This window comes from Spirosoma oryzae (genome assembly GCF_003002825.1).
In the GTDB taxonomy this organism is placed as follows: domain Bacteria; phylum Bacteroidota; class Bacteroidia; order Cytophagales; family Spirosomataceae; genus Spirosoma; species Spirosoma oryzae.
The window spans coordinates 1-57671 of record NZ_PVTE01000017.1; the positions used below are offsets into that span (position 1 = coordinate 1).

The following is a 57671-nucleotide window of genomic DNA, read 5'->3' on the forward strand; positions in this document are numbered from 1 at the left end:
CAGTCAGTGGTTGCCACTGAGAGGTCATGTTTTTGTTGCTTGGTCGCTACAAAGTTGACCTGACTACCAGCTTTTTAGATTCCCCAACACACTCTAAGGTTATGAAGGTAAGAACACAACAGATAACCGTTGCAGTAAGAAAAATTAGTATGCTAAAACGTTTCGCTTTCAATCCACTGTTAGTTAGTGTTTTGCTTCCTCAATATTTCACCTGTCGAGCTGTGCGACTTGTCAGCGAGAGCCCCCCGAACGAATATCGAGTCTATTAATTGGAGCGTTCCCTCTGTCGCAGAAAATCTAGAAATGGTGGCCCAGACCTGCCTAACCGGGGCGTTTCGATTGTCGCACGCAAACTGACTAACGAACCTAAATCACCCTGTCGCGAGATGTGCCCCTTGTCGCAGGTGACCCAGCCACTCCCTTTTTGCTTGTTTGCTCCACCCAACGACCACAGGGGTTGATGGATGATGACACCACTTCCCTGAACACAAATAGCTTTTCAACCTTTACACCCCTGTTTGGTTGGGCTGCCCCGCTTTCCTTCTGGGCCGTGCTCCCTGTCGACGGAAAGCTACCCCACGCCAAGCGGACAACAATCGATCCGCCGGTTTCCGCTGAGAACGAGCGCGAAGCGTTAGGCAATTTGTCGAGCCACAAGTGAACCAGTCAATATAACTCTTCAAGACATTGCACATCAAAGCTATATCAGACTGACTAAGTCGCTATTAAATTCATCGTTTGCTTTTACGAGATTTTCATAACGATATATTTCTGTATCAATAAATTTATCAAACCTTTGAGCTATATCAAGAACTTGAGAATTACACAAACTATAAAAATCGTTTGGTACTTCCTGGGTCAACTCAATCACTCTCATTTTTTGCTTTACTAAATCTCTACTGCCAGTATGATGATTAAAAACACTGACCTCTTCTTCTTTAGAAATAAATTTACACTTTTCTATATCTTCATTCTTTCTTAAAGTTTCGTCCAGTACGCGAAATAGTTCACGAGTAAAAGGTAGATGAATATATATTGAACGATATACTAATTGATTATTAATATTAACTTGTCTGTCAAAATATGAAATTTCTCTATTTTTTCCTCGATTCTTTTCTACATATGGCAAAGAAATACTTGTGACAAAAAATTGTATAAAAGATTTTACTAACGATTCATTATTTTCATTGTTTATTAACTGACGAAGCTCATAAAATAAGGGTAACAAGTAATATTTAGTGAAATTTTGATTATCCATTTCCTTGCATAAGGATAAGAAGTTTTCAACTTCACCAAATCTTCGCACATCGGTGAATTTAACAATAATCTTTTGGTAAACTTTTTCACTCTCTATTGAGTTTAAATTTCTTATGAATGCAGCAGCAAAATATTCTTGCAATGATCTATGAGCGAAAGACAATTCCCCGTTATCATCAACCCATAAGGCTACGGCTGACTTTAGGTCTTTAATAAAAAGATAGTTATCGAAGTCATAACCGCTCTTTTTCTGCTTAATCATTCTAAGTTTATCATTTGCATAATCACTGTCCCAACTAATCTTACCATCAAAATATGATAAGAAACAGAAAACTCTTAATATATTCTCAAACTTCTCTTGATTCAACCCGCTAAGCTTTTCCCGAACGAAACCTAATTTTGTCTTACTATCATGTTCTGAGAAGAGCGCATTTATAACTCTTCTGTAAAATATATATTTTTTATCTGGCACTTCAGCATTACTCTGAAAAGTGAGTATATATAGGGATAATAATAGAGGATTTTTTAAAAAGCTTTCAATAAATGGTGATGCATTATTTTTTATGGAATTTACTATTTTTATAGCTAGTTCTTTTTCCGAATGTAATTGCTTAAATATAAACCCTTCTATTTCTCCTCCGATAATAGTAAGCCCCTCGACTGAATAATTATGGAACAAGGGTAAATTCTCTATATCTGAATATGGTCTTGTTGTTAAAATGTAGGAGTTATTGTCGTATCTCTGAATAAAACTGTTCAAATTGTCAATAAGTCCAATTTTTATATCCGCATTAAGTTCATCGAAACCATCTAAAAAAAATATAAATTTTCCATGTTCTAAAAACCTTTCTAAAATTTTAACATTCTCAGTTAATTTATTTTCAAATATCTTCTCGTATATATAAGTTTCTAGTTTATTATTATAATCATTCAAATATCTTAATTCTACTAAAACTGGAATTCCTTTTTTTTCGTAGATAGCGTTTAAAAATAGATGCTTTGTAAGTGTACTTTTTCCGCTTCCAGCGTCCCCTACAATTGTTATATATTTATTTTTCTCTAAAAGTTTAGTGATACTCTTTGTTTCTATATGATTTATTTTATCAGTACTTAATTTTAAGTGATAATATATATTATATAAATACGTTGGCGTATTGCCTTTTAGAAGTGTTTTAATGTAGGAGTATTTATCCTTTTGCTTCTCTAAATATTTTTTAATTCCTATTTTTAGGAATTGTTTAGATTCATCACTTATTCCTTCAAGTATAGATTTAGATTCTTTCGCCAGCTCCCCAACAAATGAGCTAATAAGTGTTTCTAGTATTTTCTCTTCCATTCTCGGTTAAAGTTTATTATTCTGTAAATATATAGAAGACAAATAGAAAACTTGTTTTTCGTCTTTCCTAACCGGGGCGTTTCTCGTGTCGACCGCAACCCAAAAGGTACCCAACCCTGGCGTTCAACCTGTCAACCGTAACCCGCCTAACGAACCCAAACCTTGTTTGTCGGGACGTGTAAATTGTCGCACGAAGCCCACAAACACACCTTTTCTGCTTGTCTGGACCACCCAGCAACCACAGGGGCTGATGGATGAGCACATAAGATAACTGAACATGAGTAACTTGCAACCTTTACACCCCTGTTTGGTTGGGCTGCCCCGCTTTCCTGCGGGACGAGCGTCCTGTCGCCGGAACGGTGACAGGCGCGGAGCGAATTAACAACGTACCAAATCCGCTTTTCAGACTCGTACGAAGCCGAACCGGACGGTTTTTAGCCGAACGCGAAGCCCACCACTGGCCTTGTCGGGGCGGCTGGCTTGTCGCAGAGGACGTCGCAAACGCGCTTTTAGCTGACCTGACCGGGGCGTTTCTCGTGTCGACCGAAACCAAAAAAGCGACCCAACTCAGGCGTTTAACCTGTCAACCGGAAGCCCCACAACGAGCCAAACAGCCCGACTTTGGGACGTACTGACTGTCACACGAAAGACGGCAAACAAACTTTTTTATTTTTGTCTGGCGCACCCAACGACCACAGGGGCTGATGGATGAGGACGCAACTCCAAGCAACGAATGTGGTCTCAACCTTTACACCCCTGTTTGGTTGGGCTGCCCCGCTTTCCTGCGGGACGTGCTTCCTGTCGCCCGAGTGCTGCCAACATGGAAACGAACACAACGCGCTTGTCCTAATTAATGCTTGCCAGACTTAACGCCAGAAGTCAGCCAGGTCTTTGACAAAAAAACCGCCACTTTCTACGGCAACGTAGACCTTACCATTCTGCTCAGCAACCCCGTTTATCCCTAAACCCATTAAGCCCTTCAGGGATAGAGGGCGGAACGAATATGTTTTTACATCAAACTCCTCCAGCCTGCCATCATACGAAACTACAAGTCGATCTTTAATGGAGTAAACCTGTGCCCACCGCGATTGGAAAGTCGCTATCGGAGCCTGACGTTGCCACGTCGAGCCTTTGTCCGTGCTTTGATAAAGAAACAGTTTTGACTCCGCTTTTGAGTAAATAACGGCATATAGCATATCGCCACTCGAAAATACGTAGTTTACACTCCAATCCTTATTGGCCGTTAAATCATTAGCCGTTGCTTTATCGGTAATGCCCAATAGTTTATAATCAGAATGAATGAAGAATTTGTCACCAATACTGTAGGGGCGAATGACCGATAATTGCACTGAATCTGGCAGAATAATCTGGTAGCTTTTTCTGGCAGGGTCCCAGAGCGGTCGCCCTCGATTATCCAACTGAATTTGGTAAAGTGATTGAGGGAAATTGTTATCATTAGCCTCAATCAGCAGTTGTCCCTTATCGTTTATAGCCAGGGCATCGAAAATACCTGTATTTGCCGCAAACTGGGTACGTATTGAGTTTACCGCGCCAAGTTCTTTTAGAGATATGTAAAAAGGGATATCTGTAGTAGCGTACGGAATGCATTTAATCTGCGTATCTGATTGAATTATATACGCTACTCCCCGGTAATAAACGGGCCGTGTGTAAGCATCTTTATCAAAGCGGAATGATTGCGTTGCAGCCCCACTGGCAGGATACGTGTAGAGAGCCTTGGGAGTAGAAAAAATGAGTTGCTGTCCGTCGGCGTAAACGCTCTGTCCGAAATGCTCCTTTATTCCTAGCAGGCTATCGATGCGTACCCAGGCAGTAGCATTTTCCTCCGGTACTACCTGGGTATAGTTCGGATTTTTGGAGCAACTGAAAAATACCAGCGAAATCAGGGCAAGAAGCGTAATGATCCTGGCGAGAGTTGAAAGGTTTTTCATGGTGACTTATGAGCTTACCTAATTTTAACTACTATTTGCAAACTACTATCGGGCATGCTTCGCTGTTACGCTACACCTAACAACCGCAGGTGTTTATGAATGAGACCAAAACTACCCTGAACACGAGCAACTTCCAACCTTTACACCCTTTCTCGGTTGGACTGTAAACCTTCCTTGGGAATGAGCATCCTGTCGAGGAGAGCGGCCTGTCGGACGACACGCACCTAACTCGTTGGCTGTCCTGCTGAGGAGTGTGGCTTGTCGGCCGAAGCTGCTTAACGCACTTGAAAGCTGGCCTTGTCCCCAAGTGCGGAGTGTCGACCGAAGCGGGAAGCGAAAGAACGAGGCTGCCCTACGAGTCGTGCGGCCTGTCGCCCGAACGCTGGCAAACGAGCAACTGCTTTGACATTCCACCCAACGCCAACAGGGGCTGATGGTGTGCAAGCTACTCGACTGAACAAACGTACCTGAACCTTTACACCCCTGTTTGGTTGGGCTGAAAACGTTCCTCTGGGACGTGCGTCCTGTCGACGGAGAGCTACCCCACGCCGAGCGTATTAGGTTGCCCTTACCACTCTGCTTTGCCTAAAATCCTCTACCCTGTAAAACAAAATAGCGTTAAACAGCGTGAAACCGATTACGGACCAAAAACTATAGAATTGAGACAACCAAGTTGAGGCACCCCATGAATGGACAATCAAAACAAACAACAAAAACACCCTGGCATATTTATCAGGCAACCAGCGGCCTACCAAGCCGATGATAACCAGCCAAATAAAACAGATGACAAAGATGCCCGAAACGTGATGGGCCATCATGTAAGCACCGAAGGGATTACCTTCATTGGCTTTAGTTAAGTTACCCTGCCAATAATCATCTGACTGATGGGTGATGGTAATAATAATGTCAAATAAAGCCGCCCAATAAGCGGGCACGAACGATAACCAACTTTTACTCTTCATTCCTATATCAATGAATCGGGGGCGTTTCCTTTGTCAACCGGAACCCGGAAATGGAAGCCCAAAGTTGTCCATCAGGGGCGGCTCTTGTGTCGACCGAAGCTGACTAACGAGCCCAAAAGCTTACTTTCGGGACGTGCCCACTGTCGCACGAAACCCGGAAATGAACTCTCATTTTTGAACCCACACCCAACGCCAACGGGTGTTGATGATGGGCGCGAAACTCCACTGAACACGCGTCCCGCAACCTTTACATACCCGTTTGGTTGGGCTGAAAACCGTCCTCCAGGGGCGAGCTGCCTGTCGCTAGACAGCCGCCCACGCGGAGCGAACACACTACTATTATTCTAAAGCCCGAATTGATCTTTTATCCAAGAATCGGGTGCGTTTGGATTTAACGTCTGATTCATAAGATTCTCCGTGACTTTATTTTCGTCAAACGTGTACTGAGCATGAAGTTTCTCCACGTCTGCTATCAAGTCGGGATAATTAAGTTGATTGACTTTTGCCAACTCGCGAAGTATGACTTGTGAGAAGGCTTTGTTCATACTCAACTGATTGCTAACTCTGCCTAAAAGCGCAAACACTGCACCAAATTCTTTTTCCATATGGCTGATTTTCGGGGCGTTTACTTTGTCGCGGGAGACCCGCCTGACTCACTTTTCTTACCCAACCGGGGCGTTTGATCTGTCAGTCGCAACCCGGAAATGGAAGCCTAAACGTTGCTTAACGGGGCGTTCAAACTGTCACACGAAAACCGGAAATGAAAGCTCAAAGTCCGACCTCTGCGGCCTGTCCACTGTCGACCCAGACCCGGAAATGCAAGCACTGCTCAGACGACCACCCAACGACCATGAGGGCTGATGGTGGAGAACACGACATACCTGAACACAAACAGCGTCAACCTTACACCCTTTCTTGGTTAGACTGCAAACTGTCCTCCGGGGGCGAGCAACCTGTCGCCCGAAAAGCCCCCCACGCGGAGCGGACAAAAACGCACGGTCCGCTTTTTTAACACTGAGGGCGAAGCTAAACAAAGCCCTTCCATTTTTTGTACCCAGCCTTGTCAAGCCCGACTGTCGGGGCGTTTGGCTTGTCGACCGCAAGCCGCCCAACGAACAAAAACTTAACTTCTGCGGCCTGCAAGCTGTCAGCCGCGACCCGCAAAAGAAAGCCTAAACTTGCCTACGCAGGGCGGTCAACCTGTAGCCCAGAACTCGGAAATGAAAGAACGACTTGGCTGGTTCACCCAACGAATTGCGGGCAAAAAAGGACTGAAAATTCAATTACGGCCTACCAAAGCAAAAACCATTTTCCTTTTACTAGAATACAAAAATTTGCAAAAGAAAAATGTTTTTTTTGATAAAAAGAGTGGAGTAGTTCAACTTCGATTGAAATCCCGCATCTTGCAAAACCGATTTAGCTACAGGGCTTTATTCTCAGTATAATTTCGGTTTCTGGTTTCCAAAAATAATCATCAGAACAAATATAGGCTCTTAACCAAAGAGTATTTTCGATATTTCTTATGTAAAAACCTTTTGGAAAATTATCGTCCATAATCAATGGTTTGGAAAAAATAAGAATAGAATCTTGAGGATGTTGATTCTTAACTATTATTTCAGATGGCTTTTGTGATTGATAATAAAGTCTAATATACGGAGCAAACTCCAGTGGGCAAAAATCAAAATTATTTGATTTCATAGCCTTTTCAATTTCCCCAAAACTGCCTCCATTTTTAAGGCCTAAACTGCTCAATGTTAATTGAGCTATAGTAATTTTGTGTTCAGAGTTTTTATAATTAAAAGTAGGAAAATCAAAAATCAATTTTGCATAATCGTTAATTCTGATTTTCGACAAAGAAAGTTTGTTTAATAAATCTTCTTTGTCAAGATTTTGATTAATTATTTCTATTTCTTGCATTTAATTATATGCAATTTTGTTGGAACTTTGAAGCTAACGCCAACGGGTGTTGATGGTGATGGCACAAGTTAACACAAATAACCCAACTCCAACCTTTACACCCTCATTGGGTTGAGCTGCCGACTTTCCCCCGGGACGAGCATCCTGTCGACGGAGGGACGACGGGGTTCGTATCGAGTCGCGAACTGGTGGACGCGTTTCTACACGTGCTGATGAAACCGGAATAGGTTCTCGCTTTTGTTTTAAAGTTTGTAATTCCCGTTTCAGTAATTCTATCTCTACCTTGTTCTTGTTGGTAGTTGCTACGTTGATGACGAATGTGGCGATTCCGATTAACGCCCCCGAGGTAATTCCAACAATCTGAACCCATCTTAACAGGTTAGCTTTGAACTTTTCCCATCCCTCTTCCAGAAGGTCTTCTTTGAATAAAGCTAATTTGCCGTTAGGCCGACAATAAACCAAGTTATTTTGTGCGTCATGGTGGGCAAGTTCTTTCTGCTGAAGATAGTTAACAGCTCTGAGTACTTTAGGCTGCGGCTTTTTTATAAGTTTTGCTAATTCATCAACCGTAGGCCAATTCGTAACGCCCTGTTCATCCTTAGCGCTATCCCACGCTCTGGCTAAAATCGCGTGTTGAATTCTGTAAAGTTCTGGTACGTATAATCGCATTTTAAGTTTAACCTATAGGGGTGTTTCTCGTGTCGCCGGAAAGCTAGACTTGGAAGTCCGAAGCCTGACTTGTTGGAGCGTTTACTGGGTCAGCCGGAACCCACCGAACAAGCAAAAATTCTGACTGCTGCGGCCTGCAACTTGTCGACCGGAACCCACCCCCACAAGCACTACTTTTATGGAACACCCAACGACCCAGGGGGGTGATGGCGTGGTGACAACTTACTTGAACAAACGTACTCTGCACCTTTACACCCCCTGTCGGTTGGGCTGCGGGCGTTGACCTTGCGGACTGTCTCCTGTCACACGAGACCCGACTAACGCACTTACGTTACATACGTATCAATATCTACTTCCGCTTGGAGCATCTCTACGCTGTTGAGAAATGCCCGGTTAAAGTAAAGACCTGGCGTTCGCCCGTTCACAATGTCAATGACGATGTTAAACTTGGCCGACAAATGATTAACACTCATGAACTGACAAATAGCTTCTTCTGAACCGTTTAACTTATTCAAAAGAGCCTCATACACTTCTGCCAAATCTAATGATTCGGTCGGACCTACGGACAAATCCCAGTAGGTTTCCTTATAGGTCGTTCGCCTACCAACAATCGGTTGCCCTTTAATACCAGTCTCAGTCGGGTCAACCCCGACTAAGGTTGTCAGAGCTGTCAAGTCGAAGCTATCACCAAACACCGAAAGGTAGACTCTGATAGAAGTTTGACTCATGCTTTTGTAATCAGTAGCTAATGTGCCCAATCGGGGCGATTTCTGTGTCAGACGCTAGGTGGCAAACGCGCTATTTGGTCCGCATCAATCGGGGCGTTTCTCGTGTCGACTGAAACCAACCAACGAGCTAAAACCATTCTGTTACGGGACGTGCTACCTGTCGCACAAAACCCCGAAATGAAAGCACATTTTGGCAAAATCACCCAACGTATTATTGTACGCAAAACTGCGGAACTACAAGTTGTTGGTTAATAGCTATTTGTAGTTCCGCAGTTTTACTATAAATGCGTTCCCAGCTATAAGTCTTATCACAATTGTACATCAACCAATGACAATAAACCAAAGCGATTGATTATTCGGTAAAACCGATCTCAGTCGCTTTGGGACGATATGGCTGGCTACTTTGCCAACTGCTTGATCAGCGCGGTTTCGGCGGGGTCGAAGACGGAGCCGTCGGGGCGGAAGATGTCGTGGAACCATATGGGCGGCTCCTTGCCGTCGGGCATGGGGGCGTTCCAGGCGTAGATGGTATTGGTCTTGCCTTTTACCAGTCCCCAGTTGATCGCGCCGACTTTGTATTTCTTGAAAATGGGCAGGCTGCTCTGGAACGTGCTGTTGCGGGTGCGGGCCATGTACTCGGTGCAGATCAGCGGGCGGCCGAAGCGTTTTTGCAGGTCGATGATCTGCGCTTCCAGCTTGGGGGCTTCGTTGTAGTTGTGGAAGGTGATGATGTCCGACTGCGCAAACATCAGGTCGTTGGATAATTCGTGGTCGTTCCACCAGCCGGCGGTGATCGGCTGCGACGGGCGGACGGCCTGTGCCCAGGCAAACGTTTTGGTCAGCAGCGGCATCACGGCGTCGTTGTAGCCGCTGTTGGTGGGTTCGTTAAACAGGTCCCACACGAGCACGCGCTTGTCGTTGGCGAAGGCGGTCAGCACGCCTTTGGTATACTGCTCCAGTCCGGCCCAGGTGCGGGAATCGAACAGGCGTTTGGTGCCGGGGGCGCGTACCCAGCCCGAGTTGTGCTTGCCCGTCACAGGCGCGGGCTGCTTGCCCAACTGCGGGTCGTCGTTCCAGCAGGAGTCGAACAGCACGAACATGATCTTGATGTGGTGCTTGTCGGCGATTTGCAGAAACTGGTCGATGCGTTTTTTGAACCCTTCGGCGTCCTGTTCCCAGACCAGGTTGTGCAGAAACACGCGCATGACGTTCATGCCGATGCCTTCCGCGTAGCCCAGTTCCTTATCGATGGTCGCGGGGTCGAAGGTGTCGGCCTGCCACATCTCCAGCTGATTGATGGCCGTGCTGGGAATGAAATTAGCCCCAACCAGAAACGGCTGGGTTTTGTACCAGGTGTTGGCCTGCTGGGCCGTCCATCGCTGCGCGTTGGCCGTCAGCACCGACAGGGTCAGCAGGAGGGAAAGGAGGGGGATGCGCATGAGTTTGGGGTTTACGGTATTCAGTACACGGTTTTCGGTTTACAGTATACGGTTTTCGGTGGGAACGTGGGTGCTGGCAGGATACTCAGTGTTGTGTTGACTGCTGCAAACTGAAAACGGTGAAGACACAAACCTTGGAACGATAGATCAGCGACTGCCAGGTTGCCGCGCCACAGTGGTCACCGTGTGACGGCCATCGTAAACTGAATACTGAATACCGAAAACCATACACCGTATACCCCCTAAAGCCGCCTATCCTAAAAATATCACCATCCACCGGGGTAAAGCTGTTAACTTGCGGGCATGAAATTGTATCTGGTGCCGACACCCATCGGGAATCTGGACGATATTACCCTGCGGGCGGTGAGTGTGCTGAAATCGGTCGACGTGATTCTGGCCGAAGACACCCGAACGTCGGGGGTGCTGCTGAAACACCTCGCCATCAGCAAGCCGTTGCAGAGCTATCATATTTTCAACGAACACCAGACCGTACAGCGGCTGATCGAGCAGATGAAGGCGGGTAAAACCTTTGCCCTGATCTCCGATGCCGGTACGCCCGGTATTTCCGACCCCGGCTTTCTGCTGGTGCGGGCCTGCGTGCAGCACGATGTCACGGTCGAATGTCTGCCCGGCGCGACGGCCTTCGTTCCCGCACTGGTCAACTCGGGTTTGCCGACGGATCGGTTTACCTTCGAGGGCTTTCTGCCCCACAAGAAAGGACGGCAGACGCGGCTGGCCGAACTCGCCGACGAGGAGCGGACGATGGTGTTTTACGAGTCGCCCCACCGGCTGCTGAAAACGCTGGGGCAGTTTGCCGAGTTGTTCGGCGCTGACCGACCGGCGAGTGTGTCGCGCGAGCTGACGAAGCTGTACGAGGAAAACCGGCGCGGGCCGTTGTCGGAACTAATTGCTTATTTTGGCGAAAAAACAATCAAAGGTGAGCTGGTTATCTGTGTGCAGGGGAAAGAGCCCGAGAAAAACAAAGGGCGTCGGAATAAGTATGCCGACGAAACCGATGAGGAAGCCGATGACTAGCGCCGGTCGACTGCTCGTTCTGCTGATCGGGCTGCTGAGTGCGTCGCTGACCCACGCGCAGACCCTGTCGCCGAATGCCCGGATCAGCCTGTTGACGGCCGGGTCGGGGGAGGAACTGTACTCGGTATTTGGCCATACTGCCATCCGCGTCTATGACCCGGCGCTCAACCTCGACCGGACCTACGGCTGGGGTGGTTTCCGCTTTACGGAAGACAATTTCTACGTGAAATTCCTGCGCGGTACGCTGCCCTACTACATCGACGCTTACGATATGTACCTGTTCATGTACGCCTACCAGCAGGAGAACAGGACGGTGCGGGAGCAGGTGCTGAACCTCTCGGCCACGCAGCGGCAGCGGGTCTATCAGGTGTTGGAAACCAATATGCTGCCCGAAAACCGGACGTATCAGTACAAGTTTTTCTACGACAACTGTGCGACCCGGCCGCGCGATAAGCTGGTGGAAGCCTGTGGCGACAGCCTGCTGATTCCGTCGGCACCGGTTATGACCGGGAAGTCGTACCGCGACTGGATGAACGATTACCTGGGCGACAAGCCGTGGGCCAAGCTGGGGATGAACATGGCGATCGGGCATCCAGCCGACGAACAGACCGACGGCTGGCACGCGATGTACCTGCCCAATAACGTTCACGACCAGCTGGCCCGCGCCACGATCCGGCAACCCAACGGGGCCATGCAGCCGTTCGTCAGCAGCGACAATGCCTTGTTTCAGGCGTCCACGACCTTCCGGCAGCAGGTGCCCATCATCTTCGACCCGACGGTCGTCTTTGCCGTGCTGGGGCTGGTGATTGTCTTTGCCACCATCCGGCAGTACCAGCGGGGCCACATCAGCCGGCGGCTCGACCTGTGGCTGTTTGGCGTGGTCGGCTTCTGGGGCTGGTTCTTACTCTTGCTCTGGGTCGGTACCGATCACGGCGTCACGGCCTGGAACCCGACGCTGCTTTATCTGGCACCGTACCACTTGCCGCTGATCTTCTGGGCCACCAACCGGAACAGTACGAGTGGTCGCCGGTCGCTGTACTTCGGCATCACGGCGCTGTTGATCGTCGCGGGGATGCTGCTCTCGAAAGTACCCGGTGGTGTCGACGTGTTGTTCCCGATCACCCTGCTGGTCCGCTGCATCGCGAATCTCCGCTCCCCCAGCCGGGAGGTTGTCCGGGCTATGTAGCCCAGACGTCCACGTCTGGTGGACGCGGCAGCTTTTTAGGTCGCTGTCGCGTCCGTCTACACCTGGAAGGTATGGAAGACAATGTGTAGCCAGTAAGTGTAGCCTGGACCGGACCTGGACCCGCGCCGGCGACCACCGCGTGGCCGCCGGCGCGGGTCCAGGTCCGGGTGGCCGTCAGGCCAACTGTTTACGGCGGGAGCTGTCAGGTCGCTTTGCGCCCACCAGACCTGGAGGTCTGGGCTACATACCACTAGCCTACATCAAACTCTGAACATTAACTGATTAACTATGGGTCGATTACTACCGGCACTGGCGCTGTTTGGTTTGGTCTTTTTCGTGTTTGCCTACAACTCGGGCTACGGCTACGATGCCACGGAATACCTGTTCGTCGCCCGGTCACTGAGTCACGACGGGGCGCTATACGACTTTATCCCGTCGAAATCGTACCTGATCTATGCCTCGACGCACGTGCTGCTGACGCTGTTGGGTGGCTACAATCACGTCAGTATCTCGCTGCTGATTACGCTGCTGGCAATGGGTGTAACTACTGCGGGCTACTGGGCGGCCCGGCCGTTTGGGCAGCGGGCTGCAACCATCAGCGCGGGACTGATCGCGCTGACCTGCTTCTTCACCGAGATGAACTACCTGGAGCCCGAAAGCTGGATCGCTCTGACGGGCCTGCTGGCTTTCGGGCTGGCGATTCGGAACGATGGACGCGACAACTGGCGGTGGCTGGGGGCGGGGGTGCTGCTGGGTATCGGCATGTGTTTCAAGAGCGTCGCGGCTTTCTACATGGTCGGTTTTGCGGGCTATCTCGCGCTGCTGTGGCTGACGGGCCACCAAACGTTCGGCCGGATGGTCGGGCGGGGACTTCTGACGCTGCTTGGGTTTCTGCTGCCGCTCGGCCTGTCGGCGACGTATTTCTACGCCACCGGTCGACTGAATCCGCACGTCGAATGGACGTATATCTATCCGTTCGGGGGCTATCCGTCGCATACCTTATTTCTGGTGAAGTTTCTGGTGAAGCTGAGCTGGCTGCTGGCGCTACTGGCTCTGTCGCTGGTGCTGGTCTGGCTACCACCGTACCGCCGTCAGTACGCCCGGACACCGGCTTTGTGGCTGGCGCTGCTGCTGGCGGTGTTTGCCTGCGTGTCGCTGCTGAAGACGCAGGCCAGCCATTATTTCTTCCCGGCGGCCGTCTTTTTCAACCTGCACCTGGGTTTTCTGGCCGATCGTTTGCTGACGAATCAGTCGTGGTCGGTGAGCCGGTTGCCGCGCACGGCGCTGGTTGGGGCGGTGGGGCTGGCAGTCGTGGCGGTGGTTGCGCTGTGGCTGTACCGGCCCGATGCGGTTCGTCGGTTTACGCGGTTAGCCGATTACGGGGGCGAGGTACATCAGGCGAACTTTATTCGGCAGCAGGTCGGTCCGACGGGCCACGTACTGATTTTCGACAACGCCATGATGCTGTATTTTCTGTCCGACGTTGCGCCGAACGTGCCGTTCATCAATACCGAAATGCAGACGACGCATTATATCGATCAGCACCCGGATGCCTACGGGCGTGCCCTGGCCGATACCAATCTGAAAATGATCGTTATCGACAACCGATCCTGTGTTATCGACGACAGTACCGCCACGAACAAGCCGGCCAATGCCTATGCGTTGCGGCAGCTTCGCGCCAGTCTCAACCGTTACTTTCAGCCCGGCACCGATTCGACCTTCGGCATGCACTATTGGGTTCGCAAATGATTAGGTCGTCCTGTTATCTTTGTCCAGCTATCGCGTAATCACTCCCTATGCTTCTTTCTGTACTGATTCCAGCGTACAACGAACTGAAATCGATCGACGTTATTATCGAAAAAATACAGGCAGTACCGCTTGACAAGGAAATCATCATCGTCGACGACGGCTCGACGGACGGTACCCGCGAACGGCTGGCAACGTACAGTGCCGTGCCCAATGTCCGGGTCATTCACCACCCGCACAATCAGGGGAAGGGCGCGGCTATCCGAACGGCCATTCAGCACATTCGGGGCGACATTGCCATCGTGCAGGATGCCGATCTGGAATACGAACCGCAGGATTACATCAAACTGGTGGAGCCGATCGTGGCTGGTCGGGAGAAAGTTATCTACGGCTCCCGCTTCCTGAAGCCGGAAAACCGCCATTCGTACTTCAGCTTCTACATCGGTGGGCAGCTCGTCACCTGGATCACGAACCTGCTCTACAATCAGCGTCTGACCGACGAGCCAACCTGCTATAAGGTGTTCGATGCGCAGTTTCTGCAATCAATTCCCCTCGACTGCACGGGTTTTGAGTTTTGCCCCGAGGTGACGGCGAAAGTAGCCAAGCGAGGCATCCGCATCCACGAACTGCCCATCAATTACTACCCCCGTTCGCTCCAGGAAGGCAAGAAAATCTCCTGGTTCGATGGTATCGAAGCCATCTGGGTGCTGCTGAAGTATCGGTTTGTGAATTGAAAAACGGGTTTACGGTTTACGGTAGGCTGCGAAGATGCGGAACCATACCCTCGCCGTAAACTGTAAACCGTATACTGAAAACCGTTATTTCAACACCGCCAGAAATCCCTTTGGAATGGGTGCATCGAAGCGCATGGCTGCTTTCGTGATGGGGTGCTCGAAGGCAAGTACTTCCGCGTGCAGCCCCAGTCGCCCGATGGGATCGGTTTTGGCACCGTACTTGGCGTCGCCCGCGATGGGGTGCTTGAGGTCCTGCATGTGTACCCGAATCTGGTTTTTGCGGCCCGTTTCCAGTTCGAGTTCGAGCAGCGCGTAGCCATTGGCTTCCTTCACCGTTTTGTAGTTGGTAATGGCCAACTGCCCGTTCTCCGGGTTCTGACTGGAGTACACGATCAGGGCCTTACTTTCCCGCAGGTACGATTCGATTTTGCCCTGTTCCGGCGACGGAACGCCCTCAACCAGCGCTACATAGGTACGCTGCCGGATGGTTTCATTCCAGGTTTCCTGCATCAGCCGCTGCACGCGCTCACTACGGGCAAACATCATAACGCCCGACGTCTCGCGGTCGAGCCGGTGGATGATGAAGATGCGGTTTTTCGGGTTTTCCTGCTTGACGTAGCTGCTCAGAATGCTGTAGGCCGTATGGTCGCGCTGCTTCTCGGTCGCCATCGACAGAATGCCCGACTGCTTGTTGATGACGATCAGGTGCTGATCTTCGTACAGAATCGTCAGGCCACGAAACTGCGCCGTGCGGGGTGCCCGGGTAGCCGCAATCGTTACCGTCTGACCGGGACGGAGGGGCTGGTTGAACTGCGTATATACCCGCCCGTCGATTTTGACCTGCTGGTTGCTGAGCAGTGATTTGATGTTGTTGCGATTCTTATGGGGCAGGCTGCTGATGAGAAACTGCATCAGTTCGGCTGGCTCCTGAACGGTCAGGTGCTGATCGACGCGATGCCCACGCGGGCGGTGTTCCCGCTCCGGCTTCTCCGGTAGATTCTCGTCGTCCAGGTTATCGTCTTCGTCGTAATAGGTATCCTCCATACGGCAAAGGTACGGTATAGTTCGTGGTTTATGTTTTTAAACACAGAGATACGGAGTATGCCACAGCGCAAACAGAGGAATGGTAGTATCGTCTCGGTGTACTCTGTGGGACGCTCCGTATCTCCGTGTTTAAAACCCGGCTTATTTCCCCAGCCACTCCTTAAACTCCGTCATGCGGTCGCCACTGACGAATACGTCGTGACGGGGGCGGGGGAGGAGGTCGAGTTTGAGTTTGCCGGCTGAATACGAATGGATGGTCTGAATGGCAGACAGCGACACCAGATACTGCCGGTTGACCCGGAAGAACTGCCGGGGATTGAGCAGTTGAACCAGCTTGTCGAGGCTGTAATCGACGGGTAGGTTCATGCCGTCTTTCGTAGACAGGAACACAACCCGTTCTTCCAGAAAGAAATAAGCGATATCGGGTGTTTCGATGCTGCGAATTTTCGTGCCGACCGAAATCATAAACCGGTCCTTATACTCGACAGGCTGCGATTTGCCGAGCAGGCTCAGCAGCGTTTCCAGGTCTGGCGCGGTTGGGGCCGACTGCCCGAACTGCTGTTTCAGAGCTTTGAATTTATTGATGGCGGCTGCCAGCTCGTCGAAATTGATGGGCTTGAGCAGGTAATCGATGCTGTTAACCTTGAACGCCTGAATCATGTATTCGTCGTAGGCGGTCGTGAAGATAACGGGGGTCCTCAACTGCGTCTGTTCGATAATGCGGAACCCAAGGTCATCTTCGAGGTGAATGTCCATGAAGACCAGGTCGAGCGGGTCGTGGGGCGCCCGTAGCCAGGCAACGGCTTCGGCTACCGACGGAATCCGGGCCAGCACGTGAATCGATGGGTCGTACTTGCGCAGCAGGGTTTCGAGTCGGTTGGCGGTTAGGTTCTCGTCTTCAATAATCAGTACGTTCATAGGCGTAACGGTGGGGTAAGCTAGGCCAGCAGGGGAATCTTGACGACAAAATTGCCGCTGCTTTCACCCACCCAAACCGGGTGTTTGGTAAGCAAAGCGTAACGGGTAACGATATTTTGCAGCCCGACGCCCGTAGAGTGTTCTACCTGCGGGCGGGGTTGCAGGTTATTTTGAATAACCAGGCATTCGCCCTCCAGACCGATGCGGATGGTTAGCGGCTCGCGGGTCGACATGCGGTTGTGTTTGACGGCATTCTCGACCAGCAGTTGCAGCGTCAGCGGGGCAATGCTGTAGCGGGTCTGATCGCTTTCCGGCACGTCGATCACCACGTCGAATTTATTTTCGAAGCGGATGTTCAGCAGGAAGCGATACGCCTGGATGAAGTCGAGTTCGGTTTTGAGCAGCACGCGTTCGTTGTCTTTCTGTTCCAGCAGGTACCGGTACGCCCGCGACAACTGATCGATAAACCGCTCCGACAGGTCGGCGTCGGCGTGTACCAGCGACGAGAGGATGCTCAGGCTGTTGAACAGAAAATGCGGGTTGACCTGGCTTTTCAGGGCCGCAAACTGCGCCGTCACGTTTTCCTTCTCCAGCCGTTCGGCCTTCACCTCTACGTCTTCCAGTCGGCGGTAGGCGCGTCGGTTGGCTGCCAGGTAAAAAGCCGACAGCATGGCCATGACTGTCAGGGCGTTGTTGGCCCGTCGGCGCTGATCCCGACTTTCCTGGCGGGTGCGCTCTTCGGGGGGCGTCAGCGTCCGCTTGGGCTGCGTCCGGTAGGTAACGATATGGGATTCGAGGTAGCCGTCGAGGGTGTGCCAGACGATGGAGAAGCCGAAATTGAAGGCGACGGCCATCATGCTGGCAATGGCCACCGTTGCCAGCTGAGCCGGTATTTTGAATTCGATCAGGAAGCCCTCTCCGAACCAGACGGAGAAATACCGTCGGTGAATCCATTCCGAAATGCCGATCCAGACGAAGAAGAGCAGCACGAACAGCACAAACTCCATGACGAAAAAGGGCAGGCGCGTCAGTTTGAGCGCCCAGGCCGGGTTCGACAGGTTGATGTACAGCCGCAGTGGCCAGTATACGGCAAACACGCTGAGGGCGAGTTGCCAGCGCTGCTTACGGGTTAGCTGATACGACGGACGGGTCTTCTGGTTCACAATCAAAGCTAATCGACCGTCGGCTGGAACAAAAGCAAATCGCGCGGAACGCCAGTTTCAACGCTACGAATGACGGGGAAAAGAGGTTGTAAAGTCGTAGCGTTATGGAGTTTTAGGGTTGTAAAGTTGCTACCGCCGGATGGGCTGATGCGCCAGCAACTTTACAACGGTATAACTTTACAACTCGTCAACTATAAAGCTCCACAACTTCACCACCATGCGCCCGTACCTTCCCCTCGTTTGCCTGACTCTACTGATGGGCTGCGGTTCATCATCGACAACGCAGCAGTCGTCCGCAGCAGCCGAACAGAAAGCCCCTGCTTATCCATTTGCCTACCAGCTCAACAAACCCGCCAGTGTTGCGAAGCTGCCCAAAAAGCTGGAGGAGGTGTCCGGCTTGACCTATTACAAAGACGGCAAACTCCTGTGCATTCAGGATGAAGTCGCTGCCGCCTACGTGTTCGACACCCGAACGGGTAAGGTGATCGAAGACATCGACTTTGGTGGCTACGGTGATTTCGAAGGCATTGAGTACGTCGACGGGACTATCTACGCACTGGAGAGTAACGGTATGCTGTCGCGGTTTGAGCCGAGGTCGTTACGCATTGCCCGCAGTAATATCGGTATCCCGAAGAAAACGGAAGTCGAAGGGTTGGGCTACGATCCGAAAGCCAAACAACTGCTGATTGCGGTCAAGAAAGGCAGCACCGGTTCCAGCGATAAAGCCGTTTATACCTACGACCTGACCCGGAAAACGGTATACAAAGCCCTGAACATAAGCGATGTGCAACTGACTGAGGCCGGTATCGACCCCGGCAGCTACAAACCGTCGGGCATTGCCGTACACCCGATTACGGGTGATTGGTACGTCATCACCTCCGCCGGGCACCGACTGCTGATCATCGACCGGCCGGGAAAAATTCGCTACAACGAACCCCTCGATCCACAGTTGTTTCGGCAACCCGAGGGCATCTGCTTCGCCCCCAATGGTGATTTATACATTGCCAGCGAAGGCAAGGGCAAGAAAGCCGAAATTCTGACTTTTCCATACCGGAAGTAGTATACTCCCGTCCGTTTAGGCAGGGCTGTTAAGGTCCAGCTAAGCATACCCGGCAGCGGCCGCCCCCCGCTCCCCAGGGCTGTTAAGTTCTAGCCTGTTTACCCCCCGCCCCGAAACGTCGGCCCGGCCTAAAGGGGCGGGGGGTATTGTTAGCCGGAGGAAATTTGGCTGACGTCAGCGCCAACTCAAGAACTTAACAGTCTTGCCCTGAAGGGGTTATTTGGGGAAAGCATTAATCGTATCAAAAGAGTCTTTTGTCATCCCGACGCAGGAGGGATCTTCGCTCAAAGGCATTTTTCTTTGCTGTTTCCGAAGATCCCTCCTGCGTCGGGATGACAAAAATCCTTCCTTAAATAACCTCTAAAGGGGGCGGGGCAGCGGCCGCTGCCGGGTATTTCGCCCGCTACTGGGCCGGGTCGGTTTTGGGGGCCGTCGGCAGGACGGCGACGTCACGTTCGCGCTCCGTCTGTTCGACGTACACCGCGTTGTCGGCGGGTTCGATCCGGATACCGAGGTTGTTGGCGTAGGCCTGCGTAAATTCCGCGCCGAAGTAAAGAATGGCAGCCGTGTAGTAAATCCAGGTGAGCAGGACGATCAGCGACCCGGCCGCGCCATACGTTGAGTTGGTACCTGTTGTCTCGATATATAGACTAATCAGATAGCGGCCCAGCATAAAGAGCAGAGCGGTAAAAAAAGCCCCCCAACGCACATCTTTCCAGGCAATTTTAGCGTCGGGCAGAACTTTAAAAATGGTAGCGAACAGCGCGGCTGCGACCAGTATGCTCAGCACAAAAGTCAGCCCACTGATAAAGACCAGGCTCAGTCCCGGCGCAAATCGGTTGATGTAGCTGCCCAGCGTCGCGATAAGCCCGTTGATAACGAAGGAGACCAGTAGCAGGAACCCCATACTCAGCACCAGCGACGACGACAGCAGTCGGTCCTGCAAGAGTTTGAGCCAGCCTTTCTTGGGCTTGGCCTTGACGCGCCAGATCATGTTGACCGAGTCCTGAATCTCGACAAATACGGTCGTTGCTCCGACGATCAGGGCAACGATCCCCACGGCAAGGGCCACGTTTGTTTTTCCCGACAGGCTCGAACTTTTAATCATGTCCTGAAGCTGCTCGGCGATGTCCGTACCAACCAGTCCGCTGATCTGCCCGACGATCTGCCCTCGAATGGCTTCTTCACCCAGAAAAATGCCCAGTAGTGAGATGACCAGCACCAGCAGCGGGGCCAGCGAAAAGACGGTGTAGTAAGCAAGGGCTGCGCTGAGTTTTAGACAACGGTCGTCGAGGAAGCCGTTGAACGAATCGCGCAGGATAGCGCCGATGTTGGCAAAAAACGATTTTTCAGGTGATGGCATAGGGAGATAGGGGCGTTGGGCGTCAGCCCGAAACCCGCAAATGGCTACAAGTGTAACCAAGTAACGCGCCGGTTGTTAGCCGTTTGTGGGCTGTTTCCACTGCAAATTCGCCGTGCCGAACCGAATGTCACGGGTATCCTGTCCGGCAAATTCAACCGTTACCACCAGCGTACGCGCCTTTCTCAACTGACCGATGAGTGATTGCTCGTTGGCAAAAAACAGGATGTTGGCCCGTCCGTTGGCGGCTGCCACCAGCGGATACGAGACCGCCGGGCGATTGTCGAACCGAACACGGGCTGCACCGCCCTGAAAACTCCGGTTGAACTGCCCTTTCGACACCTCGATGTACACGTGTGTTTCGCCACTGCGCCGACGCAGGGTAAGCGTTGCTGTAGAACCACCATCGTAAGGGAACGGAAAGTTCAGCACGGTGGGCGATACGGTGAAGGCTTTATAGCCCGTGCGGGTTTCTTCGTAAATCCAGTGGCCGGCATCGGGGGAGGTGGCTGCCACAGCCGGTTGCGTCAGGGCGACGGGTGGTTCCAGTTCAGGGCTGGCCGATACGGTAGCGGGGGGCGTCGTAGCGGTTGTCGCTGAACCGGTTGTCTCGCCCTGACGACAGTTGCCCAGCAATCCGACGAGCAGGAGCGCCGTGCCTACAAACGTGACCCGATGCGCCGAACGTGCCGGTCGACCTTTTATCCGGTGAATTGGTGTGCTCAACATTTTTTGTGTGGTTCGGCCCATTGACCCGTTATTTTTGTTCGTCTGAAAGACAGAACACAATTTATCTGAATTCATGCTACAATTTCTTAAATACGTACTGGCCACTGTCGTTGGACTGCTGCTGTTTTCGTTTGTGGGTTTCCTGCTGCTGATCGGGGTAGGGGCAGCCTTCTCCTCGTCGAGCAGCAAACAAACGATTTCTGACAATGCCGTGCTAAAAATAGACCTCGACAAACCGGTTCAGGAGCGTACCACCGAAAATCCATTCAAAGGGTTTGGAACGTTCGGCGGGCCGAGCGATGCCATCGGTCTGATCGACATCAAAGAGGCCCTGCGCCACGCCAAAACCGACGATAAAATCAAAGGGATTTACCTGACCGCTGCCATGCCGCAGGCGGGCTGGGCGTCGCTCGAAGAGATTCGGAACGCGCTGATCGACTTCAAGACGTCGAAAAAGTTCGTGTATGCGTACGGCGAAACGATGACCGAAAAAGGGTACTACCTGGCCTCGGTAGCCGATAAAATATACCTCAACCCCGCCGGTGATCTGGAATGGAACGGCCTGACGGCGGAACTGACGTTTTTCAAGGGCACCCTCGATAAACTGAATCTGAAACCCGAAATTTTCCGGGTCGGTGAGTTCAAAAGTGCCGTCGAGCCCTTTATCCGGGAGAATATGAGCGAGCCGAACCGACTCCAGTATACGTCGTTCCTGAACTCGATCAACGATTACACGGTGCTGCGAATCGCGCAGAGCCGAAACCTGCGCGTCGATTCGCTGAAACGCTACGCCGATAACCTGACGATCCGTGAACCGTCGGATGCCCTGCGCACCAAACTTGTCACGAACGTAGGCTACCAGGATGAAATCGAAGGGTTGATGCGGAAGCAGTTGAAGCTGGAAGAAAAAAAGAAAATCAACTATGTGTCGCTGAGCAAGTACCAGGATTCGTACGACGACAGCGATAGCGGTAACGGGTCGAACCGAATCGCGGTAATCATTGCGTCGGGTGATATCAATTCCGGTAAGAGTGGCGACAACAGCATCGGGTCGGAAACGATCGCCGAAGAAATCCGCAAGGCCCGGCTTGACGACAAAGTGAAAGCAATCGTTGTGCGGGTCAATTCGGGGGGCGGTAGTGCACTGGCATCCGACGTGATGTACCGCGAAGTCGAGCTGGCCAAGAAAGCAAAACCCGTAATCGGCTCGATGTCCGACTACGCGGCTTCGGGTGGCTATTACATGCTGATGGGCTGCAACAAAATCGTCGCTGAGCCGAACACGATCACCGGTTCGATCGGGGTGTTCTCGCTGCTGTTCAACACCGAAACGTTCTTCAAAGACAAGCTGGGGGTTACGTTCGACCGCGTCAACACCAACGCGAATGCCGACTTCCCAGCGGCTACGCACGAGATGTCGCCCTTCCAGAAGCAGGTGCTGCAAAAACAGACCGAACGTATCTACGCTCAGTTTACCAGCAAAGCCGCAGCCGGTCGTAAACTGCCCATCGATAGCCTGCGGGCCATCGCGGGCGGGCGTGTCTGGACGGGCACGCAAGGCAAGGCGCTGGGCCTCGTCGATCAACTGGGCGGACTGGACGATGCTATTAAAGTGGCGGCTCAATCGGCCAAACTCAAGGCTGGCGACTACCGGCTGAAATACCAGCCCCGTCAGAAGCCGTTCTTCGAGCAGCTCATGAGTTCGTTCACCGACGATCAGGAAACCCGCGTGCAGGCGCAACTGGGCGAGCTGGCTCCCTACGTCAAGTACCTGAAAAAGTTGAAGACACTCGAAGGCGTTCAGATGCGGATGCCGTTTGAGATGGAAATTCAGTAGACGGTATACGGTTTATAGTTTTCGGTTTACGGACTGTAGCTGACAGTGCAAACTGAAAACCGTAAACCGTATACCGACCAAGAATTTGGTTTGCTGAGAAGTGACCCGTTTGGCCGTCGATGCCGGGCGGGTCCTTTTTTGTAGTTCAGACCGGCTGTAGCCTAGACCTCCAGGTCTGGAGGCCGTTAGGCCAACTTTTTTAGGTAGAAGCCTTACTGGCCGCTTCGCGTCCTCCAGACCTGGAGGTCTGGGCTACACCCACATCCTGTTTAAACAGAAGTAAGTATCTTTGTGAACTACAAGAGAGAGGAAAGAGGGTAGACAAAAGAGAATAGACAACGGGTTAGTTACCAATCTTTTCTCTTTCATCTATCTTCTTTCTTCCAAAGATCAAATGCTTACCGAACAACAAACGACAGATACAACGACGTTGCCCGTCATGGAAGCCTTTTACACCCTGCAGGGCGAAGGAGCACATACTGGTCGGGCGGCTTATTTTATCCGGCTCGGCGGCTGCGACGTCGGTTGCCATTGGTGCGACGTGAAAGAATCGTGGGACGCCAGTCTGCACCCGCAACTGAGCATCGATCAGATCGTCGCCGGGGCCGCAGCGCATCCCGGTCGGATGGCCGTCATCACCGGTGGCGAGCCGCTCATGCACGACCTGACCACACTGACCAACGCCCTGCAAACGGCGGGCTTCAGCACCAACATCGAAACGTCGGGTGTCTGCACGGCCGTGACCGGTTCTTGGAACTGGATCTGCTTCTCACCGAAGAAGTTTAAAAAGCCCAATCCGGCCATCTACGGGCTGGCTAACGAACTGAAAGTCATTATCTACAACGCGTCGGATTTTGCCTTCGCCGAATCGTTCGTTCCCCACCTGCGACCCGATTGCAAACTCTTTTTGCAAACCGAGTGGAGTCGTTCCAATGAAATGCTGCCTCGCATCGTTGACTACGTAAAAAACAATCCGCAATGGCAGATTTCGTTGCAGACTCACAAATACATGGATATTCCGTAGGGGGAAGAAAGAAAAAAGACGATAGAAGAAAGACTGGCACTACGTACCGCATCAACTGGGTAGTAAGTGTCCTTTCATCTTTTCTCTTTCTTCTATCGTCTTTCTTCTCCTCCGCCCAATCGCCGAAAGCCAAAGAGCTGTATGTGCAGTCGATCAAGCTGTTTGGTAACCGAAAAGCTGAAGAAGCCATTCCGTTTATGGAGCAGGCCGTCAAAGTCGACCCGGCCTATGGCGATGCCTACCTGAAACTGGGGCAGCTATACGAGTTTACGAAGCGGTTCGACCCGGCAATTGTCGCTTACCGGGACGCGATTAAACTCGCGCCCGACAACCCGACGTCGAGCGGAGCGTACCAGTCGCTGAGTACGATTCTGATGCGGCTGGGTCGCTATACCGATGCCTTGCCCTATCTGGAAAAATACCAGTCGCTGTTCGCGCCCAAGTCACTCCAGCATCAGCGGGTGGGCAAACTGCTCGCTAACGCCCGCTTTGGGGTTGAGGCCATGCAACATCCGCAGCCGGTCGAACCGAAGCCCGTCTCGCCGGTACTCAACACGACGCCGTCGCAATACTTCCCGGTGCTGACCGCCGACGAACAGACGCTGGTGTTTACCGCCCTCAAACCCGAAGGCGACGAGGACCTCATGGTGGCTACCTTCAATGGTGAAACCTGGTCGCCCCCGGTATCGCTGTCTCCCAACATCAACACCCTCGAAAACGAAGGTACCGCTACGCTCTCGGCCGACGGACGGACGCTGGTGTTTACGGCTTGCCAGGGCCGCAAAGGTTTTGGCAGTTGTGATTTGTACATGAGCCGCAAAACCGGTTCCGACTGGTCGGTCCCCGAAAACCTGGGAGCTGCGATCAATACGCGCTATTATGAGTCGCAACCATCGTTGTCGGCGGATGGTCGACGGCTGTATTTTATCTCTGACCGGCCCGGCGGGAAAGGTCGTCGCGACATCTGGCGGGCCGACCTGAACACCGACGGTAGCTGGAGTGAGCCGACCAATATTGGCGCACCGGTCAACACGTCGGCCAACGAAGCGTCGCCCTTCATTCATGCCAATGGGCAGAGCCTGTTCTTCGCGTCGGAAGGCCACACGGGGCTGGGCGGCTATGATTTATTCGTGTCCGACAGCCTGGCCGTGATCGACTCGACTCACTGGTCGACGCCCACCAACCTGGGGTATCCGATCAACACGTCGGAAGATCAGGCGTCACTGTTCGTTGCCGCCAACGGGCGTCGGGCCTATTATTCGTATGAAGAACAGAAAGACGGCGTGTCGCAGCGGTCGCGTCTGTATGCCTTCGATTTGCCCGAAACCCTGCGCGACCGGGTCAAACCCGTCAGTTACGTGAAAGGCGTCGTTGCCGACGCCCGGACCAGTAAACCCCTGGCCGCGATGGTCGAGCTGATCGACCTGAAAACCAATCAACTGGTGTCGCGTGTGATGGCCGATGCGCAGACCGGGCAGTACACGGCGATTCTGCCGAGTGGTGGCGAATACGCACTGTATGTCAGTGTGCCGGGCTATCTGTTCAAGAGCCTGTCGTTCGATTTCACTCAGAAAGCCAAGGACGATCCGCGTTCGGCCAGCACGGGCTTGTCGCTGCCGGTGCCGCTTGAACCGGCCGTGTCCGGCGCGACGGCTAAAGAGACGCTCAACAACCTGTTCTTCGAAACCGGGCGGTACGACCTTGCCGATAAATCACGCACCGAACTCGACCGACTGGCGCAGTTCCTGAAAATCAACCCCGGTGTAGCCATCGAGATCTCGGGCCATACCGACGACCGGGGCGATGCTGCCGCTAACCTGACGCTGTCGAAAAAACGGGCCCAGTCGGTGGTGACGTATCTGACACAGGCCGGCATCAGCGCCGAGCGAATCAAGGCGGTGGGCTACGGTAAGGCGCGCCCGCTGGTGCCCAACACGACCGATGAAAACCGGCAACTGAACCGCCGGATCGAGTGGCGGGTGCTGTAGGGGTGGGGGGCGTAACTTTGCTTTCGGCGGGAAATTTTTTCAAATTTGCGTATGTTGTCAGTACAGCCCGTTTTAGTAAACGGTAGTTTACCCATTGAATTGACAACATTATTGTCTGTAACTGATGAATGCTGAACATGTAAAGTGCCTGATTATCGGCTCTGGTCCGGCGGGCTATACCGCGGCTATCTACGCGGCACGCGCGAATATGAGTCCGGTTATGTACCAGGGACCCCAACCCGGTGGTCAACTGACGATCACAACCGAAGTTGACAATTTTCCGGGTTATCCCGATGGCGTTCAGGGGCCGCAGCTGATGCAGGACCTCGAAGCACAGGCCCGCCGGTTTGGCACCGATATCCGCTACGGCATGGTGACGAAGGTCGACTTCTCGGGCCATCCGCACCGCGTTGTCGTCGACGATCAGCACGAACTAACCGCCGACGCTGTCATTATTTCAACCGGTGCTTCGGCCAAATGGCTGGGACTACCCTCCGAAATGCGTCTGAACGGTCGGGGCGTTTCGGCCTGTGCCGTTTGTGACGGATTCTTTTTCCGGGGGCAGGACGTTGCCATCGTCGGCGCGGGCGACACCGCTGCCGAGGAAGCCAGCTATCTGGCCAATCTCTGCCGCAAGGTATACATGCTGGTTCGGCGCGATGAGATGCGGGCGTCGCGGTTCATGCAGCAACGCGTCAGAACGGCTCCCAACATCGAGATTCTGTACAATACCGAAACGGAAGAAATTCTGGGCGAAGACGAGGTAACGGGCGTTCGCGTGAAAAATGCAGTGACGGGCGAAACCAGCGTACTCGACGTAACCGGTTTCTTCGTAGCGATCGGGCACAAGCCGAATACCGATATTTTCCAGGATTACCTCGAGCTGGATGAGCATGGCTACATCCAGACGGAGAAAGGCAGTACCCGCACCCGCGTCAATGGCGTTTTCGCCTGTGGTGATGCGCAGGATAACATCTACCGGCAGGCCATTACGGCGGCTGGTACCGGCTGTATGGCCGCACTGGATGCCGAACGGTATCTGGTAACACTCGAAATGAAAGAGCAGGCGCTTGCCTGACATAACCCAACCACTCAGAGCCTTCGGACAGCACGCGCCGGAGGCTCTGGGCGTATGATTGATACGGATGAGAAAACTGGCTTTCCGATGGCTACTCGTCACTGCCTGCCTAAGTCTGGCTGTCTCAGCCCAGGCCCAGGAGCGCGGACGATTCAGGAAGAACCTGACCATCACGCCGAAAACAAAGAATACGAAGAATGAGCCCGTCGTCGATCAGCCTCAAAAAGCGGACGACATATACGATCAGGAGACGACACAGCTGCGATTTAACAGTCAGTTTGAACCGAAGAAAGAACTTAACCCGGTTGTTAGCGAAGATACCAGCCAGATTGATCAGGGCGACCTCAACGTCGTCGAGGTTGTCGACTCGGCACTGATTGGCAACGAGTGGGTGAAAATTGCCGATTATTACGCCATCTGGGATTCCCATACCATCGATCCCTACAACATCGATCCGCTGGAGTTCAACGAAGCGATTGACATCAAGCTGTACGATCCGGCCGCAAACCGCTACTGGTCGGCTCCCCTCAGCGAAGGTAAGCTAACCTCCAATTTCGGCTACCGCTGGGGGCGCTGGCATACCGGTGCCGACCTCGACCTGGAAACGGGTGACCCGGTCTATTCAGCCTTCGATGGTGTCGTTCGGGTGGTCGGCTGGAACGGTAACGGCTATGGTCGGTATGTGCTGGTTCGGCACTATAACGGGCTTGAAACGCTGTACGGGCATATGTCGAAACAAACCGTTGAGCAGGGGCAGATTGTGAAGGCGGGCGATCAGCTTGGACTCGGTGGAAACACGGGGCGCAGTTCCGGACCGCACTTGCACTTCGAGACCCGCTACGAAGGGAATCCGTTCAGCCCGCTCACCATCTTCTCGTTCCCGGCCAATACGCTCAACTCCGACCATTTCCTGCTGACCAGTTCCGTCTGGGATTATCTGCGGGGGGGGCGGTCGTCGGAGTCAGGTGGCAGCAGCAGCCGGGTGCGTATCAAACGGACCGTTATGCATCGGGTCCGGTCGGGCGAAACGCTGAGTTCGATCGCCAGCCGTTACGGAATGTCGGTATCGTCGCTAAGTCGCAAGAATGGCTTGTCGGCCCGCGCCCGCATCCGGCCCGGTCAGCGGTTACGGGTAAACTAATTGACTGAACGCGATAAAAAAGGGAGCCTGCAACCAATGCAGGCTCCCTTTTTTGCGTCAGGACCGTCTATTCATCTGCCGTGTTCAGAATGACCGACGAAATTGTTTCTTCAGTGAAAGCGGGCGTGGCCCCCCGTTGCGTTGCTACATAGGCACCCGTGGCGCAGGCGAACTCCAGAATCTGACTGGGCGATTCCTGCTGCGTCATTTTATAAAGAAAAGCCGCCAGGAACGCATCACCACTGCCAATCGTGTCTTCTACGTCGATCTCGAAGCCCGACTGCGTCGTGAAGCCACTGCTATCGAGCAGCACGGCCCCGGCTTCGCCCAGCGTTACGCAGAGCATGTCCAGCTGGTACCGATCGCGCAGTTGCTCCATGGCCCGGTGCAGATTCGGCTCGTAGCCGTACCACTCCGATAGTTCGATCAGCTCGTGTTCGTTCAGCTTGGCAATATCGGCCTGATGCAGTAACTCTTCGATCAGCGTACGTTCGTAATGCGGAGCCCGCAGGTTTACGTCGAACACCTTCCGGCGTGCCACCTGCAATAGATCCAGCAAGGTGTCGCGGGTCATGGGGCTACGCGCGGCCAGACTGCCGTAGACGAATAAATCGCTTTGCCGAACCGTTTCGGTCAGCTGCGGGTCGGGCTGAATATAATCCCAGGCAACGGGCTGTACGATTTTGTAGGTAACCTCGTTGGCATCGGAAATATTGGCTTTCGCAACACCCGTCAGGTGCGTACGCCCGATCTGAACCAGATTGGTAGGCAGCCCTTTGCTAGCCAGAAACTGCACCATTTCGACGCCCAGCTCGTCGTCGCCCACGCGGCTTATGATCTGGGCGTTGACGCCAAAATTGCGCAGGTCGGCCGCCACGTTCATCGGTGCGCCACCCGCCTGACGGCTGGTTGGCAATACATCCCAGAGTACTTCTCCGAAACAGGTAATTAGTGGATACATAAGCAATAAAAAAAGCCTGACTACGCAAGGCAGAACAGGCCGTTAGAAACTCGGTTAGCTCAACGTTTTCTTTCGGCACAAAACTAGTCCATACCAAAAGAAAAACGTCGCGCCTAACTCATCATAGGTTTATAGTAAATCGGGTTAATAGTGCGATTACAGCATAAAACTACGGAAGACAGTCGAGTCATTGTTTGTAATAAACGTTCAACTAATTCCAGAAAAAATTTATTTTCAATGTGGTGATTATCAGTATGTTGTTGTATAAGTAAGCCGTGCCATTTATACTAATGCTACACCAGTTTTCGGTTTTGTTACAGTTGCTGCCGGTCGCGTTTTCAGCATCGATAGCTGCTATATAAAAAAACGGTCCTTAGACGTCGGTAGGCGCACGCCGGTAGTCGGATGGCGTCTTCTGCGTGTGCTGTTTGAAGAACGTAGTGAAGTAAGCCGCCGAGTTAAAGCCTGTTTCCTGTGCGATCTGCCCCATTGTTTTCGTGCTTTCGGTCAGGAGCCGTTTGGCCTTTTTCAGCCGGATCTCTGTCAGGTAATCGATCACGTTCATGTCGAGCAGGGCCTGCACTTTACGGTAAAGCTGCACGCGCGACAAACCCATGTCGCGGCTGAGTTTTTCAACGCCGAAGGCCGGGTCGGTCAGGTTCTGCTCGATCAGGGCGGTCAACTCGTTGAGGAATTTTTTGTCCTGCCGGTTACCGGCCGTTGTGGCCGACTGCGCCAGAAAATCGGACGCGTACCGCCGTTGCCACTTCGCCCGGTTCGCCAGGGTTGTGTGCAGCGTTTCGATAAGGTACGTCGTGTTGAACGGCTTGGTGATGTAGACGTCGGCCCCCGCGCGCGTTCCTTCGATCTGTTGTTCGATCTGTCGCTTGGCCGTTAGTAACACGACCGGAATGTGCGACGTGCGCAGGTCGGCCTTGATTCGTTGCGTTAGTTGCATGCCATCCATGGCCGGTCCACTCAGACCGGACAGCATGATGTCGCTGACGATCAGGTCAGGAACGGTTTCTACGATACGCTCCCAACCCAGTTCGGCCGTCGGTTCGGCGATCACCTCAAACGCATGGCTTAGCTGCTCGGTCAGGTACGTGCGCAAGTCGTCGTTATCTTCAATGACGACCAGCGTCGCCCGTTGTCGCTGCGGATCTGTGGTGGCTGGGCCAGGTGTATCGTCGCTTACATCGATAAGTTGATGCGACAACCGTGGCGACTGCGATAGCTGACCCGGCACCTGTTCGGACGGATCGAGGTGAGCGATGCCGAGGGGAAGTTGAATCAGGAAGGACGTGCCTTTCCCCTTTGCTGACGATACCTGAATGTCGCCCCGGTGAAGGCGCATGAATTCCAGCGACAAGGCAAGCCCAACACCCTTGGCCAGATCGAACGGACGGGGGCCGCTATAAAACAAATCAAACGCGTGGGCCTGTTCGTCCGGTGTCATGCCGTCGCCGTTGTCACTGACGTTGATAAGTGCCTGCTGTCCGTCGGTGCTGATTTGCAGATGGATAAACCCACCACGCGGGGTGTATTTGAACGCGTTCGAGAGCAGGTTGAACAAAACTTTGTCCAGCTTTTCGGCGTCGAACCAGACGAGTAGAGTGGGGTCACTGGTCAGTAAACGCAGGTCGATCCGCTGCCGCTCGGCTTTGCGCTGAAAGTCCTGCACGATGTCGCGGGTAAAAGCGACCAGATCCTGCTCGGTCGCTTTCAACCTGAGTTTACTGGCGTCGGCCTTCCGCAGATCGAGGAGTTGATCGACAAGCCGAAGCAGGCGGTACGCGTTTTTCTGTACCAGCAACAGGCTGCGCCGAACATCCTGCGGACCCACGTTCTTCTTCGTCAGCAGATCTTCCGTCGGGGTCAGAATTAGCCCCAGCGGGGTACTGAACTCGTGGGATATGTACGAGTAAAACCGCAGCTTGTCTTCCGTTGCCAGCCGGGCCTGCTGCGACACCGCTTCGATCTGATTTTTCTGATCCAGAATCTCCGCATTTTTGTTCTCCAGAATTTTGTAGGCGATCTGCTTGCCGCGAAACAGATAAAACGCCCAGACCGCCAGTAGAATCACAACAATCAGGCTGAACAGAGTAACGTACAGCGCTGTTTCCTGCGACGCGTAGGTCTGTGTGAGATCGCTGATGTACCGGCTTTGCTGCTGAATATCAGCCTGCTGCTCCATCAGTCGGTCATACTGAAGCTTGGTGATCTGTACGTTTGACGAATCGATCAGTGTCGTGGGCAGTCGGTTTTCGCGTTGAAACGGTTTCTTATCCAGAATTGCGAGGGCGGTGCGAATGGCTTCCTTTCCCCCCGTCGGGTACAGCACCGTGGCCGTCAACATACCCTGATCAACAAGGTCGATGCCCTCGTTGGGGCCGGGCAGTCCGTCGACGCCAATGATCCGGATTTTGTCGGCCAGCCCCAGTTGCCGGCATACCGTATACGCCTTCCGTGCATTGCGGTCGTTCTGCGCAAAAATCAGCTGAATGTCCGACCGGCTTTTAAGTAGTTGACCCAACTCGTCCGCAAACGATCGTTTGTCCCAGTCGCCCGCCAGTTTGCTGACCAGTTGAATGCCGGGCCGTTTGGCGATGGCGTCCAGAAAGCCCCGGTGCCGGTCGATATCGGCCGATGAACCCGGCGATTCGCCAATTTCCACGACCTTGCCCCGCCCGTTCAGCACGGCCCCGGCATACATACCAGCGGTCCGACCGACCTCGACATTATTGGCACCCACGTAAGCCGTGTACGCATCGGAAGCCGTGCGCCGGTCGAGGATAACGACCGGAATACCCTGATGATAGGCTTTTTCGACGACGGGCGTGATCGGCTGCGCTTCGTTGGGCGAAACGATCAATAGGTCGACCTGTTGGTTGATAAGCTCCTGAATCTGGGTAACCTGTCGTGCGCTTTGCCCGTTGGCGTCCTTGACGATAAACTCGATGTCAGGGTGGAACGACAGCTCCAACTGCATGCTGGTCAGCATCGTCCGGCGCCAGTTGTCGGCCATGGTTCGCTGCGAGAAGCCGATGCGGACGGGTTTGTGCTGAACCGATTGGCAAGCCGTCAGTAGCCAGAGCAGGGCCAGGAGTAAACCGACTGCTGAAGGCCGAACCGGGTTGCTGACACAAAGACGTGTCCGGAACAGCCCCGAACGGGTAGCAGCATCGGTCATACGAATTGGGGCGGATTGGGTACTGGTCAAAGATAAAATTTAATTCAGGACGTACAAAACGGAAAAAGCCCGTTGCCGGGCAGTTCCGTACACATCCGTATGCTCATGCTCGATTAAACGTTGAGTCGTTCGATCAGGGCTTTCGTCAGGCGGGTTAGCTGGGGTTCGGCTACGGCGGCAGCGGCAATGATTTTGGCGATGTCGGCCCGTTCGAGTGTTTCGGGAATGCCCATGTCCGTAATGACCGACACGCCAAACACGCGTAGTCCCATCTGATGCGCGACGATCACTTCCGGCACGGTCGACATACCAACCGCATCAGCGCCCCACTGCCGTAGCATTCGGTATTCGGCTTTGGTTTCCAGTTGCGGTCCCGGCGCAAAAATGTACGTTCCGCGTTTGAGCGGAATACCTAGTTCAGTCCCTAGCGTCAACCCCAGATCAAGCAGTTCGGCATCGTAGGGCGCGCTCATATCGGGAAAGCGGTCACCGAAGGCAGCGTAATGTTTACCAGTCAGCGGGTTCTGAGGCATCAGCAAGCTAATGTGATCGTCGATGATCATGAGGTCGCTGACGGCGAAGGCGGGGTTCAGGCCACCGCAGGCGTTGGACACCAGCAGCGTCGTGATGCCCAGTTCGCGCAAGACCCGTACTGGAAAGGTGACCTGCTGCATGCTATAGCCTTCGTAGAAATGGAAGCGCCCCTGCATCACAACAACGGGCTTACCCGCCAGTGTGCCCAGTAGCAGCCGCCCCGAATGAAACTCGACCGTCGACAGGGGAAAATGGGGAATCTGTTCGTAGGGCAACTCCGTGTCAACGGCAATTTCGGACGCCAGCGCCCCCAGGCCCGTTCCTAAAATAATGCCGATGCGCGGCTGTACGGTGGTTTGCGATTGGATAAAACGGGCTGCCTCCTGAATCTGATCAAGCATTAGGGTTTCGGTTTACGGTATTCGGTATTCAGTTTACGGTGGCCGTCACACAGTGGCTGACGCAAACAGGGCTACCACCGTGGCGCAGTCTTTCAACCGATAGCTGTGTCCACTCCAAGGTCTGTGTCCTCACAGACCCACGTCTGGTAGGCCAACGCTGGCTGACGGGAACAGGTCTGTGCAGACACGGACCTCGGAACTAGTAATTCGTCGCAGGGTGGTACTGCCACACGGTAAGCGTGCAAGTTATCACGAATCGGTGATTGGGCTTGCTGCCGGTTCGTGCAGACTGCTTGAGTGAAGACAAACTTGCTTATGTAGTTTGTCTTCACTCAAGCCCGTTTACTGTTTAAGCATGTCTCGAACTTGCATCAGCGCAAAACCAAGCAGATTCAACCCATTCCAACGTTTCGGGTTATCGGCTCTATCACTGTCAGCCGCTAAACCAATTCCCCAAATCTTGTCTACTGGGCTAGCTTCTACCAGCACTCGTTCTTTGGTGTTGAGTAGAAATTCCTTCAGGTCTGGATGCTGGCTGAACTTATGTAAATTCCCTTCGACCACAAGATTGAAACGGTTGGTATTCCAGACGGCCTCGTCGAAATTACGAACCTGCCGGCCAAGTGTTTTCGCTTCGGCTGGCGATTTAGCCTCAATGATTTTGTCGTAGATTTCTTTGTCGTTGAACAGCAGTGCTTTCTGAGCCATCATCCAATGCTCAGCCGTGTTGTATCTGACCTTGTCAACGATAAATGGCGACGTCCACCACTGACTAAAGCAGGAAGCTGTCAAATCACCACTCTTGCCTTTCTGGTGCCCCCAGAAGAAGAGATATTTTATTCGTTTTTCGCGCTCAAAATTCTCGGTGAGCCATGCTACGCTATATGTCATTCGACTTATTCTCTTGTCACAGGATGCCTGCCTGATAATAATTTTCCTGACCGGGGCGGTTCCCGTGTCGTCTGAAGGCACCTAATGAACTTGGTAAATACGTTGTCGTACCGTTACAGCAGACATTATGTGACGGCCAACGTAAACTGAATACTGTATACCGAACCCCCTCACACACCCAGGTTCTTCCCGGCAATGTACCCCGTTGTCCAGGCATTCTGGAAGTTGAAACCACCGGTAATGCCGTCGATGTTCAACACTTCGCCGGCGAAAAACAGGCCCGGCTGATTGCGACTTTCGAGTGTTTGCAAATTCAGCGTGGCCGGGTCGATGCCGCCACAGGTGACAAACTCGTCCTTGAACGTGCTTTTTCCGGTGATGGCAAACCGGCTGTTCGTCAGCGACTCGATCAGGCGGTTGACGGGCTTGGCAGGTAGGTCGGCCCAACGCTGCTCGTCGACGATGCCGGCTTCGGTAGCCAGGGCCTGCCACAGTCGCGATGGAAGGCCGAACGGATTCTGCGTGAAAATCTGCTTGCGACCATTCTGCTGCCGAAACGTTTGCACCGTTGCGCGAAGCTGGGCCTCGTTCTGATCCGGCACCCAGTTGACCCGTAACGTAAATTGGTAATCGACTTGGGCCAGATCACGGGCGGCCCAGGCTGATAGGCGCAACACGGCCGGACCACTAAAGCCCCAGTGCGTCAGCAACAACGGACCGCGCTGTTCCTGCTTCGTACCCACGACCGAGACAGCCGCCATCGGCACCGATACGCCCGCCAGGGGGAGTAAATAACTGGCCGGTGCGTTAAGCGTAAACAGCGACGGAACAGGGGTAATCAGCTCGTCGGCCTGTTCGGGAATCCAGTCGTAGCTGCCGCGCTGCGGATAACCACCCGTCGCAATCAGCACCCGGTCGGCGGTGAGCGATTCGCCCGTGAGTAGCTTGATTTGCCAGCTACCATCCGCATTAGGCGTAATTGACTCCACGCCACAACTGGTGCGGATGTCGATGCCCAACTGATCGGCCGCATCGAGGAAGCAGTCGATGATGGTTTCGGAGGTGTTCGTCGTCGGGAACATGCGTCCGTCGGCTTCGGTCTTCAGCGCCACGCCCTGCCGGTTGAACCAGTCGACGGTGTCGCTCGCGCTGAACTGCGTCAGTAACGACTTCAACGGTTTTTCACCCCGTGGGTAGTGCCTGACCAGTTGTCGGTTATCGAAACAGGCGTGGGTGACGTTGCAGCGCCCTCCGCCCGAAATCCGGACCTTATTGAGCACCGTGCGATTTTTTTCCAGAATAGTTACGGTGGCGGTGGGGTGTGTCTGGGCGGCTGTGATAGCCCCGAAAAAACCAGCAGCGCCCCCGCCAATAACGTACAAACGTAAAGCAGCCATACCGACTCAGAACAGTAGGGTCGGGTGGGTAGTTCGTCATGGATGGGGGAATTGCGTTCGGCGCTGGTCCGGCATCCGCTCCCGGAGATGCGGCCAATTCATGATAACTTGCGACCGGTATCGCAGCTCATTGCCCGCCAACTGACGCAAACCGAAATCCGTATACTGTCAACTGAATATCCGTAAACCATGAAAAAATTCCACCGCCGGGGCTTCCGGCTGCGGGGCAACACGCTGGTGTTGCTGTTTGTGTTTTTCCTGATTGGCCTGTTCCTGCACTACGGTGGGCGCACGCAGCCGGTCGTCGCGTTCTGGAACGACATACGCGCTATCGTCGGACTGGGGCCGGTGCGGCATCACAAGGAAGGTCGCAACCCGTACAAAGCCCCCGAGCCAACGCAGGACGACGAGGCTACAGATACGCCTTCTGGTGAAAGTGAAGCCAGCGACAGCCGGGGAAATGCGTCGGTGCCGACACCCAGCTCGTCGGGAAAAGTCCTGTTCGACTTCGAGAAGAAACCGGGCTTTATCCTGCCAGCTCACCGGGCTAGTGACGAAATTGTGGAGCATAGCGGGTATACCTTGCGGTTTCGCGATCAGTACAAAGTAGCCGACTGGGTGGCGTATCCGCTGTTACCCGAGGAAATCAACGGGGAAACCGACCGCGAAGGCTCCCGCTTCGTACCCGACCCGGCCGTATCGACAGGCTCCGCACTTCCGGCCGACTACACGCGGTCGGGCTATGACCGGGGGCACCTGGCACCGGCGGGCGACTTCCGGTATTCCCGTAAAATGATGCAGGAGACGTTCTTCATGAGTAACATGACGCCACAGGCCCCCGACTTTAACCGGGGTATCTGGAAAGAGCTGGAAAGTCAGGTGCGGGAGTGGGCCCTGCGCGACAATGGGTTGTACGTGATTACGGGGCCGGTGCTCAAACCCGGATTACCAACCATCGGCAAAACCAACGAAGTGAGCGTACCGGAGAAATTCTATAAGGTGCTGCTGTACTGTAACAATAGCCCATCGGCCCAGCCCCGGATACGCATGATCGGATTTTTACTCGACAACAAAGGGTCTGACCAGCCCCTGACGTCGTTTGTCGTACCGGTCAGCCAGATCGAGCGCCTGACGGGTATTACGTTCTTTCCGCTCATGCCCGCCAGTCTGCAACAGCAACTGAAAAATGAATCGCGCAGCGAAATGGTCAGCGAGTGGTTTAAGTAGAGACGCAACCCTTTGCGTCTCATTTACCGGATGGTCTGGCTGACGCCTGCTGAGACGCAAAGGGTTGCGTCTCTACCGTAATACCCGTTTCAAAAACGCCAGTGTGTATTGCATCGTGGGTTCGAACCACGGGTGAAACAGCCAGAACGTGTGTGGCGCGTCGGCGAAGGTGTGGACCTCGGTGTAGCTGTTTCGCGTTTTGTACCGCGCCAACAGGTCGTCGCGGCCCGCGTGCATCCGGTCGACGGAGCTGTTCAGCAGCAGAATCGGTGCCGGTTTGCTATCCGTACGATTGACGTAAGTGAGGGCAGAGGCTTCGCGCCACAGCGCCACCGTTTCGGTCTTCGGACCACCAAACCAGTACGTGGCTGCCGACGTACTTCGGCTGTCATCACCTTCCCCCGATTCGGGATGATCGAACGCCAGCAGCCCATCGATGTCGACGATGGCCTGTACGGCGCTGGAGTGTCCGGTGGTGCAGCCGTTACCTTCGAGTAGGGGCAGATCGCCGGTCGTGCCGAGTAGCGCGGCCAGTTGACCACCCGCCGAACAGCCCATAGCCGCAATGCGGTTGGTGTCGATTTCCAGCGTATCGGCGTGGGCACGCAGCCAGCGCACGGCATCTTTCAGATCGTAGACAGCCGCCGGGTACAGCGAATCGGTCGAGAGTCGGTAGTCGGCAGTCACGGCCACATAGCCGGCAGTTGCCAGTCGCTTCGCCATGGCCACGTTCATCGACCGGTCGCCTGTCCGCCAGCCACCGCCGTGGATCAACAGCACCGCCGGACGGGGCTTTGGGGCACGTACCACCGGTGAAAAAGCGTCCAGAAACAGGGTTTTGCCGTTGCGCGTGCAATAGGGCCAGTTTGCGGCTACCGACACGCTTTTTTGTAGCGCCGGGTCGGCAACGCTGATCTGCGGGTACTTCTTTTTCGCGTTCAGATACGCACTGTTGACCGTAAACGAAGTGTCGCGCCGATAGGTCAGGCCCGGTGCCGGTAACCAGCCGCGTTCGCCACCGAATATGGTGTTGAGCGTATACCGACTCGCTTCCGCATCCGTAAGCTGCTTCGCCCAAGGAACACGCTGTTGTGAAGCAGCCCCCGGTCCGCGACTCTGGTAGTCGGCGTAATACGTCGTTTTGTAGTTAGTGGTCTTAGCCCAGTTGTCCCAGCCTTCGGGGCGGATGTGCGGGCCCATCTGAGTGCGGATAAAGACCGTTCGCGCATAGGGTCGCCACGGTCGACCAAGGTAAACGCTGGTGACCGACGAGTCGGCGGTGAGGGAGCAGTCGAGAAAGATAAAACCGAACGGCTGACCGGGGCGGGTCGAGGCTGCCGTGATCCACGAGTTGGCCAGGCTTTTGATGGTGCAGCGTTGAAAAACGACCGTCGCTTCGCCGAATAAAAAGTCGACCGTGCCTTCGATGAAACAGTCCTGATACAACTGACGACTTGTCGACGTGGCCATGTATAGCGTGTCCTGATGGCCCAGCAATCGGCAGTGCCGTACGATACACCGGTCGCCTTCGACATGCAGCGCCACCGCCTGCTCTACCCGCGCACCCTGTCGATTGCGGTTGGCCGTGTTCTCGATAGTCAGGTTTTCGAGCACGATGTCGTTGCCTTCGATCAGTACAGTATGGGTGGTGTAGGTAATAAACTTCGATCGCCCTGTTGCATCAGTACCGCCGGGGAAGGGTTTGCCGGCGTAGTCGTCGCCGGTAATGATCGTCCTGTCTTCGCTTTCGCCAATCAACGAGATGTTGGTTTTCCACGACGGTACGACCAGTTTTTCGCGATATGTCCCGTTTTTAATATAGATCAGTACCTGTACCTGCGACAGATCCCGCACCGCATTGACGGCTTCCTGAATGGTTTTGAAATTACCGCTACCGTCCTGCGCTACTGTAAACGATGTTGGATACGGAAACGACACCACCGGTGACTGAGCCATGAGCCGACAGGCAATCAGGAAAAAAAGCAGGAGAAGGGACGGGCGGGGCATGGGGTCGGTTTTTGGTTTACGGTATTCGGTTTACGGCTGTCTACGCTGCACTGTTGATCCATCACACGCAAGCGATTACCATACGAAGCTACCGACCGGATACGGGTTGGCGCAGGCGGGCGGTCAGGTCGGGGGTGAGCGGACGGAGGGAGGTAAGGACCAGTTCGGCCATGCGTCGGGCACCCAGTTCGTTAAAATGGGTATCGTCGGTGCGGCCGCTCGGGTAGTTGGGATGCTCACCCGGTGCCAAGTGATTGAACAACAGTTTCGACGCATCAGGCCCCAGTTGTCGCAACAACGCCTGACTTTGCCGGTCGAGATCGATCAGTGGAACGGCCTGTTCGGCGGCAACCGTTCGAACCAGTTCAGCATAAATGGCATGCGTATCTTCCAACTCGCCGGCCGCACCGAATTTCCGGCGGGCAACCGGCGTAATCAGCACGGGATGGGCTTTTCGGGCGCGGGTTTCGTTGACGTACCGGAGCAGATTGGTTCGGAATTCCGATTCGGTTGTATACGTCTTTTTGGTTTTCACTTCGTCGTTATGACCAAACTGAATTAGTACATAGTCGTTCGGTCGAAGCGAATCGACGATGGGTTGCCAGCGATTTTCGGTCAGGAATGATCCCGTACTGCGTCCGTTCATCGCCCGGTTGTCAACCCGTACGGTTTCATCAAAGAAGTAGGCGAACGGCATCCCCCAACCGGTTTCCGGATAATCGGCAATGGCTTTTACCGACAACGTTGAATCACCGATGAGATAGATTGTGATCGGTTTGTCGGCGATTCGTCCGGCCGATGCCAGTAAACATAAGCTGATGAGTAGTCGAGCAAGCATGTTCTGAGGAGTTGGTTTTCGTAGAGACGCGAAGGGTCGCGTCTCTACAGTTCACACAAACAAAACCGGCACAAATCAGCCAACGTGGTGATCTGTGCCGGTAAGCTAAAAATGAATCGTTTTTACTACTGATGCCTTAGGACGGGTAGTGGCAATGTCTGTAAAAAGGCGCGTAGTTCGTCGGGACGTTGGGTGCCGAGCAGGATGCGTTTGCCCGCTACTGTCTCAATCCGTAAACCCTGATTGCCGGCTATGTTATAAACCCATTCGCCAAAATTCCAGCGAATGCCATACCCGACAAAGTCATACTGCGTAACTGAAGCCCTGCTGACATCCGTCCAGGCTATGGTGCGCCAACGCATAAATGGCCAGAAGCGATAATGAATGCCGGCCTGATCGTAGCGAGTATCCAGTCGACAGCTAAGGAGCAACAGGCTAGCCAGGAGGATTGTCAGCCAACTGAGCCACAGGCCGGCAACGCCAGCGAACATAACGAACATCAGCGCCGTAACGCCCAGCATAATGGCCCAGAGCCACCATTGACGAAATCGCTGTGATTCGGTGAAACTATTCATAAACGTGGATAGCTACGTGCAAACAAAAAGCCGCCCGAATATAAGTCCGGGCGGCTTTTGTGCTTAGGTTTTCTGCTTCTTTTTCTTGGCGGCAGGAAACAGGATATTGTTGAGAATCAGTCGATAGCCGGCCGAGTTGGGGTGCAGGTTGAGGTCGGTCGGTTCTTCGCCGATTTCGTGGCGGTAATCTTCGGGATCGTGGCCACCGTAGAAGGTGAAAAAGCCCCGGCCGTGGGGCGCGTGAATGTAGCGGGCTTCACCAGCGGCCCGGTTTTCAGCCATAATGACTACTTCCGGTTTGATGTAGTTTTTCTTGAACGCCGTCGTCTGCCCCATGAACCCCTTGATCACGTTGAGGTGATTCTGCGTCAGCATGGTGGGAATGGGGTCGTACTTGGCGGAAAATTGAAACAGCGTGAAATAGTCGTTGTGCTCACTCAGCCCCCGTTCTTCCGGCTGATTGTCGATGTTCGAAAACTCGATCAGGTACGGGTTCGTGTACACCTGAAAATTGCGGAACGCGAACGTTTGGCCGAAATCGAGTTTGTTGTTGGCGTTGGGATCGGCGGGGGTGCCGTCGTAGAATGAATCGACGATGTCGGTGTTGTGCGACGCCAGCGCGATGTCGTAGGTATCGGTGGCGTTGCACATGGCGAACAGGTAACCGCCACCCAGCACGAAATCGCGGATTTTTTGGGATACGGCCAGTTTTAGCTGCGGCACTTTATCGTACCCGAACTTACGGGCGATGCTTTCGGCTTCCTGCTTCTGGGCGATGTACCACGGCTGATCTTTGAAATGGAAGAACTTGCCGTACTGCCCCGTGAAATCTTCGTGGTGCAGGTGCAGCCAGTCGTACTCAGGGAGTTTGCCGTTCAGGACTTCTTCGTCAAACACAACGTCGTAGGGAATTTCGGCGTAGGTCATCACCATCGTTACGGCGTCATCCCAGGGCTGCTTGGTTTTGGGCGAATAGACCGCCACTTTGGGTGGTTTCTGCAACTTGACAGCGTCCATGTTGGCATCGGCTGCGTTGACTTCGCTCAGGATCTGCGCCGACTGCGCATCGGAAATAACTTCGTAGCTGACCCCCCGAACAACCAGTTCGTTGATGAACGCCTGATTTTGCGGCATCAGAAACGAACCGCCCCTGTAGTTCAGCAGCCAGTCGATTTCGGTATCGTATTTTTTCAGTACCCAGTAGGCGATGCCGTAGGCCTTAAGGTGATTCTTCTGGTTTTCGTCCATCGGAATCAGAATCTTCGATGCCCAGACCCGCCCCGTCAGTGTGAGCAGGAGACCAAGCAGTATCAGCTGTCGTTTCATTCGGTGTTGTCAATTGAGAGTCTGCGTCCTTGCCCATCGTCGGCTTACCCCCCAGCCCCGAAACGTCGGCCCGGCCTAAAGGGGGAGTATTCCACGAATGAAGTTCACCCCCATTAGGGGGCTGGGGGATAAGCCGAACCAGGCAATGCCCCTGCGTCGGGGGCAACATACTAACGTAATATACACAAAAACTATGCAGTAAAGTTGGTCTGATTTCGGGAAAGGAGCCTGTTTTTTGCATTCGACCAGATTTCTTCTATCAGTCAGGTATAGTCCAGTGCGCATGATTAGTTGGTGCGAAAAAAGTCGCTGATGCTAACCGGCAAGCAATCAGCGAGGTAGTGACAAACGGGTAACTTTTTACGAACGGCCGGGACCGAAAGCTAGGTTTTTCTGCGTACCTTTAATCCCCGTAACGACCAAAACAGGTTTCACTCATGGCGGCTACGGGACCGAAATCCGCGAAATATATTTTTGTTACGGGCGGGGTAACTTCATCACTCGGTAAAGGCATCATTGCCTCATCACTGGCCAAACTGCTACAGGCGCGGGGGTTGTCAGTCACCATCCAGAAATTCGATCCATACATCAACATCGACCCCGGTACGCTCAACCCGTACGAGCACGGCGAATGTTACGTAACGGACGACGGGGCCGAGACCGACCTCGATCTGGGCCACTACGAACGCTTCCTCAACCGGCCTACCTCACAGGCCAACAACATCACGACGGGGCGTATCTACAACAACGTGATCACCCGCGAACGCCGGGGCGACTTCCTCGGAAAAACGGTGCAGGTTGTACCGCACATCACCGACGAAATCAAGCGGAACATCCGGCTGCTGGGCGACACCGGGCAGTACGACATTGTCATCACCGAAATCGGCGGCTGCGTGGGCGACATTGAATCGCTGCCTTTCGTGGAAGCCGTGCGACAGCTGAAGTTCGAACTGGGCGAAAAAGATACGCTCGTCATTCACCTGACGCTGGTGCCTTACCTGCAATCGGCGGGTGAGCTGAAAACCAAACCGACGCAACACTCGGTGCGGATGCTGCTCGAAAACGGGGTGCAGCCCGACATTATCGTCTGCCGGACGGAACACCCACTGCCGCAGGACATCCGCCGGAAAATCGCGCTGTTCTGTAACGTACAGGTAAGCTCGGTTATCGAAGCCGCCGACGCAAGCACGATTTACGACGTTCCACTGCTGATGCAGAAGGAGCGACTCGATCAGCGGGCGCTCTACATGATGGATATTTACAACGACAAAGACGCCGACCTCGACGAATGGAAGTCGTTCTTGGGTCGGCTCAAAAATCCCGGTGACACGGTCAAGGTCGGGTTGGTCGGGAAGTACGTCGAGTTGAAAGACGCCTACAAATCAATCGCCGAAGCGTTTATCCATGCCGGTGCGCAGAACGAGTGTAAGGTGCAACTGGAGTGGATTCAGTCGGAAACGCTGGTCGACGAAAACCACTGCGCCGAAGTACTGTCGGCGCTGGATGCTGTATTGGTAGCGCCCGGTTTTGGCGAGCGCGGTATTCAGGGAAAAATCAATGCCGTGCGGCTGGCGCGTGAAAAGGGTATTCCGTTCCTGGGTATCTGCCTGGGTATGCAGATGGCGGTTATCGAATATGCCCGTAACGTAATGGGTATCGCCGATGCACACTCGACGGAGATGGAACCTGAAACGGCTAACCCGGTGATCAGTCTGATGGCCGGTCAGAAAGACGTGACCAACAAAGGTGGTACGATGCGGTTGGGTAGCTACACCTGCAAACTCAAACGCGACTCGCTGGCCCACAAGATTTACGGTAAAGCGACCATTCAGGAGCGTCACCGCCACCGGTACGAATTCAACAACGACTACCTCGCTCAGTTCGAGAAGGCGGGCCTGCGCCCGACGGGCATCAACCCCGACACCGGGCTGGTTGAAATCGTCGAGCTGGCGAATCACCCCTGGTTTGTCGGTGTGCAGTTTCATCCCGAACTAAAAAGCACGGTGCTGAATCCGCACCCGCTGTTTGTGAAGTTTGTCGGTGCCGCACTGGCCTACAACCGTCAGAAAGAGAACGCCCCGTTATCCGCCACGACCGACGCTACATCCGGCATGGAGACCACTCCTGTAGAAACCGCCGAGGTAATTGGTTAACCGCACCGATTGGCGTAGTTTTGTGAAAATACTTTAAGGTTCACGGTTTTCGGTCTACAGTTTTCGGCAGCGCATACGCTGGACAGTCTGTAAACCGAAAACCGTAAACCGAAAACCAACCAAATGGATCGTAATCAAATTATTGGCATCGTCCTGATTATGGCGATGCTGGTGGGCTATCAGCTGTTGGTGCCGAAACCGGCCCCGCTGAAAGAGCCTGAGCAAACCACGAAGACCACCCGCCCCACCACCGCATCAGCCGCTACGGCCGCCGTCGAAAAAGCCGGTCTACCCCTCGATTCGGCAGCCACACGCGCCAAGTTCGGTGCGTTCGCTACAGCCGCCACCGGCGAAAACCGCGACATCGTCGTGGAAAACAACGAGATGAAGGTCACCTTCAGCACGCTCGGTGGTCAGGTGAAAGAAGTTATCCTGAAAAAATACAAAACGTACGATCAGAAGCCGCTGGTGCTGATCGATGCGCAGAGTAGCCAAAGTGCGCTCGAACTGCCGACGAATCAAGGCAAAATCAACCTCCACAAACTGTACTTTACGACCGACACCCAAAGTGGCTCGGTAAGCGGTCAGCCCCGGCAGATTACCTTCCGGGCCGAAGTGGCACCGGGACAATCGGTCGAGCAGGTGTACGTGATGCCCGGCGAAGGCTACGTCCTCGACTACGATCTGAAGTTGAACGGACTGAACAACGTCGTGACAAACGACAACATCCGATTCTTCTGGGAAGACAAGATGCGGCAGTACGAAAACGACATGAGCAATAACCGTCGGGCTGCTACCATCAATTACCTCACGGCCGACGAGAACTTCGAGAACCTCAAGGAAGGGGAGAGTAACGAAGACGTAACGGCCGAAGAACCCGTTCAGTGGTTCACCATCAAGCACAAATATTTCCTGTCGGGCTTTATCGCCCGGAATGGCGCGATGCCGAAGGCCGAGTTTAAAACGCTGGTCGATCCGGCGTTTACCGACGTGGTGAAAACGGCAACGGCTGACGTGATGCTGCCGATGGCCGACATCAAAGCGGGCAAGGGACAGTATCGGTTCTACTACGGCCCCAACGAATTTCAACTGCTGGGCGATGTCGCGCCGGAGTTCGATCGTAACGTCAATCTGGGGTATTCACTGCTGAAACCGATCAACAAATACTTCTTTGTGCCGGTCTTCAACTTCCTGGGTAAGTTTATCTCGAACTACGGGTTGCTGATTATTGCCCTGGTCGTATTTGTCAAACTGTTGCTGACGCCCCTGACCTACAAATCGTACGTGAGCATGGCCAAGATGCGGGTGCTACAACCCGAACTCAACGCCATGAAAGAGCGTGTCGGCGACGATATGGCCAAACAGCAGTCGGAGCAGATGAAGATCTACCAGGAAGTGGGCGTTAGCCCATTGAGTGGCTGTATCCCGGTACTGGCGACCATGCCGATCCTGTTCTCGCTCTTTCAGCTGTTCCCGAACCTGATCGAGCTGCGGCAGCAGCCCTTCCTGTGGTCGAACGACTTGTCGACCTACGACGCGTTCTTTACCTTCCCGGCCTTGCCGTTTATCGGTAGTCACCTGAGCTTGTTTACGGTGCTGATGACGGCGTCGTCGATCGCGTTCGCGTACTACAACAACCTGAACACACCGACGCAGCCGGGTCCGGTGAACATGAAAGCAATGAGTTACGTGTTCCCGCTGATGTTCATGTTCGTGCTGAACTCGTACCCCGCCGGTCTGACGTTCTACTACTTTGTATCGAACGTCGTGACGATTGCGCAGCAGCAGATTATCCGGCGCTTCGTCGATGAAGACAAAATCAAAGCGGTGCTGGACGAAAACCGGCGTAAGAACGCGGCTGGTGAAGGCAAGAAGCCGGGTGGTTTTCAGGCCCTGTTGCAGAAGCAGCTGGCAGCCGCTGAGGAAGCCCGCAAGCAGGCCGAAGAAGCACAGCGGAAAGCGAAAAGTAAAAAATAAAACCATAGTGGGCCGGGCCACGTTGGCCAGGTCGCGTTGGACCACTGTGGCCTGTCATAAACACTGTCTGGCCAAAAGCAACGCACGTGCGTTGCTTTTGTGCGTTAACCCATAAATGGCTATGACGAAACGTATCTGGGTAGGTTGCCTGATTGGTCTCTCGATCATGGCATCGGCCAGCGGGCAACCCGCAACGGACAGTCAGCGCCGGTACAAGGCCGCTGTGCGGCTGGTGCAGACCGGCGACTACGAACGGGCGAAAGGCGAGCTGAATGCCGTTATTCAGCGGGGTGGACCGGTAGCACCTTACGCACACTACTACTACGCACTGGCGGCCTACCGTCAGAAAAAATTCGACCAGGCCCGGCTCATGCTGCGGCAACTGACCGAGCGATTCCCTGACTGGCCGAAGCAGCCCGACGCTACCTACCTGCTGGGTATCTCGCAACTGGAAGAGGGACGCTACGAAGATGGCCTGCGGACGCTGGATGAGCTGAAAGACCCGGCGCTTCGGTCCGATGCCGCCCGTGCTGAACAGGCAATCCTGAGCCGGGCGACGGACCTGCGGGCGCTTAAGCAGTTGAACCGGAATTTTCCCGACAACCGCATCGTAGGGCAGGCGCTGATCGAACTGATTCAACGCTCGTCCAGCGATCGCGACGATCTGGAACTGTCGGACGAACTGACCAACCGGTTCGGTGTGCCCGGAACCGTCACTCCCCGCCTGACGCCGATGACGTCGGCTTCGGCAACGGCACAGACACCACCCAGCCGCACAAACCGTCCGGCTGGTACAGCTGTAGCGCGGCCAAACCGGGCCAAAAGCGGGTATACCGTAGCGGTGATGCTTCCCTTTCGTGTCGAGGATTTTGCCAATGGCAAGCGGTCGCGCAGCAATCAGTACGTGTACGATCTGTACAACGGTATGTTGCTGGCAAAGGCCAAATTGCAAGAGGAAGGCATCACGGTCAATCTACAGGCGTACGACCTGGACAATGATCCGAACAAAACGCTTGAACTGCTCAACAATCCAGCTTTCGCGCAGACTGACCTGATTGTCGGTCCCCTGTACGTTGAACCGAACCGGATTGCGTCGGCCTGGGCCAACCAGAATGGTATCATTCTGCTCAACCCGATTGCGACCAGCAGCGACCTGATTACCGATCAGCCCATGTCGTTTCTGGCGCAGGCATCGCTGGCACGGCAGGCGGAACAGGTAGCCGGGCAGGCTCATTCGATCAACAGCCTGCGCCGGGCCGCCATCTATTTCGGTAGTACGCGCAAAGATTCGCTGTTGGCCGCAGCGTACCGTGACGAACTGCTGCAACAGCGGTATCAGGTTGTCGACTTCCGCAAAATGGGGCCGACCGCGCAGGCAACGGCCGCTTCGCTGTTCAAACCAGTCGCCCCGACTATCCGTCCGGGTACCGTGATGTCGGGCGCTACCCAACCCGCCGGTACCAGTTCAGCCGCGCCGGTAAGCGCACCCGTACCAGCGATCGGCCACGTTTTTTTATCCAGCAGCAACGACGACGATGGTCCCCGCTTGCAGGAAGCCCTGAGCAGCCGGCGGGTAAACGCCCCCTTGCTGGCCACAGCCTCGGCCTTCGACATGTACAAGGATGGTACGTCGACGTTCTCCCGCCGGGATCTGTATCTGCTCTACCCCGATTACATTAGCCCGGACCGGGATGTCGTATCGACGTTCAACCAGACGTATCTGGCCGAACGCAACACGATACCGTCTGTTTTTGCCAGTGAGGGCTACGATATGCTCCTGTTTTTCGGTCGTCAACTAGCCAAAAACAATGGTCTGCGTAACCGCGACGCCATGCGCTCCGACACCGACGACTACCTGTTATCAGGCTTCGACTACACACAATCTAACGACAACCAAATCGTCCCCATCGTTAAGTTCGACGGCGGCCGGTTTATAAAAATCAATTAATGAGTGATTGAGTGACTGAATGATTGAATGATTGAATAGGCTGGCGCATCCCACTATTCAATCACTCAGTCACTCAATCACTCAATCACTCAGTCATTCAATACCATGACGAGCGAACAACTGTTTGAGAAAGCCAAGACACTGATTCCGGGTGGGGTAAATTCGCCGGTTCGGGCGTTTCGGTCGGTAGGGGGAAACCCGCTGTTTATCAAGTCCGCAAAGGGACCATACCTGTACGACGAAGACGGTCGCGAATACATCGAGTTAATTAACTCATGGGGGCCGATGATCCTGGGTCACGCATTCGAACCCGTCGAGAAAGCCGTTGCCGATGCCATTCAGCATTCGTTCTCGTTTGGCGCACCGACCCGCAAAGAAGTCGAGATGGCCGAGCTGATCGTGTCGATGGTACCGTCGGTCGAGATGGTGCGCATGGTGAATTCAGGCACCGAAGCGACGATGGCCGCGATCCGCGTCGCGCGGGGCTTTACCGGTCGCGACAAGCTTATCAAGTTCGAGGGCTGCTATCATGGTCACGGCGACTCATTTCTGATTGCGGCTGGTAGTGGGGCGATGACGATGGGTATTCCCGATTCACCCGGCGTTACCAAAGCGACGGCCGCTGATACGCTGACGGCTCCGTACAACGATCTGGCCGCTGTCGAAGAACTGCTGCTGAACAACCATAATCAGGTGGCGGCCGTCATTCTGGAACCCGTAGTCGGTAACATGGGCTGCGTACTGCCCGAGCCCGGCTTTCTGGAAGGCATCCGCTCGCTCTGCGATCAGCACGGTGTCGTCCTGATCTTCGATGAGGTGATGACCGGCTTCCGGCTTGCCAAAGGGGGCGCGCAGGAACGCTTCGGCATCACTCCCGACCTGACGACGATGGGTAAGATCATCGGTGGTGGTATGCCGGTAGGTGCCTATGGTGGCCGGGCCGACATCATGCGTATGGTGGCTCCGGCTGGTCCGGTGTATCAGGCGGGTACGCTGTCAGGTAACCCGATTGCCATGTCGGCCGGGTTAGCCATGCTGCACCACCTGAACGATCATCCGGAGGTATATACGCGGCTGGATGCGATCGGCGACAAGCTGACGGCGGGTTTCCGGCAGACGCTGGAAAAACTGGGGTTGGCCTACACGATCAATCACATCAGCTCGATGTTCACCCTGTTCATGACGGAACGGCCGGTGATCGATTTTGCCGGTGCGAAGTCGTGCGACACGGCCTTGTTTGGTCGGTACTTCCACGCTATGCTGGATCGGGGTGTGTATTTGGCACCGTCACAATTCGAGAGTCTGTTCCTGTCTGTCGCCCTCACCGACGATCTCGTCGACCGAATCATCCAGGCCAACGACGAAAGTCTGCGTGATGTGATTGGTTAGACAGGATTACAGGATTAGCAGGATTTTTTGATCCTACACAGCGTAGGATCGATAAGTGCAAACGCTACCCAGTTCGTCGGTAAGTTCGGTGTTTACGCTTGACGGTGACGGACGAACCGAAGTTGATGAGTAGGCCGATATCGTGTCCTGTGCTGGTCAGGTAGTTGACAAGCTGGGCTTCGTGGCGTGTGTGCAGGTTCTCGGTGGCTTTGAGTTCAACGATGATACAATCTTCGACGAGTAAGTCGGCAAAGAAATCGCCGACAACCACTGACTCATATAACACCGGAATCGGTTGTTGGCTTACCGCGTGTAAGCCCCGCTTGTCTAATTCTATTAGCATAGCGTTCTCGTATACTTTTTCAAGGTAGCCAGCACCAAGCGTATTATGTACGGTATAGGCTGCTGCGATAATTTGCTCGGTCAAATAGCTATGTTGCATGAATTTTATGATGGTGTGGTGAGTACTGACAAAGCTATCCACCCAAGCAAGAGTACGCAAACCGCTGGGTGACAGCAGACAATAAAATCCTGTCAATCCTGTAATCCTGTCAATAAATACAATGCTTCGCTTTTCTGTCATCATTCCTGTCTTCAATCGCCCCGACGAGCTGCGGGAACTGCTCACAAGCCTGACGCAACAGACGTATACCAACTTCGAGGTGCTGGTCATTGAAGACGGATCGGCGGAGCGGGCCGAAGCTGTGGTCGGGGCGTTTGCGGACAGACTGGCGATACGCTATTTCGAGAAGCCGAACTCAGGGCAGGGTTTCACCCGAAACTATGGCTTCGAACGAGCCACCGGCGACTACTTCGTCATTTTCGATTCCGACGCGCTGGTACCCCCGCATTATTTCGACACCGTCAGTCGGCAACTGAGCAAGCACTGGCTCGATGCGTACGGCGGTCCCGACCGCGCGCACCCCGACTTCACACCCGTTCAGAAAGCGATCAGCTATTCGATGACGTCACCTTTCACAACGGGTGGTATTCGGGGGAGCAAGGCCAACCTGGGCGGTACGTACCACCCGCGCAGTTTCAACATGGGTTTGTCCCGGCAGGTCTGGGAAACGACGCGCGGCTACCGGCTCAGCCGGATGGGGGAAGACATCGAATTTGCCATCCGGATTATCGACAGCGGCTTCACGACCGGACTGATCCCGGATGCGTTCATCTACCACAAACGCCGAACCCGCTTCGCGCAGTTCTACCGGCAACTCCGCTTTTTCGGTCGCGCCCGGATCAACATCTCGCGCTACTACCCCCGCGAACTGAAGCTGGTGCATACCTTCCCGGCACTGTTTACGCTCTACGTATTCGCTGTCCCCTTTTGGCTGCTCATCAATCCATGGCTGTTTGGCCTGGCTGTTGCGGGTCTGCTGGTGTTTTCGCTGGCGATTCTGATCGACGCAAGCCGGAAAGAAAAAAGCCTGTATGTGGGCTGGCTGAGCGTAAAGGCCGCTTTCGTACAACTGATTGGCTACGGTGTTGGCTTTATGAGCGAAGGCTGGAAACGACTACGCGAACCAACCGGATTCCGCGAAACCGGTGCAACCATCGATTATCCGTCCTGACAAGAGGCTGGTCTGTATTTTGCTGCGTATATAGTCGATGGTGCTTGACAATGTCGCGCTTTTAATGTATATTACGTAATTGTTAAGTAACTGAAGCCGCCCCCGAAACGCGCGTTTCAGTTAATAGCCCCTAACGTAAACACATGGCAAAACTCAGGAAACCCCCCGGTCAGCGTATGATTAACCGTATGAGCACGCGTGCAAAGTGGCAGGTGCTGACGCCGTTAAGCATGCTGTCCTTTGTGGTGGGCCTGTGCGTATTCAGTGAAGCCGCTTTCCGGCGGATACAGGGCGCTCCCACCACCCAATGGGTGCTTTGGGGCGTTTACGGCTTAGTGTTTACTGTGGGGGGGCTGCTGCTCTTCGGACAGGCGCAGCGATTCCGGTCGCAGCTCGATTACCGGCGCTTTGTGCGTCGGGAGCTAAAAAAGCGTGATCGGGGACGGGGGCGCGACACGCAAGCGAACCGTACCAAACAAAAATCCTCACCCGGTCGGAGTGAGGATTAAGTGATTCGCAATACGGCGTATGATTAGGCCTGCTGCTTCTTCTCTTCGAACGATGCTTTGATTGCGTCTACGTCGACGTTCCGGATGATCGGCTTGCGCAGCAGTTGTTTGATCGCGTTGGTTTTGTTGTTGGCGACGGCGCGGTTCTTACGGCCTTTCCGCTTCAGTTCTGTTACTGCCATGACGGTATCGTATGTTTTAAATGACGGTTCAATTTTTCGAACCGCAAAAATAAGGTTTTATCTCATAAAACGACAGTAGTCACGCCGTTTTTTCATCGGGATGTCCAGGCGAATGGTGAGCAGAAACCGTAAAATCCTGTTTATCCTGTACGCCTGTCCCTTATTTTTGCGCCATGCAAAAACCGACCTTACCCAAAGGCACTCGTGACTTCGGGCCGGAGCAAATGCGCAAACGGCTCTTTATTTTCGATACGATCCGGCAGACGTTTCAACGCTTCGGCTTTCAGCCCCTCGAAACGCCATCCATGGAAAACCTGTCGACGCTGATGGGGAAGTACGGCGATGAAGGGGATCAACTCCTGTTCAAAATCCTGAACTCCGGCGATTTCGCGGGTAGCCTGACTGAAGCTGACTTGCAGGCTGGCAGCAAAAAGCTGACGCCGAAGATCAGTGAAAAAGGCCTGCGGTACGATCTGACGGTTCCCTTTGCCCGCTACGTAGTGATGAATCGGAACAACCTGCCGATGCCCTTTAAACGGTATCAGATGCAGCCGGTGTGGCGCGCCGATCGGCCGCAACGGGGTCGCTACCGTGAGTTTTACCAGTGCGACGCCGATGTCGTTGGGACGGATTCGCTGCTGTGCGAAGCGGAGATTATCCTGATGATTCACGAGGTGATGCGCAATCTGGGTATGCAGCACTTCACGCTCAAGATTAACAACCGCAAAATTCTGGCGGGCATTGCCGAAGCCATCGGTATGCCGGGGCAGGAGGGGCCGCTGTCGGTTGCTATCGACAAGCTGGATAAGATTGGCAAAGACAAGGTACTCGACGAACTGCGTGAACGTGGTTTTTCGGAAGAAGCTATTACCAAACTGGAACCGCTGTTCGGATTCGACAACGCGTCGACAGCCGACACGCTGACTATGCTGGCTAGTTGGCTGGACGCATCGACCACCGCGCAACAAGGTGTGGCTGAACTACAGGAAACGCTGCAACTGGCGACGATGGCCGGTCTGGAAAATGCGCAGATCGACATCGACCCGACGCTAGCCCGTGGTCTATCGTATTATACAGGGGCCATCTTTGAAGTAAAAGCCAACGGTGTGTCTATCGGTAGCATCAGCGGGGGCGGTCGCTACGATAACCTAACGGGCGCGTTTGGCATGCCGGGCCTGTCGGGTGTAGGTATCTCCTTTGGCGTCGACCGGATTTACGACGTTATGGACGAATTGAATCTTTTTCCCGCCGGAACCGGGCAGGGCACGCAGGTCCTGATTGTGCCGTTCGACGCCGACGCGCGTGGCGTAGCGTTGCCCCTGGTGACGCAATTGCGGGCTGTGGCTATTCCGGCTGAGGTATATCCTGATCTGGCAAAGGTGAAAAAGATGCTCGACTACGCGAATGCCAAGCAGATTCCCTACGTCGTGCTGATCGGGTCGGAAGAAGTGCAGACTGGTCAGTTGACGGTAAAAAATATGGTCACGGGTGAACAACAAAAGATAGCCCAGGCTGATGTTGCGTCGTTTGTAAGACAGAGGTAATGCCCAATCATTCGTAGTTAGTCGGTTGAAAAACAGACCTAAAAGGTTTTCGAAAACCTTTTAGGTCTTGCTCCACTTCATTTACGGCATTCGAGTGCGGCTGCCCCTTCGAAGCGATCGGCAGCTTCGACATGCCGGAACATCGGGTCTTCGGAATCATTGAACCGGCAGGCCCGGATCTGCACAAAGCCAGCTTTTCGTAATTCTTCGGCCAGTGATTTCGTATCCCACATCCATAAATGGTGTGAATTGCCAAACAGGGCGCTAATCCGGCTGCGAACGGTTGTCGGCCGGGCTTTGACACCCAGCAAGGTCGTGTCGATAAAGGCAATGCTCGATGCAGGGTTGCCTTTGTCCAGCTCCGCAATATAGGCCCTGGCTGCCGATTCCAGATCGGGAACGACACAGCGGAAGACACCACCGGGCTTTAGAATGCGGTACGAATTCGTGAGCGCCCGCCGAAAGTCATCGAGCGACAAATGTTCCAGCGTGTGGGAGCAATACAGCCCATCGCAGGTGTTGTCGGCAACGGGAAGTCCCCTGATGATGTCGCCGTATAAAACGTTGTCCGGGAAAACGGTATTCAGCCGCTTTTTCAGTAACGAGCCAGCAATAGGAAATTGCTGAATGCGAAGCGTAGGCGAAACGTCGAAATTAGTCCATTCGCTGGGCGCTGACAGCCCGCATCCGTATTGTACGTACATCTTGTCCATTCTCGCTATAAGTAGTATCTGCCTGTTTATCGGTCGACGTAGCGAAAGGTCATCGATGTGCAAAAAGAATCAGGCTAAACCACCAGGTATGGAGAAAGTACAGGCAGATGTATGGTTTGTGCGGGTTGCACGCAGCAGGACGATTGCTGGTTATTGGTTGGTATTGGTCGCAACTGATAGGCTGTTCACAGGTGACGCTATTAAAAAAACAAGGCCCCATTGTTCGTGCAATGGGGCCTTGTACTGACGTATAGAATGGCGACTGGTGCTACTCGGTCACGACTGCGGTTACAAGTTCAACAAACTGATCGACAGCCAGCCCGGCGACAGCGCCGATAACGATAATAGCGGGATTGTCGATCTGCGTCTCGCCAACCCGCGCCACGATCGTATCGACGCGGCCCGTCACGACCCGCTGTTCGGGTAGTGTTCCGTTCTGAATAATCGCAACAGGCGTCTCGCCCTTTCCGGATTCGGCAAATAAACGAGCAATCTCCGGCAACTTGTGCATGCCCATCAGCACGACAACCGTTGCCGACGACTGCGCGGCCAGTGTCAAGTCGGCCGAAAGCTGACCAGCTTTGGTCGTACCCGTAACAACCCAGAAGCTTTCCGACAGGCCACGGGTGGTCAACGGAACACCGGCTGACGCGGGTACCGCGTAGCTACTCGACAGCCCCGGCACTACCGCCGTGTCGAGCCCATGCTGCCGGGCGTATTCCAGTTCTTCGTACCCACGGCCAAAGACAAACGAGTCGCCCCCTTTCAGGCGTACCACATGGCCATACTGCTGTGCGTAGTGGACAATCAGCGGGTTGATGTCTTCCTGCATGCAGGAATAAGCCCCGCGCCGTTTTCCGACGTACACTTTGAGCGCATCCGGCCGGCAATGATTCAGTAGATCGGGATGAACAAGGGCGTCGTACATGACTACGTCGGCCTGCGCCAGTGCCCGTACACCTTTTAGCGTAATCAGGTCCGGATCGCCCGGTCCCGCGCCAACGAGAGTAAGTTTCATGAATTGACTGATAGAGTGATAGAATGACTGAATGATTAGGTGATGAATTGCCCACGCAGGCTTACTCAATCAGTCGATCATTCAGTCATTCAACCGTATTAGCTGTCCTTGGCCTGCACGAGTTCGTGGAGTTCGGGAAGGCCTTCCTGCTCGATCTGCGCATTGCGATAGGCGTGTACGGCGTGTAGAAATGCGTCGGCATCGGCCAGGAACTGTCGGGCAAAGGTCTCGGTTGGTTCCTGCTTGTTGATGCTGAAAACCTGCGCTTTGAACGTGCCCTCGGTTGCGTGGAAGCCCGACTCACCGGCAAACGCCTTATCAAAATCGTTGATGATACCGTACTGCGTGTTAGTGGGCTGGTCGCGGCTCATCAGGGCTGCTTTGGCACCGGTCACGAAAACGTTGTAGGCGTGGTACAGCGCATCGGCCCATCGGCCATCGGCCACCGCTTCCCGCGACCAGTTGGCTTTCTCCGTGGCTTCGTCCAGCGTCGTAGCGACCAGATCGATCAGTACGCTGGCGCACTCACCAACGCCCACTTCCGTTACGTACGGTTCCGTATGGTCCCAGTCGATATAGTCGGTGTTGACCAGTGTTTTCAGGTCAGCCAGCGGCTTGAGCAACTGATAGAAATAGTTCTTACCCTGCCGAGCGTAATAGTCGCTGTAGTATTCGCCGTCGAACGCATGGGCTTCGAAATCACGCAGCAGCAGCCGTAGCGAATCGGGGCCACGCTTGGTCGGGATCTTGATAACTTTGTCGGCAATCAATCCTTCGCCTTTTCCGTTGAAACCACCACCCAGCAGGACCTGTAGGGCCGGTAACACGTAAGCCCCATTTTTCAGCGATGAGCCATGATAACCGATGTTGGCCACGGAATGCTGTCCGCACCCATTCATACAGCCCGAAATCTTGATCTTGATGTCGTCGTTGTAAACCAGATCCGGAAACTCTTCGCGCATCATCGTTTCCAGCGCCCGGGTGATGCCGTAGCTGCTCGAAATCGCCAGGTTACAGGTGTCGGTACCGGGGCAGGTCGTAATGTCGGCGGTGGTATCGAAGCCCGGTTCGGCCAGGCCGAGTGCGTCGAGCGCATCGAAGACGGCGGGCAGATTTTCGGGCCGGACATACCGAAGCAGGTACCCCTGATTGACCGTTACGCGGATATCGTCGGCAGCGTAGTTCTTGACAACCTGTGCCAGCGCCCGCGCCGTGTCCGAATGCATATCACCAAGCAGCACGCGCAACTGAACCGCGTACCAGCCCGCCTGTTTCTGCTCAAATACGTTGGTGTTCAGCCAGGTTGCATACTTAGGGTTTTCGGTAGTCGGTATACGGTTTTCGGTAGTCTGCGCGGCCTGTTCAGGTTCTGTAAACGGTGAACTGGAAACCGAAAACTCCTTAACCTTCAAGGCTGGCGTTTCGTCGGCCACGCGCCGGAGTAGTTCTTCCAGACCGATGTCGTTGAGGAGATACTTCATCCGGGCCTTGTGGCGTTTCTGCCGTTCGCCGTAGCGATCGAACACGCGGATAACTCCTTCGATAAACGGAATCACGCGCTCTTCTTCCAGAAACTCGGAAGCTGTCTGCGCCGGGAAGGGCTGTGCGCCAAGGCCACCGCCCAGCATTACCTTAAAGCCGCGTTTGCCATCCTGAATGCGCGGCACCAGACCGACGTCGTGCATGTAGCCGTAGGCCGAATCAGCTTCGCTGGACGAGACGGCAATTTTAAACTTACGGCCCATGTCCTGACAGATGGGGTTCCGCAGGAAGTAGTCGAAAATGGCGTAGGCATGGGGCGTAATGTCGAACGGTTCCTGGGGATCGATGCCCGCCCGGGCCGAACCGGTCACGTTGCGGACAGTATTACCACACGCTTCTTTCAGCGTGATCCCCGCGTCTTCCAACTCGGCCCAGAGCTGGGGCGAATCAGCCAGTTTGACGAAGTGAAGCTGAATATCCTGCCGGGTCGTTGCGTGCAGATTACCCGTAGCGTATTTATCCGATAGATCGGCAATGCGGATCAACTGATCGGCCGTGATGCGCCCGTGGGGAAGCTTGATGCGGATCATCTGCACCCCCGGCTGACGCTGTCCATAGACGCCCCGGGTGAGCCGAAATTTGCGGAAGGCTTCGTCGGCAATGTCGCCAGCCCGAAACGCATTGATTCGGCGGTCGAGATCGAGAATATCACGCCGGGCGGCAGGACTTACGCGGTCGCTGATGTCAAGGGTCATAATGCTAATTGTCTATAGACTTAATCAACTAATATATTAAAACGAAACGCCGGGGATGGGCCGGCGTACGAGTGAGTGTAGTGCTAGTACAATAGTAACACATGTGCGCCTTTTCCGGGTTCCGACCGACTATAACGATTGGTTATGGCCGATAAAGGGAAGTTATTTAGTGGGGGATAGACAAAATGAGTTGGATAACGAAAGCCTAACTGCCTACTTTCGTCTTCTGGTAAGCAGATCAGCCGTATTGACACGAAGCGTAATCCCGACTATACGATGCCCCAATCTTCCCTTTTTGTTGATGACGACTCGCTGACCTGGGAGTCGACGGCCGACGGCGTAAAGCGCAAGACAATGGTCTACGAGCCCGACATGATGGTCGTCAAAGTAGCGTTCGAGGATGGTGGCATTGGCGCCGTACACCGCCACGTTCATGTACAAATGTCGTACGTCGCGAGTGGTGTATTCAGGATAACCATTGGCGACGAAACACGCGAACTCCGGCAGGGCGACGCGTTTTACATACCGTCAAACGTCTGGCATGGAGCCGAATGCCTCGAAGCCGGCATGCTGATCGATAGCTTTACCCCTATGCGGGACGATTTTTTGTGAGGAATTCGGTTTACAGTTTTCGGTTTACGGTGGCCACGCGGTGGTCGCCACCGTGGCGCGGTGATTGCCTGAATCGAGAAATATCCGTGAACTGTAAACCGAAGACCGAATACCGTAAACTGAATACCGAATTTTATGGATCTGATTATCAAGAAAAACCCGACT

Annotated in this window: 47 protein-coding genes (1 of these 47 running past the window's edge); 20 read left to right on the forward strand and 27 right to left on the reverse strand. The window is 53.9% G+C overall.

Annotation, left to right across the window (positions count from 1 at the left end; translation table 11 throughout):
- Positions 1-700: 700 nt before the first annotated feature.
- The 8 genes from CLV58_RS18620 to CLV58_RS18655 all read right to left on the reverse strand — a co-directional run bounded on the left by CLV58_RS18620 (position 701) and on the right by CLV58_RS18655 (position 10257).
- Positions 701-2593 carry an NACHT domain-containing protein gene (locus tag CLV58_RS18620; RefSeq protein ID WP_106139336.1) on the reverse strand — a complete coding sequence of 631 codons (1893 nt, stop codon included), beginning with the start codon at positions 2591-2593 and terminating at the stop codon, positions 701-703.
- Positions 2594-3459: 866 nt separating this feature from the next.
- Entirely contained in the window at positions 3460-4542 is a 1083-nt protein-coding gene (locus CLV58_RS18625) for a hypothetical protein (RefSeq protein WP_106139337.1), read from the reverse strand.
- 557 nt (positions 4543-5099) lie between these two features.
- Complete coding sequence (locus CLV58_RS18630; protein ID WP_106139338.1) at positions 5100-5504, reverse strand: hypothetical protein; 405 nt, start codon at positions 5502-5504, stop codon at positions 5100-5102.
- A gap of 344 nt (positions 5505-5848) precedes the next feature.
- Complete coding sequence (locus CLV58_RS18635; protein ID WP_106139339.1) at positions 5849-6109, reverse strand: hypothetical protein; 261 nt, start codon at positions 6107-6109, stop codon at positions 5849-5851.
- 811 nt (positions 6110-6920) lie between these two features.
- The gene (locus CLV58_RS18640) at positions 6921-7421 is read right to left on the reverse strand and encodes a hypothetical protein (protein WP_106139340.1); all 501 of its coding nucleotides are present in this window, start codon (positions 7419-7421) and stop codon (positions 6921-6923) included.
- Between the two features lie 33 nt (positions 7422-7454).
- Positions 7455-8090, reverse strand: coding sequence for a hypothetical protein (locus CLV58_RS18645; protein WP_106139341.1), 636 nt, complete (start codon positions 8088-8090; stop codon positions 7455-7457).
- Positions 8091-8416: 326 nt separating this feature from the next.
- Entirely contained in the window at positions 8417-8818 is a 402-nt protein-coding gene (locus tag CLV58_RS18650; RefSeq protein ID WP_106139342.1) for a DUF4279 domain-containing protein, read from the reverse strand.
- A gap of 398 nt (positions 8819-9216) precedes the next feature.
- Positions 9217-10257 (reverse strand): glycoside hydrolase family 2 TIM barrel-domain containing protein, encoded by a 1041-nt coding sequence (locus CLV58_RS18655; RefSeq protein WP_146141472.1) that lies wholly within the window; start codon positions 10255-10257, stop codon positions 9217-9219.
- Between the two features lie 303 nt (positions 10258-10560).
- Here CLV58_RS18655 and rsmI point away from each other — a divergent pair, with 303 nt between their 5' ends.
- The 4 genes from rsmI (at position 10561) to CLV58_RS18675 (ending at position 14958) form a co-directional block, all read left to right on the forward strand.
- Entirely contained in the window at positions 10561-11292 is a 732-nt protein-coding gene (gene rsmI / locus CLV58_RS18660; RefSeq protein WP_106139343.1) for a 16S rRNA (cytidine(1402)-2'-O)-methyltransferase, read from the forward strand.
- Positions 11285-12478, forward strand: a complete 1194-nt coding sequence (locus tag CLV58_RS18665) for a lipoprotein N-acyltransferase Lnb domain-containing protein (protein ID WP_245882378.1) — start codon at positions 11285-11287, stop codon at positions 12476-12478. Before rsmI ends, CLV58_RS18665 begins: the two co-directional genes overlap by 8 nt.
- A 288-nt stretch (positions 12479-12766) precedes the next feature.
- Positions 12767-14227 carry an ArnT family glycosyltransferase gene (locus CLV58_RS18670; protein WP_106139345.1) on the forward strand — a complete coding sequence of 487 codons (1461 nt, stop codon included), beginning with the start codon at positions 12767-12769 and terminating at the stop codon, positions 14225-14227.
- Positions 14228-14274: 47 nt separating this feature from the next.
- A complete protein-coding gene (locus CLV58_RS18675) occupies positions 14275-14958 on the forward strand; it encodes a glycosyltransferase family 2 protein (protein ID WP_106139346.1) in 684 nt (227 codons plus the stop codon).
- Between the two features lie 84 nt (positions 14959-15042).
- Here the strand turns inward: CLV58_RS18675 and CLV58_RS18680 are convergent, their stop codons facing one another.
- From CLV58_RS18680 to CLV58_RS18690, 3 genes are all read right to left on the reverse strand, one after another.
- Positions 15043-16002 carry an RluA family pseudouridine synthase gene (locus tag CLV58_RS18680; RefSeq protein WP_106139347.1) on the reverse strand — a complete coding sequence of 320 codons (960 nt, stop codon included), beginning with the start codon at positions 16000-16002 and terminating at the stop codon, positions 15043-15045.
- Positions 16003-16143: 141 nt separating this feature from the next.
- A complete protein-coding gene (locus CLV58_RS18685) occupies positions 16144-16920 on the reverse strand; it encodes a LytR/AlgR family response regulator transcription factor (RefSeq protein ID WP_106139348.1) in 777 nt (258 codons plus the stop codon).
- Positions 16921-16940: 20 nt separating this feature from the next.
- A complete protein-coding gene (locus tag CLV58_RS18690; RefSeq protein WP_106139423.1) occupies positions 16941-18083 on the reverse strand; it encodes a sensor histidine kinase in 1143 nt (380 codons plus the stop codon).
- A 217-nt stretch (positions 18084-18300) separates the two neighbouring features.
- Between CLV58_RS18690 and CLV58_RS18695 the strand changes: the two genes are divergently transcribed.
- Positions 18301-19143, forward strand: coding sequence for an SdiA-regulated domain-containing protein (locus CLV58_RS18695; RefSeq protein ID WP_106139349.1), 843 nt, complete (start codon positions 18301-18303; stop codon positions 19141-19143).
- Between the two features lie 403 nt (positions 19144-19546).
- On the opposite strand, the gene CLV58_RS18700 is transcribed toward CLV58_RS18695, so the two are convergent.
- Entirely contained in the window at positions 19547-20506 is a 960-nt protein-coding gene (locus CLV58_RS18700; protein ID WP_106139350.1) for a YihY/virulence factor BrkB family protein, read from the reverse strand.
- Between the two features lie 75 nt (positions 20507-20581).
- Complete coding sequence (locus CLV58_RS18705; RefSeq protein WP_146141473.1) at positions 20582-21232, reverse strand: hypothetical protein; 651 nt, start codon at positions 21230-21232, stop codon at positions 20582-20584.
- A 73-nt stretch (positions 21233-21305) separates the two neighbouring features.
- Between CLV58_RS18705 and sppA the strand changes: the two genes are divergently transcribed.
- From sppA to CLV58_RS18730, 5 genes are all read left to right on the forward strand, one after another.
- Complete coding sequence (gene sppA, locus CLV58_RS18710; protein ID WP_106139352.1) at positions 21306-23069, forward strand: signal peptide peptidase SppA; 1764 nt, start codon at positions 21306-21308, stop codon at positions 23067-23069.
- 394 nt (positions 23070-23463) lie between these two features.
- On the forward strand, positions 23464-24093 hold the full coding sequence (locus tag CLV58_RS18715; RefSeq protein WP_245882379.1) for a 7-carboxy-7-deazaguanine synthase QueE: 630 nt from the start codon (positions 23464-23466) through the stop codon (positions 24091-24093).
- Complete coding sequence (locus CLV58_RS18720; RefSeq protein ID WP_106139353.1) at positions 24048-26081, forward strand: OmpA family protein; 2034 nt, start codon at positions 24048-24050, stop codon at positions 26079-26081. Before CLV58_RS18715 ends, CLV58_RS18720 begins: the two co-directional genes overlap by 46 nt.
- 124 nt (positions 26082-26205) lie before the next feature.
- A complete protein-coding gene (gene trxB / locus CLV58_RS18725) occupies positions 26206-27159 on the forward strand; it encodes a thioredoxin-disulfide reductase (RefSeq protein ID WP_106139354.1) in 954 nt (317 codons plus the stop codon).
- A 67-nt stretch (positions 27160-27226) separates the two neighbouring features.
- Complete coding sequence (locus CLV58_RS18730) at positions 27227-28300, forward strand: M23 family metallopeptidase (protein WP_106139355.1); 1074 nt, start codon at positions 27227-27229, stop codon at positions 28298-28300.
- Positions 28301-28367: 67 nt separating this feature from the next.
- Here CLV58_RS18730 and CLV58_RS18735 read toward each other — a convergent pair whose 3' ends face one another.
- The 5 genes from CLV58_RS18735 to CLV58_RS18755 all read right to left on the reverse strand — a co-directional run bounded on the left by CLV58_RS18735 (position 28368) and on the right by CLV58_RS18755 (position 35677).
- A complete protein-coding gene (locus tag CLV58_RS18735) occupies positions 28368-29261 on the reverse strand; it encodes a carbohydrate kinase family protein (protein WP_106139356.1) in 894 nt (297 codons plus the stop codon).
- Between the two features lie 373 nt (positions 29262-29634).
- Positions 29635-32454: a hybrid sensor histidine kinase/response regulator transcription factor gene (locus CLV58_RS18740; protein ID WP_106139357.1), complete on the reverse strand. Its 2820-nt coding sequence runs from the start codon at positions 32452-32454 to the stop codon at positions 29635-29637.
- Positions 32455-32567: 113 nt separating this feature from the next.
- Complete coding sequence (locus tag CLV58_RS18745) at positions 32568-33389, reverse strand: purine-nucleoside phosphorylase (protein ID WP_106139358.1); 822 nt, start codon at positions 33387-33389, stop codon at positions 32568-32570.
- A 342-nt stretch (positions 33390-33731) separates the two neighbouring features.
- On the reverse strand, positions 33732-34361 hold the full coding sequence (locus CLV58_RS18750; protein WP_245882380.1) for a riboflavin biosynthesis intermediates N-glycosidase: 630 nt from the start codon (positions 34359-34361) through the stop codon (positions 33732-33734).
- Between the two features lie 89 nt (positions 34362-34450).
- Entirely contained in the window at positions 34451-35677 is a 1227-nt protein-coding gene (locus CLV58_RS18755) for a BaiN/RdsA family NAD(P)/FAD-dependent oxidoreductase (RefSeq protein ID WP_106139360.1), read from the reverse strand.
- Positions 35678-35866: 189 nt separating this feature from the next.
- On the opposite strand from CLV58_RS18755, the gene CLV58_RS18760 reads away from it, so the two are divergent.
- Positions 35867-36904, forward strand: a complete 1038-nt coding sequence (locus CLV58_RS18760) for a DNA/RNA non-specific endonuclease (RefSeq protein WP_106139361.1) — start codon at positions 35867-35869, stop codon at positions 36902-36904.
- Between the two features lie 72 nt (positions 36905-36976).
- On the opposite strand, the gene CLV58_RS28785 is transcribed toward CLV58_RS18760, so the two are convergent.
- The 4 genes from CLV58_RS28785 to CLV58_RS18780 form a co-directional block, all read right to left on the reverse strand.
- Positions 36977-38911 (reverse strand): pectinesterase family protein, encoded by a 1935-nt coding sequence (locus tag CLV58_RS28785; protein WP_245882381.1) that lies wholly within the window; start codon positions 38909-38911, stop codon positions 36977-36979.
- Positions 38912-38999: 88 nt separating this feature from the next.
- Positions 39000-39749, reverse strand: coding sequence for a rhamnogalacturonan acetylesterase (locus CLV58_RS18770; protein WP_106139362.1), 750 nt, complete (start codon positions 39747-39749; stop codon positions 39000-39002).
- A 125-nt stretch (positions 39750-39874) separates the two neighbouring features.
- Complete coding sequence (locus CLV58_RS18775) at positions 39875-40324, reverse strand: hypothetical protein (RefSeq protein WP_106139363.1); 450 nt, start codon at positions 40322-40324, stop codon at positions 39875-39877.
- A 63-nt stretch (positions 40325-40387) separates the two neighbouring features.
- Positions 40388-41650: an asparagine synthetase B gene (locus tag CLV58_RS18780; RefSeq protein WP_106139364.1), complete on the reverse strand. Its 1263-nt coding sequence runs from the start codon at positions 41648-41650 to the stop codon at positions 40388-40390.
- 437 nt (positions 41651-42087) lie between these two features.
- Between CLV58_RS18780 and CLV58_RS18785 the strand changes: the two genes are divergently transcribed.
- The 4 genes from CLV58_RS18785 to hemL all read left to right on the forward strand — a co-directional run bounded on the left by CLV58_RS18785 (position 42088) and on the right by hemL (position 49117).
- On the forward strand, positions 42088-43803 hold the full coding sequence (locus tag CLV58_RS18785; RefSeq protein ID WP_106139365.1) for a CTP synthase: 1716 nt from the start codon (positions 42088-42090) through the stop codon (positions 43801-43803).
- Between the two features lie 123 nt (positions 43804-43926).
- The gene (gene yidC, locus CLV58_RS18790) at positions 43927-45780 is read left to right on the forward strand and encodes a membrane protein insertase YidC (RefSeq protein ID WP_106139366.1); all 1854 of its coding nucleotides are present in this window, start codon (positions 43927-43929) and stop codon (positions 45778-45780) included.
- 121 nt (positions 45781-45901) lie between these two features.
- Positions 45902-47728: an ABC transporter substrate-binding protein gene (locus CLV58_RS18795; protein WP_106139367.1), complete on the forward strand. Its 1827-nt coding sequence runs from the start codon at positions 45902-45904 to the stop codon at positions 47726-47728.
- Positions 47729-47833: 105 nt separating this feature from the next.
- Positions 47834-49117, forward strand: a complete 1284-nt coding sequence (hemL, locus tag CLV58_RS18800; RefSeq protein WP_106139368.1) for a glutamate-1-semialdehyde 2,1-aminomutase — start codon at positions 47834-47836, stop codon at positions 49115-49117.
- Positions 49118-49181: 64 nt separating this feature from the next.
- On the opposite strand, the gene CLV58_RS29075 is transcribed toward hemL, so the two are convergent.
- Entirely contained in the window at positions 49182-49790 is a 609-nt protein-coding gene (locus tag CLV58_RS29075; RefSeq protein ID WP_342748930.1) for a GxxExxY protein, read from the reverse strand.
- Between CLV58_RS29075 and CLV58_RS18810 the strand changes: the two genes are divergently transcribed.
- Together CLV58_RS18810 and CLV58_RS18815 are read left to right on the forward strand one after the other, a co-directional pair.
- Positions 49681-50691, forward strand: a complete 1011-nt coding sequence (locus CLV58_RS18810) for a glycosyltransferase family 2 protein (protein WP_106139369.1) — start codon at positions 49681-49683, stop codon at positions 50689-50691. The two genes, CLV58_RS29075 and CLV58_RS18810, sit on opposite strands and share 110 nt — an antisense overlap.
- A 188-nt stretch (positions 50692-50879) precedes the next feature.
- The gene (locus CLV58_RS18815) at positions 50880-51200 is read left to right on the forward strand and encodes a hypothetical protein (protein ID WP_245882382.1); all 321 of its coding nucleotides are present in this window, start codon (positions 50880-50882) and stop codon (positions 51198-51200) included.
- A 23-nt stretch (positions 51201-51223) separates the two neighbouring features.
- On the opposite strand, the gene CLV58_RS28430 is transcribed toward CLV58_RS18815, so the two are convergent.
- Complete coding sequence (locus tag CLV58_RS28430) at positions 51224-51382, reverse strand: hypothetical protein (RefSeq protein WP_170108738.1); 159 nt, start codon at positions 51380-51382, stop codon at positions 51224-51226.
- Between the two features lie 173 nt (positions 51383-51555).
- Here CLV58_RS28430 and hisS point away from each other — a divergent pair, with 173 nt between their 5' ends.
- On the forward strand, positions 51556-52926 hold the full coding sequence (gene hisS, locus CLV58_RS18820; protein WP_106139371.1) for a histidine--tRNA ligase: 1371 nt from the start codon (positions 51556-51558) through the stop codon (positions 52924-52926).
- Positions 52927-53003: 77 nt separating this feature from the next.
- On the opposite strand, the gene CLV58_RS18825 is transcribed toward hisS, so the two are convergent.
- The 3 genes from CLV58_RS18825 to CLV58_RS18835 form a co-directional block, all read right to left on the reverse strand.
- Positions 53004-53639, reverse strand: coding sequence for a class I SAM-dependent methyltransferase (locus tag CLV58_RS18825; protein WP_106139372.1), 636 nt, complete (start codon positions 53637-53639; stop codon positions 53004-53006).
- A 268-nt stretch (positions 53640-53907) separates the two neighbouring features.
- Positions 53908-54657: a uroporphyrinogen-III C-methyltransferase gene (gene cobA / locus CLV58_RS18830; protein ID WP_106139373.1), complete on the reverse strand. Its 750-nt coding sequence runs from the start codon at positions 54655-54657 to the stop codon at positions 53908-53910.
- A 98-nt stretch (positions 54658-54755) separates the two neighbouring features.
- Positions 54756-56894, reverse strand: coding sequence for a nitrite/sulfite reductase (locus tag CLV58_RS18835; protein WP_106139374.1), 2139 nt, complete (start codon positions 56892-56894; stop codon positions 54756-54758).
- Between the two features lie 276 nt (positions 56895-57170).
- Between CLV58_RS18835 and CLV58_RS18840 the strand changes: the two genes are divergently transcribed.
- Both CLV58_RS18840 and pgl read left to right on the forward strand, forming a co-directional pair.
- A complete protein-coding gene (locus CLV58_RS18840; RefSeq protein WP_106139375.1) occupies positions 57171-57506 on the forward strand; it encodes a cupin domain-containing protein in 336 nt (111 codons plus the stop codon).
- 135 nt (positions 57507-57641) lie between these two features.
- Positions 57642-57671, forward strand: the beginning of a protein-coding gene (gene pgl, locus CLV58_RS18845) for a 6-phosphogluconolactonase (protein WP_106139376.1). It continues 693 nt past the right edge of the window; the window shows 30 of its 723 coding nt (coding positions 1-30); the start codon lies at positions 57642-57644; its stop codon lies beyond the right edge, outside the window.

Bases quoted from the DNA above. Each gene is read 5' to 3' on its own strand.
- CLV58_RS18810 (WP_106139369.1), top strand. From the start codon at position 49,681: ATGCTTCGCTTTTCTGTCATCATTCCTGTCTTCAATCGCCCCGACGAG.
- hemL (WP_106139368.1), top strand. From the start codon at position 47,834: ATGACGAGCGAACAACTGTTTGAGAAAGCCAAGACACTGATTCCGGGT.
- CLV58_RS18715 (WP_245882379.1), top strand. From the start codon at position 23,464: ATGCTTACCGAACAACAAACGACAGATACAACGACGTTGCCCGTCATG.
- CLV58_RS18730 (WP_106139355.1), top strand. From the start codon at position 27,227: ATGAGAAAACTGGCTTTCCGATGGCTACTCGTCACTGCCTGCCTAAGT.
- sppA (WP_106139352.1), top strand. From the start codon at position 21,306: ATGCTACAATTTCTTAAATACGTACTGGCCACTGTCGTTGGACTGCTG.
- CLV58_RS18780 (WP_106139364.1), bottom strand. From the start codon at position 41,650: ATGAAACGACAGCTGATACTGCTTGGTCTCCTGCTCACACTGACGGGG.
- CLV58_RS18620 (WP_106139336.1), bottom strand. From the start codon at position 2,593: ATGGAAGAGAAAATACTAGAAACACTTATTAGCTCATTTGTTGGGGAG.
- CLV58_RS18745 (WP_106139358.1), bottom strand. From the start codon at position 33,389: ATGCTTGATCAGATTCAGGAGGCAGCCCGTTTTATCCAATCGCAAACC.
- trxB (WP_106139354.1), top strand. From the start codon at position 26,206: ATGAATGCTGAACATGTAAAGTGCCTGATTATCGGCTCTGGTCCGGCG.
- CLV58_RS18840 (WP_106139375.1), top strand. From the start codon at position 57,171: ATGCCCCAATCTTCCCTTTTTGTTGATGACGACTCGCTGACCTGGGAG.
- CLV58_RS18670 (WP_106139345.1), top strand. From the start codon at position 12,767: ATGGGTCGATTACTACCGGCACTGGCGCTGTTTGGTTTGGTCTTTTTC.
- CLV58_RS18645 (WP_106139341.1), bottom strand. From the start codon at position 8,090: ATGCGATTATACGTACCAGAACTTTACAGAATTCAACACGCGATTTTA.
- CLV58_RS18815 (WP_245882382.1), top strand. From the start codon at position 50,880: ATGAGCACGCGTGCAAAGTGGCAGGTGCTGACGCCGTTAAGCATGCTG.
- CLV58_RS18755 (WP_106139360.1), bottom strand. From the start codon at position 35,677: ATGGCTGCTTTACGTTTGTACGTTATTGGCGGGGGCGCTGCTGGTTTT.
- CLV58_RS18795 (WP_106139367.1), top strand. From the start codon at position 45,902: ATGACGAAACGTATCTGGGTAGGTTGCCTGATTGGTCTCTCGATCATG.
- CLV58_RS29075 (WP_342748930.1), bottom strand. From the start codon at position 49,790: ATGACCAGCACCTCGAAGTTGGTATACGTCTGTTGCGTCAGGCTTGTG.
- CLV58_RS18825 (WP_106139372.1), bottom strand. From the start codon at position 53,639: ATGGACAAGATGTACGTACAATACGGATGCGGGCTGTCAGCGCCCAGC.
- cobA (WP_106139373.1), bottom strand. From the start codon at position 54,657: ATGAAACTTACTCTCGTTGGCGCGGGACCGGGCGATCCGGACCTGATT.
- CLV58_RS18695 (WP_106139349.1), top strand. From the start codon at position 18,301: ATGCGCCCGTACCTTCCCCTCGTTTGCCTGACTCTACTGATGGGCTGC.
- CLV58_RS18640 (WP_106139340.1), bottom strand. From the start codon at position 7,421: ATGCAAGAAATAGAAATAATTAATCAAAATCTTGACAAAGAAGATTTA.
- CLV58_RS18770 (WP_106139362.1), bottom strand. From the start codon at position 39,749: ATGCTTGCTCGACTACTCATCAGCTTATGTTTACTGGCATCGGCCGGA.
- CLV58_RS18630 (WP_106139338.1), bottom strand. From the start codon at position 5,504: ATGAAGAGTAAAAGTTGGTTATCGTTCGTGCCCGCTTATTGGGCGGCT.
- CLV58_RS18785 (WP_106139365.1), top strand. From the start codon at position 42,088: ATGGCGGCTACGGGACCGAAATCCGCGAAATATATTTTTGTTACGGGC.
- CLV58_RS18655 (WP_146141472.1), bottom strand. From the start codon at position 10,257: ATGCGCATCCCCCTCCTTTCCCTCCTGCTGACCCTGTCGGTGCTGACG.
- CLV58_RS18685 (WP_106139348.1), bottom strand. From the start codon at position 16,920: ATGAACGTACTGATTATTGAAGACGAGAACCTAACCGCCAACCGACTC.
- CLV58_RS18700 (WP_106139350.1), bottom strand. From the start codon at position 20,506: ATGCCATCACCTGAAAAATCGTTTTTTGCCAACATCGGCGCTATCCTG.
- CLV58_RS18835 (WP_106139374.1), bottom strand. From the start codon at position 56,894: ATGACCCTTGACATCAGCGACCGCGTAAGTCCTGCCGCCCGGCGTGAT.
- rsmI (WP_106139343.1), top strand. From the start codon at position 10,561: ATGAAATTGTATCTGGTGCCGACACCCATCGGGAATCTGGACGATATT.
- CLV58_RS18650 (WP_106139342.1), bottom strand. From the start codon at position 8,818: ATGAGTCAAACTTCTATCAGAGTCTACCTTTCGGTGTTTGGTGATAGC.
- CLV58_RS18665 (WP_245882378.1), top strand. From the start codon at position 11,285: ATGACTAGCGCCGGTCGACTGCTCGTTCTGCTGATCGGGCTGCTGAGT.
- CLV58_RS18625 (WP_106139337.1), bottom strand. From the start codon at position 4,542: ATGAAAAACCTTTCAACTCTCGCCAGGATCATTACGCTTCTTGCCCTG.
- CLV58_RS18675 (WP_106139346.1), top strand. From the start codon at position 14,275: ATGCTTCTTTCTGTACTGATTCCAGCGTACAACGAACTGAAATCGATC.
- CLV58_RS18720 (WP_106139353.1), top strand. From the start codon at position 24,048: ATGGCAGATTTCGTTGCAGACTCACAAATACATGGATATTCCGTAGGG.
- CLV58_RS18740 (WP_106139357.1), bottom strand. From the start codon at position 32,454: ATGACCGATGCTGCTACCCGTTCGGGGCTGTTCCGGACACGTCTTTGT.
- CLV58_RS28430 (WP_170108738.1), bottom strand. From the start codon at position 51,382: ATGGCAGTAACAGAACTGAAGCGGAAAGGCCGTAAGAACCGCGCCGTC.
- CLV58_RS18705 (WP_146141473.1), bottom strand. From the start codon at position 21,232: ATGTTGAGCACACCAATTCACCGGATAAAAGGTCGACCGGCACGTTCG.
- CLV58_RS18735 (WP_106139356.1), bottom strand. From the start codon at position 29,261: ATGTATCCACTAATTACCTGTTTCGGAGAAGTACTCTGGGATGTATTG.
- hisS (WP_106139371.1), top strand. From the start codon at position 51,556: ATGCAAAAACCGACCTTACCCAAAGGCACTCGTGACTTCGGGCCGGAG.
- yidC (WP_106139366.1), top strand. From the start codon at position 43,927: ATGGATCGTAATCAAATTATTGGCATCGTCCTGATTATGGCGATGCTG.
- CLV58_RS28785 (WP_245882381.1), bottom strand. From the start codon at position 38,911: ATGCCCCGCCCGTCCCTTCTCCTGCTTTTTTTCCTGATTGCCTGTCGG.
- CLV58_RS18635 (WP_106139339.1), bottom strand. From the start codon at position 6,109: ATGGAAAAAGAATTTGGTGCAGTGTTTGCGCTTTTAGGCAGAGTTAGC.
- CLV58_RS18775 (WP_106139363.1), bottom strand. From the start codon at position 40,324: ATGAATAGTTTCACCGAATCACAGCGATTTCGTCAATGGTGGCTCTGG.
- CLV58_RS18680 (WP_106139347.1), bottom strand. From the start codon at position 16,002: ATGGAGGATACCTATTACGACGAAGACGATAACCTGGACGACGAGAAT.
- CLV58_RS18760 (WP_106139361.1), top strand. From the start codon at position 35,867: ATGAAAAAATTCCACCGCCGGGGCTTCCGGCTGCGGGGCAACACGCTG.